Origin of the sequence: Flavonifractor sp. An100 (assembly GCF_002161175.1) — a bacterium.
Taxonomy (GTDB): Bacteria; Bacillota; Clostridia; order Oscillospirales; family Oscillospiraceae; genus Lawsonibacter.
On sequence record NZ_NFMA01000008.1, the window covers coordinates 1 to 55,042 of the forward strand.

Annotated in this window: 66 protein-coding genes (1 of these 66 cut by a window edge); 40 read left to right on the forward strand and 26 right to left on the reverse strand. The window is 58.3% G+C overall.

The genetic code is table 11. The annotated features are described in order from the left end of the window. Positions 1-292: 292 nt before the first annotated feature. The 26 genes from B5E43_RS06065 to B5E43_RS06195 form a co-directional block, all read right to left on the reverse strand. Positions 293-1,135 (reverse strand): KilA-N domain-containing protein, encoded by an 843-nt coding sequence (locus B5E43_RS06065; RefSeq protein ID WP_087394645.1) that lies wholly within the window; start codon positions 1,133-1,135, stop codon positions 293-295. Then, on the reverse strand, positions 1,116-1,601 hold the full coding sequence (locus tag B5E43_RS06070; protein ID WP_087394647.1) for a low molecular weight protein-tyrosine-phosphatase: 486 nt from the start codon (positions 1,599-1,601) through the stop codon (positions 1,116-1,118). The genes B5E43_RS06065 and B5E43_RS06070 overlap by 20 nt, the downstream gene beginning before the upstream one ends. A gap of 570 nt (positions 1,602-2,171) precedes the next feature. Next, entirely contained in the window at positions 2,172-2,918 is a 747-nt protein-coding gene (locus tag B5E43_RS06080) for a metallophosphoesterase family protein (protein WP_087394649.1), read from the reverse strand. Between the two features lie 23 nt (positions 2,919-2,941). Next, positions 2,942-3,955: a recombinase family protein gene (locus B5E43_RS06085; RefSeq protein WP_087394651.1), complete on the reverse strand. Its 1,014-nt coding sequence runs from the start codon at positions 3,953-3,955 to the stop codon at positions 2,942-2,944. Between the two features lie 270 nt (positions 3,956-4,225). Further along, positions 4,226-4,582, reverse strand: a complete 357-nt coding sequence (locus B5E43_RS06090; RefSeq protein ID WP_087394652.1) for a metal-dependent transcriptional regulator — start codon at positions 4,580-4,582, stop codon at positions 4,226-4,228. Next, positions 4,572-4,964: a cupin domain-containing protein gene (locus tag B5E43_RS06095; protein WP_087394654.1), complete on the reverse strand. Its 393-nt coding sequence runs from the start codon at positions 4,962-4,964 to the stop codon at positions 4,572-4,574. The genes B5E43_RS06090 and B5E43_RS06095 overlap by 11 nt, the downstream gene beginning before the upstream one ends. Positions 4,965-4,977: 13 nt before the next feature. Beyond that, entirely contained in the window at positions 4,978-8,811 is a 3,834-nt protein-coding gene (locus B5E43_RS06100) for an acyl-CoA dehydratase activase (RefSeq protein ID WP_087394656.1), read from the reverse strand. Between the two features lie 12 nt (positions 8,812-8,823). Continuing rightward, positions 8,824-9,882, reverse strand: coding sequence for an ABC transporter substrate-binding protein (locus tag B5E43_RS06105; protein ID WP_087394657.1), 1,059 nt, complete (start codon positions 9,880-9,882; stop codon positions 8,824-8,826). 10 nt (positions 9,883-9,892) lie between these two features. Further along, positions 9,893-11,524, reverse strand: a complete 1,632-nt coding sequence (locus B5E43_RS06110; RefSeq protein ID WP_143382961.1) for a hypothetical protein — start codon at positions 11,522-11,524, stop codon at positions 9,893-9,895. A 97-nt stretch (positions 11,525-11,621) separates the two neighbouring features. Then, a complete protein-coding gene (locus tag B5E43_RS06115; protein WP_087394661.1) occupies positions 11,622-13,559 on the reverse strand; it encodes an S-layer homology domain-containing protein in 1,938 nt (645 codons plus the stop codon). A 97-nt stretch (positions 13,560-13,656) separates the two neighbouring features. Beyond that, positions 13,657-15,534: a DUF87 domain-containing protein gene (locus tag B5E43_RS06120; protein WP_343214278.1), complete on the reverse strand. Its 1,878-nt coding sequence runs from the start codon at positions 15,532-15,534 to the stop codon at positions 13,657-13,659. A 46-nt stretch (positions 15,535-15,580) separates the two neighbouring features. Further along, positions 15,581-15,970, reverse strand: a complete 390-nt coding sequence (locus B5E43_RS06125) for a PrgI family protein (RefSeq protein WP_087394663.1) — start codon at positions 15,968-15,970, stop codon at positions 15,581-15,583. Continuing rightward, positions 15,958-16,557: an MT-A70 family methyltransferase gene (locus B5E43_RS06130; protein ID WP_087394665.1), complete on the reverse strand. Its 600-nt coding sequence runs from the start codon at positions 16,555-16,557 to the stop codon at positions 15,958-15,960. Before B5E43_RS06130 ends, B5E43_RS06125 begins: the two co-directional genes overlap by 13 nt. Next, on the reverse strand, positions 16,554-17,348 hold the full coding sequence (locus B5E43_RS06135; RefSeq protein ID WP_087394667.1) for a site-specific DNA-methyltransferase: 795 nt from the start codon (positions 17,346-17,348) through the stop codon (positions 16,554-16,556). The genes B5E43_RS06130 and B5E43_RS06135 overlap by 4 nt, the downstream gene beginning before the upstream one ends. Next, entirely contained in the window at positions 17,338-17,589 is a 252-nt protein-coding gene (locus tag B5E43_RS06140; protein WP_087385712.1) for a hypothetical protein, read from the reverse strand. The genes B5E43_RS06135 and B5E43_RS06140 overlap by 11 nt, the downstream gene beginning before the upstream one ends. 15 nt (positions 17,590-17,604) lie before the next feature. After that, entirely contained in the window at positions 17,605-18,471 is an 867-nt protein-coding gene (locus B5E43_RS06145; protein WP_007055142.1) for a CD0415/CD1112 family protein, read from the reverse strand. Positions 18,472-18,482: 11 nt separating this feature from the next. Continuing rightward, positions 18,483-18,695 carry a Maff2 family protein gene (locus tag B5E43_RS06150; RefSeq protein WP_002578752.1) on the reverse strand — a complete coding sequence of 71 codons (213 nt, stop codon included), beginning with the start codon at positions 18,693-18,695 and terminating at the stop codon, positions 18,483-18,485. A gap of 96 nt (positions 18,696-18,791) precedes the next feature. Continuing rightward, positions 18,792-20,645, reverse strand: coding sequence for a type IV secretory system conjugative DNA transfer family protein (locus B5E43_RS06155; protein WP_087394669.1), 1,854 nt, complete (start codon positions 20,643-20,645; stop codon positions 18,792-18,794). Next, positions 20,632-21,054: a PcfB family protein gene (locus tag B5E43_RS06160; protein WP_180215004.1), complete on the reverse strand. Its 423-nt coding sequence runs from the start codon at positions 21,052-21,054 to the stop codon at positions 20,632-20,634. Before B5E43_RS06160 ends, B5E43_RS06155 begins: the two co-directional genes overlap by 14 nt. Before the next feature lie 112 nt (positions 21,055-21,166). Next, positions 21,167-21,880 carry an antirestriction protein ArdA gene (locus tag B5E43_RS06165; RefSeq protein WP_087385899.1) on the reverse strand — a complete coding sequence of 238 codons (714 nt, stop codon included), beginning with the start codon at positions 21,878-21,880 and terminating at the stop codon, positions 21,167-21,169. Next, entirely contained in the window at positions 21,880-22,221 is a 342-nt protein-coding gene (locus B5E43_RS06170; protein ID WP_002584339.1) for a hypothetical protein, read from the reverse strand. Before B5E43_RS06170 ends, B5E43_RS06165 begins: the two co-directional genes overlap by 1 nt. 295 nt (positions 22,222-22,516) lie before the next feature. Next, on the reverse strand, positions 22,517-23,977 hold the full coding sequence (locus tag B5E43_RS06175) for a ParB/RepB/Spo0J family partition protein (protein ID WP_087394671.1): 1,461 nt from the start codon (positions 23,975-23,977) through the stop codon (positions 22,517-22,519). Between the two features lie 197 nt (positions 23,978-24,174). Continuing rightward, entirely contained in the window at positions 24,175-25,206 is a 1,032-nt protein-coding gene (locus B5E43_RS06180; protein WP_087394674.1) for a tyrosine-type recombinase/integrase, read from the reverse strand. A 135-nt stretch (positions 25,207-25,341) separates the two neighbouring features. After that, positions 25,342-26,979, reverse strand: a complete 1,638-nt coding sequence (locus tag B5E43_RS06185) for a recombinase family protein (protein WP_242964742.1) — start codon at positions 26,977-26,979, stop codon at positions 25,342-25,344. Between the two features lie 170 nt (positions 26,980-27,149). Further along, a complete protein-coding gene (locus B5E43_RS06190; RefSeq protein WP_087394677.1) occupies positions 27,150-27,611 on the reverse strand; it encodes an SHOCT domain-containing protein in 462 nt (153 codons plus the stop codon). 240 nt (positions 27,612-27,851) lie between these two features. Further along, positions 27,852-28,202 carry a helix-turn-helix domain-containing protein gene (locus B5E43_RS06195; protein WP_087394678.1) on the reverse strand — a complete coding sequence of 117 codons (351 nt, stop codon included), beginning with the start codon at positions 28,200-28,202 and terminating at the stop codon, positions 27,852-27,854. Positions 28,203-28,377: 175 nt separating this feature from the next. On the opposite strand from B5E43_RS06195, the gene B5E43_RS06200 reads away from it, so the two are divergent. From B5E43_RS06200 to B5E43_RS06380, 40 genes are all read left to right on the forward strand, one after another. Next, entirely contained in the window at positions 28,378-28,599 is a 222-nt protein-coding gene (locus tag B5E43_RS06200) for a helix-turn-helix domain-containing protein (protein ID WP_087394680.1), read from the forward strand. 60 nt (positions 28,600-28,659) lie between these two features. Continuing rightward, on the forward strand, positions 28,660-28,842 hold the full coding sequence (locus B5E43_RS06205) for a hypothetical protein (protein ID WP_158098977.1): 183 nt from the start codon (positions 28,660-28,662) through the stop codon (positions 28,840-28,842). Positions 28,843-28,851: 9 nt separating this feature from the next. Further along, the gene (locus B5E43_RS14875) at positions 28,852-29,046 is read left to right on the forward strand and encodes a hypothetical protein (protein ID WP_143382962.1); all 195 of its coding nucleotides are present in this window, start codon (positions 28,852-28,854) and stop codon (positions 29,044-29,046) included. Continuing rightward, positions 29,028-29,402 (forward strand): hypothetical protein, encoded by a 375-nt coding sequence (locus tag B5E43_RS06210; RefSeq protein WP_087394684.1) that lies wholly within the window; start codon positions 29,028-29,030, stop codon positions 29,400-29,402. The genes B5E43_RS14875 and B5E43_RS06210 overlap by 19 nt, the downstream gene beginning before the upstream one ends. Next, on the forward strand, positions 29,399-29,614 hold the full coding sequence (locus B5E43_RS06215) for a hypothetical protein (RefSeq protein WP_087394686.1): 216 nt from the start codon (positions 29,399-29,401) through the stop codon (positions 29,612-29,614). Before B5E43_RS06210 ends, B5E43_RS06215 begins: the two co-directional genes overlap by 4 nt. A 3-nt stretch (positions 29,615-29,617) precedes the next feature. Beyond that, positions 29,618-30,481 (forward strand): DUF1351 domain-containing protein, encoded by an 864-nt coding sequence (locus B5E43_RS06220; RefSeq protein ID WP_087394688.1) that lies wholly within the window; start codon positions 29,618-29,620, stop codon positions 30,479-30,481. Next, complete coding sequence (locus tag B5E43_RS06225) at positions 30,468-31,424, forward strand: recombinase RecT (protein WP_087394690.1); 957 nt, start codon at positions 30,468-30,470, stop codon at positions 31,422-31,424. The genes B5E43_RS06220 and B5E43_RS06225 overlap by 14 nt, the downstream gene beginning before the upstream one ends. A 12-nt stretch (positions 31,425-31,436) precedes the next feature. Further along, positions 31,437-32,099, forward strand: coding sequence for an MBL fold metallo-hydrolase (locus B5E43_RS06230; RefSeq protein WP_087394692.1), 663 nt, complete (start codon positions 31,437-31,439; stop codon positions 32,097-32,099). Next, positions 32,084-32,614: a hypothetical protein gene (locus B5E43_RS06235; RefSeq protein WP_087394695.1), complete on the forward strand. Its 531-nt coding sequence runs from the start codon at positions 32,084-32,086 to the stop codon at positions 32,612-32,614. The genes B5E43_RS06230 and B5E43_RS06235 overlap by 16 nt, the downstream gene beginning before the upstream one ends. Beyond that, complete coding sequence (locus B5E43_RS06240) at positions 32,611-32,994, forward strand: DUF3268 family zinc-finger domain-containing protein (protein ID WP_087394697.1); 384 nt, start codon at positions 32,611-32,613, stop codon at positions 32,992-32,994. Before B5E43_RS06235 ends, B5E43_RS06240 begins: the two co-directional genes overlap by 4 nt. After that, positions 32,987-33,226 (forward strand): hypothetical protein, encoded by a 240-nt coding sequence (locus B5E43_RS06245; protein WP_087394699.1) that lies wholly within the window; start codon positions 32,987-32,989, stop codon positions 33,224-33,226. The genes B5E43_RS06240 and B5E43_RS06245 overlap by 8 nt, the downstream gene beginning before the upstream one ends. Continuing rightward, positions 33,216-33,728, forward strand: a complete 513-nt coding sequence (ssb, locus tag B5E43_RS06250) for a single-stranded DNA-binding protein (RefSeq protein WP_087394701.1) — start codon at positions 33,216-33,218, stop codon at positions 33,726-33,728. Before B5E43_RS06245 ends, ssb begins: the two co-directional genes overlap by 11 nt. Before the next feature lie 57 nt (positions 33,729-33,785). After that, positions 33,786-34,583, forward strand: coding sequence for a hypothetical protein (locus B5E43_RS06255; protein ID WP_087394703.1), 798 nt, complete (start codon positions 33,786-33,788; stop codon positions 34,581-34,583). 4 nt (positions 34,584-34,587) lie between these two features. Next, the gene (locus B5E43_RS06260; protein ID WP_087394705.1) at positions 34,588-35,097 is read left to right on the forward strand and encodes a replicative helicase loader/inhibitor; all 510 of its coding nucleotides are present in this window, start codon (positions 34,588-34,590) and stop codon (positions 35,095-35,097) included. Beyond that, positions 35,094-35,711 (forward strand): cell wall hydrolase, encoded by a 618-nt coding sequence (locus tag B5E43_RS06265; RefSeq protein WP_087394707.1) that lies wholly within the window; start codon positions 35,094-35,096, stop codon positions 35,709-35,711. Before B5E43_RS06260 ends, B5E43_RS06265 begins: the two co-directional genes overlap by 4 nt. 4 nt (positions 35,712-35,715) lie before the next feature. Then, positions 35,716-35,898 carry a hypothetical protein gene (locus B5E43_RS06270; protein WP_087394709.1) on the forward strand — a complete coding sequence of 61 codons (183 nt, stop codon included), beginning with the start codon at positions 35,716-35,718 and terminating at the stop codon, positions 35,896-35,898. Continuing rightward, positions 35,895-36,407 carry a Holliday junction resolvase RecU gene (locus B5E43_RS06275; RefSeq protein WP_087394711.1) on the forward strand — a complete coding sequence of 171 codons (513 nt, stop codon included), beginning with the start codon at positions 35,895-35,897 and terminating at the stop codon, positions 36,405-36,407. The genes B5E43_RS06270 and B5E43_RS06275 overlap by 4 nt, the downstream gene beginning before the upstream one ends. A gap of 16 nt (positions 36,408-36,423) precedes the next feature. Further along, positions 36,424-37,152 (forward strand): DNA translocase FtsK, encoded by a 729-nt coding sequence (locus tag B5E43_RS15640; RefSeq protein WP_087394713.1) that lies wholly within the window; start codon positions 36,424-36,426, stop codon positions 37,150-37,152. Beyond that, positions 37,139-37,315: a hypothetical protein gene (locus B5E43_RS15060; RefSeq protein ID WP_158098978.1), complete on the forward strand. Its 177-nt coding sequence runs from the start codon at positions 37,139-37,141 to the stop codon at positions 37,313-37,315. Before B5E43_RS15640 ends, B5E43_RS15060 begins: the two co-directional genes overlap by 14 nt. 3 nt (positions 37,316-37,318) lie before the next feature. Then, positions 37,319-38,179: an N-6 DNA methylase gene (locus B5E43_RS06285; protein ID WP_087394715.1), complete on the forward strand. Its 861-nt coding sequence runs from the start codon at positions 37,319-37,321 to the stop codon at positions 38,177-38,179. Between the two features lie 8 nt (positions 38,180-38,187). Continuing rightward, positions 38,188-39,384: a hypothetical protein gene (locus B5E43_RS06290; RefSeq protein ID WP_242964730.1), complete on the forward strand. Its 1,197-nt coding sequence runs from the start codon at positions 38,188-38,190 to the stop codon at positions 39,382-39,384. Between the two features lies 1 nt (position 39,385). Continuing rightward, positions 39,386-39,574 (forward strand): hypothetical protein, encoded by a 189-nt coding sequence (locus B5E43_RS15065; protein WP_158098979.1) that lies wholly within the window; start codon positions 39,386-39,388, stop codon positions 39,572-39,574. A gap of 23 nt (positions 39,575-39,597) precedes the next feature. Then, positions 39,598-41,145, forward strand: coding sequence for a ParB/RepB/Spo0J family partition protein (locus B5E43_RS06295; protein ID WP_158098980.1), 1,548 nt, complete (start codon positions 39,598-39,600; stop codon positions 41,143-41,145). After that, entirely contained in the window at positions 41,142-41,588 is a 447-nt protein-coding gene (locus tag B5E43_RS06300; RefSeq protein ID WP_087394722.1) for an ASCH domain-containing protein, read from the forward strand. The genes B5E43_RS06295 and B5E43_RS06300 overlap by 4 nt, the downstream gene beginning before the upstream one ends. Positions 41,589-41,662: 74 nt before the next feature. Further along, a complete protein-coding gene (locus B5E43_RS15070) occupies positions 41,663-41,827 on the forward strand; it encodes a hypothetical protein (protein ID WP_158098981.1) in 165 nt (54 codons plus the stop codon). Further along, positions 41,828-42,034, forward strand: a complete 207-nt coding sequence (locus B5E43_RS06310) for a hypothetical protein (protein WP_087394725.1) — start codon at positions 41,828-41,830, stop codon at positions 42,032-42,034. After that, positions 42,012-42,251, forward strand: coding sequence for a hypothetical protein (locus B5E43_RS06315; RefSeq protein ID WP_242964731.1), 240 nt, complete (start codon positions 42,012-42,014; stop codon positions 42,249-42,251). The genes B5E43_RS06310 and B5E43_RS06315 overlap by 23 nt, the downstream gene beginning before the upstream one ends. A 23-nt stretch (positions 42,252-42,274) precedes the next feature. Then, complete coding sequence (locus B5E43_RS06320; RefSeq protein ID WP_087394727.1) at positions 42,275-42,667, forward strand: hypothetical protein; 393 nt, start codon at positions 42,275-42,277, stop codon at positions 42,665-42,667. Positions 42,668-42,895: 228 nt separating this feature from the next. Then, the gene (locus B5E43_RS06325) at positions 42,896-44,281 is read left to right on the forward strand and encodes a hypothetical protein (protein ID WP_087394729.1); all 1,386 of its coding nucleotides are present in this window, start codon (positions 42,896-42,898) and stop codon (positions 44,279-44,281) included. Then, positions 44,278-45,060 (forward strand): phosphoadenosine phosphosulfate reductase family protein, encoded by a 783-nt coding sequence (locus B5E43_RS06330; protein ID WP_087394731.1) that lies wholly within the window; start codon positions 44,278-44,280, stop codon positions 45,058-45,060. The genes B5E43_RS06325 and B5E43_RS06330 overlap by 4 nt, the downstream gene beginning before the upstream one ends. After that, the gene (locus B5E43_RS06335) at positions 45,057-45,665 is read left to right on the forward strand and encodes a ParB/Srx family N-terminal domain-containing protein (protein ID WP_087394733.1); all 609 of its coding nucleotides are present in this window, start codon (positions 45,057-45,059) and stop codon (positions 45,663-45,665) included. Before B5E43_RS06330 ends, B5E43_RS06335 begins: the two co-directional genes overlap by 4 nt. Continuing rightward, positions 45,656-46,810, forward strand: a complete 1,155-nt coding sequence (locus B5E43_RS06340; RefSeq protein ID WP_087394735.1) for a phosphoadenosine phosphosulfate reductase family protein — start codon at positions 45,656-45,658, stop codon at positions 46,808-46,810. The genes B5E43_RS06335 and B5E43_RS06340 overlap by 10 nt, the downstream gene beginning before the upstream one ends. Then, entirely contained in the window at positions 46,803-47,327 is a 525-nt protein-coding gene (locus tag B5E43_RS06345) for a ParB/RepB/Spo0J family partition protein (RefSeq protein WP_087394737.1), read from the forward strand. Before B5E43_RS06340 ends, B5E43_RS06345 begins: the two co-directional genes overlap by 8 nt. A 354-nt stretch (positions 47,328-47,681) precedes the next feature. Beyond that, positions 47,682-48,356 carry a hypothetical protein gene (locus B5E43_RS15330; RefSeq protein ID WP_206406949.1) on the forward strand — a complete coding sequence of 225 codons (675 nt, stop codon included), beginning with the start codon at positions 47,682-47,684 and terminating at the stop codon, positions 48,354-48,356. Then, positions 48,346-50,319 (forward strand): terminase gpA endonuclease subunit, encoded by a 1,974-nt coding sequence (locus B5E43_RS06355; RefSeq protein WP_087394739.1) that lies wholly within the window; start codon positions 48,346-48,348, stop codon positions 50,317-50,319. The genes B5E43_RS15330 and B5E43_RS06355 overlap by 11 nt, the downstream gene beginning before the upstream one ends. A 10-nt stretch (positions 50,320-50,329) precedes the next feature. Further along, positions 50,330-50,587, forward strand: coding sequence for a hypothetical protein (locus tag B5E43_RS06360; protein ID WP_087394741.1), 258 nt, complete (start codon positions 50,330-50,332; stop codon positions 50,585-50,587). Positions 50,588-50,715: 128 nt separating this feature from the next. Next, positions 50,716-52,359, forward strand: a complete 1,644-nt coding sequence (locus tag B5E43_RS06365; protein WP_242964732.1) for a phage portal protein — start codon at positions 50,716-50,718, stop codon at positions 52,357-52,359. Next, positions 52,356-53,612 (forward strand): head maturation protease, ClpP-related, encoded by a 1,257-nt coding sequence (locus tag B5E43_RS06370; protein ID WP_087394743.1) that lies wholly within the window; start codon positions 52,356-52,358, stop codon positions 53,610-53,612. Before B5E43_RS06365 ends, B5E43_RS06370 begins: the two co-directional genes overlap by 4 nt. A 1-nt stretch (position 53,613) precedes the next feature. After that, positions 53,614-54,015, forward strand: a complete 402-nt coding sequence (locus B5E43_RS06375; RefSeq protein ID WP_087394745.1) for a head decoration protein — start codon at positions 53,614-53,616, stop codon at positions 54,013-54,015. A 15-nt stretch (positions 54,016-54,030) separates the two neighbouring features. Continuing rightward, positions 54,031-55,042 carry the 5' portion of a major capsid protein gene (locus B5E43_RS06380; RefSeq protein WP_087394747.1) on the forward strand. The gene runs 59 nt beyond the window's last position, so the window shows 1,012 of its 1,071 coding nt (coding positions 1-1,012); it begins with the start codon at positions 54,031-54,033; its stop codon lies beyond the right edge, outside the window.

Sequence of the window (55,042 nt, forward strand, 5' to 3'; positions counted from 1 at the left end):
ATCTATGAGTGCTGGGTTGTTGGCACTCTTTTTGTTTATTCTACTGGCTCTGGGGTTCGCCGACAAAAATTGGTTAAATACTCCCGACAAAATATGGTCGTGATCTCCCGGCGCCAACATGGGGAAGGCGACCCCCTGAAAAGATGCGCGGCAAACTGAGCTTGCTTTGATATGGTAACGTGAAAGGGAGTCTATGCCAACCATAACGGTTGGCATAGACTCCCTTTTGGAACATCGCAACACTATAGATGCCACGGCCTTCGCCCATTCGCAAGCGTCCAGTATATTTTTTTTACTTCATGGGAGATGGCTCTCCGCTATGAGCCTCCAGAGCTTCGATGCGGTGATCCTGCGTCAAGATCTCCATCTGGCTGATGGCGATGGCGTTGAGTTTTGTCAGCCGCTCGGCCTGGGACATCCCTTCGCTGATGAACACCGCATTCAGGTTTTCCAGATTGGACAGGCAGACCAGCTGAGAGACATTGGCATAGTCGCGGATATTCCCTTTCAGATCGGGATGGCTGTCCCGCCACTGCTTTGCGGTCATACCGAACAGGGCCATGTTCAACACATCGGCTTCACTGGCATACACCATGGAAACCTGCTTTGCGGAAAGCTCCGGCGGGATCAGGTTCTCCTTGATGGCATCTGTATGGATGCGGTAATTGATCTTGACCAGGTTTCGCTTGATGTCCCAGCCAAGCTGTTTCATTTCCTCGGTCTTGAGCCGCTCAAACTCCTTGACCAGATACAATTTGAATTCGACAGAGATCCAAGAGGCAAACTCAAAGGCAATCTCCTTGTGGGCGTAAGTACCGCCATAGCGACCAGCCTTAGAGATGATGCCGATAGCCCCGGTCGATTCCACCCATTTCTGAGGGGTCATCACAAAGCTGTTCAAGCCGGCCTGACTCCTAAACGCATCGAATTCGACACGGTTAAAAGACGGGTTGTATAGAGATTCCCAAACACCCAGGAACTCAATCGTGTTCCGATTCCGCAGCCAGTTTTGGATAATGTAGCGTGGATTGTCGCTATCCTTCAGCTTGGCGATGTCAGTCAAGCTGATAAAGTCATCTTGCTCAGAATTCCATTGTACACTAATTTCCGCTCCCTTAACAACCAGCTTGTCCACTCGTCTGCACCTCCTTGCTGATTATTTTTTGGAGCAACCCCCGGCAGCCTTCCTCCACATCCCGCCAGGTCGTGTCGAAATCGTCGGTGTACCACGGATCGGCCACCTCTCCGGGACGGTTGGTAAAGTCCATCAGCAGGTGCATCTTGTCGGCAAAATCGCCGCCGCAGATCCGGTACATACTCCGCAGATTGGCTCGATCCATGCCAATCAGAAGGTCGTACTTCTCGTAATCGCTGTTCAGAAGCTGCCGGGCTCGTTTGCCGGAACAGTCGATACCATGCTCGGACAGCTTGCGGCGGGCTGGCGGATACACCGGATTGCCAATCTCCTCGGTGCTGGTAGCTGCCGACTCGATTTGAATGTTCTGCTCCAAACCGGCTTTCTTCACCAGATCCTTCATGATAAACTCGGCCATCGGGCTTCTGCAAATATTGCCGTGGCAGAGAAAAAGTATCCTGATCATGCTCCGTACACTCCAACTCATTACTATCGCACTCAGTATAGCATGGAACCTCAGATTCGTCGAGTTGGATTTCCAGATGGGCGTCAGAATCGATTTTTCTCTGGAGTTCCACCTTTGACCAGCCAAAACGACCAGCGGCACGAAGATACCAGCGCCGCTCATCCGGCTCCATGTCTGCTTCCAAAATGACTACATTCTGGGTCCAACTGATCTCCATGGCCAGGGTCAGCAACTCGGGGGTGTCCTCATACATCCGATAGAACTCCCGCATCCGGCGAAGGTTGCGCGGGGAGAAGCCGGAAGCATCGGGGAAACGGCTGTGCAGATATTCGGCTGCGGCCACTGCCGCGCCTTTCTCCGGCCGGGAACAGACGATGCGGCCCAGTTCGCAGCAGAGTTTCATCTGGGGCAGCTCAGCGTTCAGCGCGGCGTCCAGGGCTGCAAACATGGCGGAATAATCGATGTTTTTGCGGATGTTCATAGCTTCTCCTTTCCGGCAGAACCTGCCTTATTTTGAAACAGGCCAAAGAGAAACACAGGAGGCGCCTCCTGCGTTTCTCTTTGGCCTGTTCACACCACTTGTACCATTTGCTCCCAGAGCAGGACGAAGCGGTCGTCGATGATTTTGTTGTCGTGGTAATGTCCGAACAGCCAGTAGTGGAACTTGGCCCGTTCTTTGACTTCCTCCAGGAAGCCGGTCAGATGGTCGTGAACATAGCCGCCGTTTCCCAGTATGTCAACGATGCTGCTTGGGGCGCAGTGGGTGATCACATAATCCACCTCATAGTGAATGCGTTCCAGATTGCACCGAGCTTCTTCATACTCGGACTTACTGGGAAGCTCCTGTTTCCACCAGGAGCGATGGTTGACCCGGAATCGGGCGCCCATTCTGCGAAAGGCCCAGTATTGTTCTTCGAAATCGGGTGCTTTGGGGTTCAGGATACCGTCCTCGATATCATGGCTCCTGGCGCCGCCCATGGTGAAGAAGGAGCATCCTTGCAGGTCAAAGACCTGCCCTCGCATCAGATGGATCACATGAGGCCGGATTCGCTGGATCGTTCCGCCGTTCCATTCCTCTGTCGGGTATTTGCTCAACAGGTCGAAGTTTTCATGGTTGCCGCTGACGAACAGGGTGGTAAAAGGCAGATCCTCCAGCCAGTCCAGGTTCCGCTCCTCCTTCTTGCCCCCATCCCATACGCCGCCAAAATCTCCGCAGATGATCATATAGTCTTCCTTGGTCATTCCGGCCTGCTCGGGGAAGTATTCGGGTGCAAACCGCTGGAAGTTACCATGGGTATCGCCGGTTGCATAGATCATTTCAGTTCACCTTCTTTTGCCTATTATATCATACCCTGCTCCACCTGAACGCCGCCGCGGAGGAACACCGTGATTTTCTCCGCTGAGTTGACCTTGACCGTATCCACCAGCTGCCGGATGAGAGCTTCATCCCATTCGCTGATGTGGGTGGACGCCTGAGCCATCGCGGCAGCCGCATCTTCAATGCGCCGTACAGCCTGAGCGTTGCTCTGACGCTGTTCTTCGATTAGCGCCCGCTTTTCTTTCAGTATGGCAGCCTCATTCATGATAGCTCTCAGCTGGGCGGTGCAGGCGGTGGCATCCTCCACTCGGGCGGATTCTGCCACCAGCTCACGGGTCTGGTCGTTCAGCTCACCCAACCGCCTTTCAATATCGGCAAGGCTCATGCTCTCTCCTGGGACCGGAGCCAGCTCCATCTCCATAGCAGAGGTGATCTGCCGGATCAGCGTACTCTTTTGGCTCATGACGGAGTTGATGGCGGCGAGGATTGCCTTCTGGAGCGGCTCCTCGTCCAGCGTTGGTGAGTTGTGGCAGTACTTGGTGCCGCAGTCCAGCAGGCTGACACAGCGCCACACGACGCGCTTCCTGCCTTGCTTGGACCAGGTGCAGCGGCGATACAGGGTGCCGCATTCGCCGCAGACAAGGCGCTCCGACAAGGCGTATTTGCTGGCATAGGATGTCATCCCGGTGGGGGCATTCTTTTTGGAAGGGCTTTTCCCGGCGCTGCGCCGCGCCATCTCTGCCTGTACCGCATCGAAGGTTTTGCGTTCCACGATGCCCTCATGATGATTCTGGACCAGATACATGGGGAGCTGCCCCGTGTTGCGGATGACCTTGCGGCTGATGCAGTCGCTGATGTAGGTCTTCTGGAGAAGGACATCTCCGCAATACTTCTCATTGGTCAGGATGCTTCGGATTGCCGTGATCGTCCATTGGGAGCCGCCGGTCACATTGGGGATCTGCTCCGTTTCCAGCCTGTCTTTGATCATCCGAAGGCTGGCTCCGCTCAGATATTGCTCATAGATTGAGCGAACCACTTCTGCTTGTTCCTGGATGATTTTCGGCTTGCCGTCCTCACCTTTTTCATACCCGGCAGTAGGCAGCCACGCGAAGCTGGCGCTGGACCGCCTGCCGGCTTGCGACCTCCGGCTTTGCGGGGATGGTGATGACTTTGGGCGGGCTTTCTCTCATGCTGTTTCACTCCTTTCCAATTATTTGACCATTTTTTAGCTGGATATTCAGGCTTCCATCGTTATGACAATGGATGGCGGATACGGAACTTTGAAGCAGTTCTGCATCCAACGCAGTCATGGGCTGACGCCCGGAAAACACTCTGCGCAGACGAACCGTTTCGTATTCGCGGGAGTCGACGGCACTATCAAATGCTGTGTAAAAAATCTGTGACGCTCATAGATTTTCTCCGCCACTTCAAGGCCGATTTCTGTCAGATGGAGAAATCCGTCCTCATCCATTATCAAAAATCCGCCATCCTTCAAAACACCTACCGCATGGCTGACGCTTGGTTTCGATACCCCCATCTGGCGGGCAACATCCACAGAGCGAGCCATGCCGCTTTTTCGCTGCACCATCAGCACGGCTTCCAAATAATCCTCTCCGGAAGAATGAAGTTTTTTGCGGTGGACCCCTACGGTTTCATGCTTCATGGCCGTGAGAACAGTGGGCGCCACCGCAATGGCACTCCTCAAATCCCTTGGGAAACACAACGACCAGCAGCATCTTGAACGCCTCCTCACCATACACGGCGTGGGGTACCTTGGCCGGCATTACCAGACTCTCTCCGGCCTTTACGGTGTGGGGCACGTCGTCCAAAGTGAAGCGTCCGACACCCTCCAGCACGGTGACCATAGCATCTCCGTCAGAGTCGTGAGTGCTGATCTCCTCGCCCTTGTCAAAGGCGAACAGGGTCACGCTGACAGCTTGGTTCTGGGCCAGCGTTTTACTGACGACCTGACCGGGCTGTACCGATACCAGCTCTGTCAGCTTGACTACCGTTTCATGCTCAATATTCTTAATAAACTGCTCCATACAAAACATCCTTTCAGCAATAATATAGGAACGATCTTAAACGGGAGGTGCTGTTTTCATCCCAGTCCCCATCCAAAGACAATGCAAATATAGGCGCTGCGCAGTGCTTTTCCAACCCACACAGGGAGAGTACGGTCGCGGTATTTTCATACCTGGGAGCCAGTGTCAGAACGGCGTCTGCACTTTCGCCCATCTGTATGGCCTTGGCGAAGCGGTACCTTCCGTTGTTGCCGGCGAAACTGGGAAGATAACGATCAGCAGAAGAAAAGAGCGTATCGGCGGTTGTGGCAAAGCTGCCTGATGCCCTCAACGCCTGGGCCACACGGGATATCTCGCTCCAATCCACAGGTTTCCCGTTATCCTGCCAGAGAAAGGCCATCATCTCAGCGAGGGGCTGGCGTTTGATTCTGTTGCCCTCCTGCTCCAACATGGACAAGACCCCTTCGTCCAGACTTGTAATGCACATAGGGGAACCGACAGCGGCAATAGTTCGTTTTTTGCTGGTATCACTTTGCTTTGCCAGCTCGACTAACTTGGCAAGAGTCGGGATCTGCTTGGGCGCAAGCTCCTCACGGCGCTCATAAGGCAACGCATAGACCACATCTCCCGTCAGCAGAGCACGGATCAGCAAGCCGATGTCTTCCGCCGTTTCGGAAAGCTCCTCCAGCATGGGAGCCACGATGCCGCATTTCGTATGACCCTTGCGGTCGAGGATAGTTCTCACGGTGCGGGCATACTGACCATCCGCATCGGCACCGTAGCCGTAGGGAATCAGGAATTGAAGCCCATCGTCGCCGCCATGCTCTGCGATGGCCTGCAGGCAGCTTCCTACCAGCATGGGCAGGGGCAGATATTCTTTGGAAACCATTTCGGCTCGGCCAAGATTCAATGTCTGATGGGTGAAATCCGGCATAGCCTCGGCAGCAAAGCCCTGATGGCGGAAATAGTCTGCCAGGTAGCGGGTGTAGCAGCCCAGCGGGGGTATAAGCAGCTTTTTCCCCTTCTCCGGTTTGGCGCTTACATTGGCCAGACGCATGGATACATTCAGAATGTTGAAGTTTTCCGGCATGGGATCGTTCTTGCGGTTCTTAATACTGTTCAAAAAGGCCTCGATGCGGGTAATGACTCCCACGGGAGAGTAGTGTTCATCCACCTCGATCTGCAAATAGGGCTTATCGCCCATTTCCTCACGGAACATATGAGAGATCAGCGTATCCGGTCCGCAGCCGTGGTTGGTCAGGTAGACGGCATAGAGGTTCGGATGGTTGGCGATCAGCTTGGCGCCGGAAAGCAGATGGTCTCCAAAGGGCCAGTACATATGGGGGTAGTCCGGAGAGATATCCAGAGACATACCGGGCAGGTGTCCAAGTGTCATGACCTTATAGCCTCTTGAAAGAAGGATCTCCGGGATTCCCATATTCAGCACCGGGTCAGAGATACCGTAATTGCGGGTGATCAGCACCAGCACCTTTTCCTCTGGGTTGAGGCCGGACAGCATCTCTCTGCCCAAAGCTTCCACATCCTCGGTGAACTTGTTGACTGCCAATGCGCCCTTGGCCAGACCGGGCAGACATCTGGCTCTGGAAAATCCCAGGGCTTTGCCGGTTTCCAGCATGGCGATGCCCATCATCTTGGCTCCCAGATCCAAATCAAGGACAGGACTGAGAAGTTGGATGCCCTGCTGCTCCAGCCCCAGAGATTCAAATACCATCTGTGCCGCCTTCTGCATATAGGGGCAGGCGTAGTTGTGGGCGGCGTGGGCATGGGGGTGACGGATAGTCCTGACCGAGGGCAGGAAGATATAGTCCACCTTGTCGTTTGCCAGCTGCTTCATGTGCCCGTAGATGAGCTTGACCGGGTAGCAGGTCTCGCCCTGAGCATACTGCTGGGACAGGCGGATGGTCTCCTCATTGGTGGGCTTGGAGAGCACCACATTGAAGCCCAGGTTTTTGAAGAAGGCGTTGACCATGGGGAAGAACTTGAACATGATGAGGGTCAGAGGCACGCCGATAGTCTTTTTTCGGGGATCGATCGTGCCGTCGTAATCCTCCACCACCAGCTGACCGGCTTTTTTGTAGAACGCCTTATTGCGGCGGATCTCCTCGCTGGTGGCGAGGACCTTCTTTTCCTCTCTGGGGAAATCAAAGCCCAGGAAGGTGCTTTTTTCATTGCCGACAGCTTCCTGCGCCAGAAGGGCCGCACCGAAAGCACCGGAGATGGAGAATACAGGTGATACCTGCACCTTGTCCCCGTAAGCGCTCTGGAAGGCCGCCACGATACCGGGGTTATAATCCACACCGCCCTGCAAAACAATACGCTTACCCACAGGTTTGCCGCCCACCACTTTGTGCAGATAGTTTTTCACAATGGAGTGGCAAAGACCCGCGGCGATGTCCGCCTGACTTGCTCCCTGTGCGGCTGCCTGCGTAATGGCGGTTTCAATAAACACCGTGCAGCGCTCACCAAGGTCGCAGGGATGCTCCCCCTGAAGGGCCAGAGGGCCGAAATCAGAGATGGGGATACCCATGCGGGCGGCCTGCTCCTCTACGAAGGAGCCGGTGCCTGCCGCACAGATCTTGTTCATCTGGAAATCCACCACATTGCCCTCTTTCAGGGAAATGTACTTGGAGTCCTGACCGCCGATCTCAAACACGGTATCCGCGTCAGGACCCCACCAGGCGGCGGCTTTGGCCTGGGCGGTGATCTCGTCTCGAATAGCATCGGCGCCCATCATATTGCCCAGACGCTCACGCCCGGAACCGGTGATACCCACACCGAGGACGGGGAACTCCCCATATTTTTCCCTCAGCTGTGCCAGTCCGCTGCGTACCACACCCTCCGGGTCTCCGGCAGTGCGGAGATAGAGAAAATCGATCAGCGCGGCATCCCTTCCGATGAGAACAAGGTCTGTACTGGTGGAGCCCACATCAATTCCGAGGTATGCGCCATCGACCGACATGGTCCCGCTTTTTTCCGGCTCAGAGAGAGAGGTGCCGGAAAGCAGCTGAAGTTTAGATAAGGCTCCGCTGCCCTCTGTATTGGGGCCTGCGGCAGATATGCGGCGCAGCAGGTCATCCTTTTCGACAAGCGTTCCTTCCTGAAACGCCGCACCGATGGCTCCGCTGTAAAGAGCCTGCTCCGGAACGAGCAATTCGTCCTCGGACAGGGAGAATACATCGCGGATGGCACGGATCACACCGGTATTGCGTGTGACGCCGCCGCAGAAGGCGATGGGCTTTTCCACCGGAAGGTCTTTTACAATAGTAGCCTTGTAGTTGCGGATCATGGCATAGCACAATCCCAGCAGGATATCCTCCTTTGGATAGCCCTCCTGTTGGCGGTGGATAATATCTGTTTTGGCAAAGACAGCGCAGCGGCCGGACAGATTGGGGATCTCCCTTGCTTTCTCCACCAGGCGGGAGTAGTCCTCGATCTGAAGCTCCAGACGGGACATTTGATCCTCGAAGAAGGAGCCTGTACCGCCGGCGCAGTGCTCGTTGACGGAAAATCGAGGGCTTTTCCCGGAAAGACCGGTGATAAATCTGGCGCTCTGGCTGCCAATCTCAATCATACTCCCGGCCTTGGGGCAGAGACGCTTTGTCCCCTCCACAATGGCGGGGATGTCCTCCATCTGGACGGCATCAGGCAAAGCGTCAAGAAGGGTCTTTCGGTTGGAGCCGGTGACGCAAAGGGCAAACTGCTCTGGCAGTTCCAGCTCCAAAAGCCCTTTGGAAAGTGTTTTCAACAGTTCTCCATGGTGTTTCTCACACCATGATTTTTGGATGCCCTCCTCCATTTGGACCAATTTGATGGTGGAGGACCCCATATCAATTCCAAGTCGTATCACGGTGTTCACCTCTTACTCGCCCTTAACAGGCATCGAATAGTAAAAATCATCCTCCGGCATTTTTCCGCCCACAGCGTCCGGGTTCAGGTCGTAGATGATCTGGAGGAAGCCGGACAGGATCTCCTTCATCTCCTCTCCGGTCACCGTGCAGATGCTGCAGTGCGGAATGGCGTCCAGCGCAATCTCCGGGTTCAGGAAGGTCTCATAATCCTCAGTCCACTGGGCAGCTTCCTCCAGGTGGGCGAGGCAGTAGTCTGTAGATTGCTTGGACAGCTCCAGATACTCCATGACCGCCTGCTCATGCTCCTCCAGAAACGCCGTGCGTACCACCGTCACCGTGGTGACCGATTGGGCGCCGGTATCCATGTTCAGCCCGTTCCAGGCTTCTGTCACATCGATGGCGACACGCAGGTCTGCCACCAGCAGCTTAGCTACCTCTACAAAGGGCTGGGGCAGCAGCGCCACAGCGTTTTTCTCCTCCTGCAAAAGGTTCAGCACTTCAAAGGGGGTGGGGCGGAAGGAAAAGTTGACCTCATCGGCAAGCCCGGCCGCATCCAGCAAGAAATCAAAGGTGAACTCGGGAGGGCCACCTTCACCGATGGAATAGACCGTGCGGCCTTTCAGATCCTCCAGCGTGTTGATGTTGGGATCGGTGGTCAGGATATACAGCAGCCCCAGATTGCCGATGCTGATGACCTTGATCTGCTCCCGCATATCCTCATTATTGTAAAGAATGGCGGCCACATTGGAGGGCACGGTGGCAATGTCATAGTCCCCCTGATTGAGCGAGGCCGCCACGGCGGAATAGTCCACGCCGGCGATCTCAAAATTGTAGCGGTTAAAGGTGCTGCCCTCCTCCGCTTCGTGCATCAGATAGCCAAGACCCATGGAGGGCGGTCCCATAATAAGCCCCACATTTACATCCGTGGCCTCGCTGCTGCCCATGATCTCACCGGTACGCTGCGAGGCTTCGCTTTCTTGATCGCTGTTGGCAGGCTGCTTTGCACAGCCGGCGAAAAGCCCCAGCAGCATGGCAGCAAGGCACAGCAGGGATAAGGTTCTCTTTTTCATATGCTGTCCCTCACTTTCTCAGCTTTTTCTTGCCCACAACGATCGCCGCAGCCAGAGCCACGACCGCCACGGCGGCGGCAATAGCGCCGATGGGAAATACAGGTGCAGACTGTTCAAGACTGCTCTCCTCCGGCGAAGGCGTTTCCGGCGGCACAGGCGTTTCCTCAGAAGCAGGGTCCGTTTCTCCCGAAACGCCTGCGGAGGCCATCGCTTGACTGGCGTCATCGGCATTCATCATTTCCACCTCAACTACAGGCATCTTCCCGCCGTCGGAGGTTGGGATATCGGAAAGGTTCAGTTCAAAAACCGCCGGCCAAGTATGGTCCTTCTCCAGACCGGAGATGGACATGGCCAGATCGCCCATTTGTATCTCCGCTGTGCAGAGTTGGGTGATCACCGTGCTTTCCGTGGAGATCCTGCCCAGCTCCACACTGACAGAGGTAATGGCTCCGTCCTCCGTGGTTTCCACATCCGTAAAGGAAAGGCCGGTCAGAGAGCGGACCGTCATCACCTTGTCAGAGATGGTCACCGGGATCGTGACCTTGCCGTTTCCCTCTGCGTCTACAGTGAGGGTGGAGTTGTCCAACACCGGGTTATAGGGAGGGAAAGTGGGATTCGTGATATGGGGGTTGAGGGGCAGACCGGTATCCGCCTTGTTAAACCAGATATTGCAGCTGACGGTGTAGGTCCCCTCGGCCAGTGTAGTATCTGTTTCGGATGCCTCGGTCACCTTTTTGCCGCTTTGCTGGGAGGCTGTAAAGGTGCGGTGCGCATCTGTAAGGGCCTGCACGGCGGCATCCACGGTACTCTGGTCTGCCGCGGCCAGAGCCGCTTTCGCTTTGGCCAATTCCGTCTTGAGTGTGTCCAGATCTGCCTGTGTGACCCAAACCTTGCCCGGCTCCACATCGTTGCCGTCCACCGACACAATGGCGGTGTTGGCGCTGCGCTCTGCCGTGGCAATGATCGAGTTCAGGGCGTCAAGATTCACCGCTGTGGTTGGCGGCTGCGTTGGGGGTACAGAGGGTTCCGTAGACGGTGGGGATGTGGGTGCAGCTGTTTCCTCCTGCTCCGACTGAGAAGGCGTCAGTTCAACGCCGGACAGGTCTACCTCCAGTGTGAGGGGCACGGTCCAGTCCACTCCCAGCAGAGTGGGAAACTCGGTACAGTCGGTAAATATGTATTTTCCGGTCGTATCAGACAGGGTCAGGGTCAATCCGGTGATCCTGCCGCTGCGGGAGACTGAGCCGTCCGTTGTGGCATACTCTCGGTCATCTCTGGGAGCGCTCACGATGGTTGCGTTGGAGCAGCCGCCTATCTTTTGCAGGGTAAAGACAGGGTTGGGAACCTTTAGCGATAGAGTCAATGTCCCGTCTGCCCCAACGGTCAGAGTGGCATTGTCGGAGACGGGAGTAGTGGGAGCCACCGCCTCATAGCCGTCTATGCCCAGAGGGTTGTTGCCGTTGGTCAGATAGGCCGTTACCCCGGGAAGCTGGGTGTTCAGCTCTCCGGGACAATAGAGGTTTGCGGTGACGGTATAGGTCTTGTCGCTCTCTGCGGCTTGGGCCGTGAGTCCTGTGGACAGCATGAGCAAAACGGCCAGAACGAGAGCAAGGACGCCTTGACGGCGTACCTGTGTTATCATGAAATTCATCTATCCTTTCCATGTGGTTCTACGCCGCCCACACCTCCGGCGTGAGCGGCGTAGAGTAACACTTTTATTGAACGATTAGATTTACGCTTTACTTTACCATCAGTTCTACCATACGCTGGAGGATGGTAGTAGTCTCGGCGCGGGTGGCGGTGCCGCCGGGTGCCAGAGTGCTGTTTGTGCGTCCCGCAATAAGCCCCTTGTCCACTGCCCATTTCATAGCATCAGTGGCCCAGGAGGATACGGTATCGGCATCGGAATAAGATTTCAGATCCTTGTTCGTCTTGGTATCCATGCCGAGGTGCTGGGCATAGCGGTAAAGCATTACTACAAGCTGTTCTCTGGTAATATCGTCATTGGGGGCAAACACACCGTTCCCATAGCCGGAGACAATGCCGTTTTCGTTGGCCCAGGCCACGCCGTCAGCGTACCATGCTCCCTCGGCTACATCTGTAAAGCTGCTGTCACCCTTTTCGACAGCGTCCTCCAGACGGTAGAGAACGGTGGCCAGCATAGCGCGGCTCATGTTCGTGTCGGGAGCAAACTGACTGTCGCTGACCCCCTGGAACAGCTCATGGCTGCTGGCAAAGGCAATGCTGCCCTTTGCCCAATGGTTTGCGGTATCGCTAAAGCTCTTGCTGTGATCCACGACCTTCACGGTGGCGGAACCGTCCAGAAGGGCCTTGACCGTATCGCCGTCCACAACGGACTTTTTCACAACGGTCTCGGTACCGTCAGCGCCCACAAGGACAAGCACATTTCCGCTCTGCTTCGGGGCGCTGACCGTGACAGTCACGCCGCCCCTGATCTCCTCGACTGTCTTGCCGCCTACAGCGATGTTGACCGCTACGGTGTCATCCTTCTTCTCAGTAGAGACAGTCACGGTGCTGCCGTTGGCCTTGGCAATCTCGGCAAGCCCCTCCGAGGGAATGGACACTGCGGCGATCTCAGTTTTCACCACAAGGTCCGCATCGGACTTCGCCATAGTCTCCACGGAGGACTTAGGCAGATCCACATTCACTCTGGTGGCCTCGCCCTCGATCTCCGGCTGGATCACAATGGCTCCGCCGTTTTCCTGTACCTGCTCCAGAGCCGCATCCAGATTCTTGTTTGTGAACTCCACATTAGCAACGCCATCTCTGCCGGCTGTAACGGTGGGATTCAGCTCAGCGGCTGGGGTCTCCTCCGGCACTGCTGGCTTGTTGCCGCCGGTGACGCCGCTGACATCCACATTGTCGTTGGAGTCCAGCGAGTCATCCTTGCCGCCGTCGAAATTGACGGCCAAAATCAGGGGATAATTCCACTCCACACCCAGCAGGGTGGGGAACTCGGTGCAGCTGTCAAAGACATACTCGCCGGAATCGTCCAGCAGCTCTACGGTTATCTCGCTGATGCGGGTGCTGTACTTGCCGGTGGCGCCGCCCTGATAGACCAGATTGCTGCTGGTCTTGGTGTCGATGATCCTGGCGTTGGAGCAGCTGCCGATATCCTGAAGGGTGAACACCGGGTTGGTGATGGACAGGGTCAGGGTCTTGGTCCCGTCCGCCGCCGTTGTCAGTTTGGCGTTGTTACTCTCGGGAGTGGTCGGCGTGCCCGTGCCCTGGATGGGGTTGTTAGAGTTGTTCAAATAAACCGTGACGCCAGGAATGACCTGGTTGTTCTCACCGGGCAGGTAAAGGTTGGCGGTGACAGTCTGGGTTTTGTCCGTGGGGATGGTGGGGGGCGTAGAGCCGCCAGTATTTTCACTTGGCGTTGTTTCATTGAGTGTTTCACCCGTCACCAGGATAAAACCCTTATCAACAGAGGCTTCGTTTATATTGTTTGCGGCGTTTCCCAGTGCAGTAATGATGCTCTCATACTCTTTCTTTTTCTCCAAGGTATCATCGCTGTTCTGAGAGAGCAGTATAAAACTAATCCTGCCATCGTTGATCACAGCGTCTTTCAGATCGACCTTTCTGATAAGCTCTCCGCTTTTCCCCTCATTTACAACAATGTAGATATTCTGCCCTGCCTGATAAGGGAGGGTCATACAAACTTGGGATGTGAATCCAGAACCGCCAGCAACTTCTCCTAAATCATCAAGAAAGCCGATGTAGTACTGTGTCCCTCTTTCCTCCGGAACGATTTTAGCACCAGGTCGCCACGCCCTCCCGAAAGTTGGTGTCCACCGCCTGGGAGACAAACTCGTTTGTGATGTGCATGGCAATCTTGCGGAGGTTTTCTCCCATGTTCTTGAGCACGATGCACACCACCCGGCTGTCCGTTTTTACATTGGTGGGATGGTTAAAAAGATTGAGGGAGCCCGTACAGTAGAGCTCCAGGGCGGTTGCCACCCGGCGGGCCTCCGGCTCCGGCTGTTTGAGAAGCTCCTCGTACAAGTCCTGCAAGAGCGGCGTTTTTTTCGTGGCAATCCCCAGGGCCTGTTCCCGGTAGACCAGCCGCACACAGCGGTCAACCACCGTCTTTTCGATGGGCTGTAAGCCGTCCTTGCCGCCTACCACCAGCTCGCACAGGGAAAGCAGGAAATCCGCCTTCATGGAGAGCGGGCTTTCCCCGGCGGTCATGTTAAGCTCCACATCCATCGGGTTTAAGTGGTGGGGGCTGTCCGGGGCAATCTCGATCACCTGGCCGCCCAGCCTGCGAACCAGCGGGGCATATTCCCCCATTGGATCGACAATCAAAATCCGATCCTGGGGGATGGCAAGGAACACATTTAAGAGCTCCCTTTTTGCGGCGAAAGATTTTCCAGAGCCGGTAGAGCCGAGATACAGCCCGTTGGCCGACTTCAGCTTTTTGCGGTCAGCCATGATGACATTGTGGGAAAGGGCGTTCATGCCGTAGTAGAGGGCCTGCCCAGCCATCCGCAGCTCCCTTGTCATAAAGGGAATGAAAATCGCCGTGGAGCTGGTCGTCATGCCGCGCTGGATCTCCACCTCGTTATAGCCGAGAGCCAGCGAGGACACAAAGCCCTGTTCCTGTTGCCAGTCAAGACGCTTTAAGGAGCAGTTGTATTTCTGCGCGATGCCGCCCACGGTAAACACATCGTTTTCCAGCCGCTGGCGGGTGGGGGCAAAGTTTACCACCGTGAAAGTGAGCAGGAACATCCTCTCGTTGCGGGACTGGAGGTCAGCCAGAAGCTCCGCCGCGTCCTTGCTGAATGTGATAAGGTCGGGTGGCAGGATGTCGGGATCATACCCGGCCCGCACCGCTTTGCGCTGTTCCTCCACTTTCATTTTACCGATGTCGGAGATTTTGCCCTTGATGGTCTTAATGGCCTTGAGCTGATCCACCGTCTGAATATGGAGCGTGACCGTCATTTCCGCATCCATCTCCAAAATCTCCGCAAGGAGCTTGTCAGAGAGCTCGGACGCTAAAATCTGCAAGTAGGACACCGCGCCCCAATACTGGCCGATCCGAAATGAGCGGGACTGCCGAAAGTCGAAGCTGTCCGGGGCGATAAAGTCCTTTGTGCCGAGCCCGGTCTGCGGAATGTCCTTCCACGAAAAGCGGAACGGCTCCCGGTTTCCCGGGTGCATCTGGCTATAAAGCAAGGCCAGCCTTGCCCGCCCGTCCATTGGCTCACAGGGAACACCCAGCCGCTTGAAGTTTCCCATCACATCGGCCTCCACGCGCTCCAGGCGGGGGCGGGCCTCCGCGATCCCTTCGGCGGGTATGCCGAAAGTGATGTATTTGGAGCGTTCAATGCCGTTGTTGCTTTTGGCGATCTGATTTTTCAGCATCCCGGTAAATTCCTCCCGGACGCTGTTAAAATCATCATCCGCCTGGGGAATGTTTACCTTGTAGCGGCTCCTGGAATGGGAACGGCGGTTGATAAAGGAAAGCTGGAACGGCAGAGTGCTGTCAAAGTAGTTGAGGAACGAGCTCCAGCCGCCGAAAATCGCCGTCTGATCCTCGGTGCTTGCCACGGAATAATTGATGTCCTCATATTCCACAGTCTTTGTATAGAGCCCGCCGGGGAGCTTGCACACCCCGTCCGGGTGCATCGCCAGATAGGGGATTGTCTGCTGGACGGACAGGGCCGCCCGGCTGTTACCCCTTCCGGGACTGTTTTTGCTTTTTGCCTTTCGCAATCGCATCCTCCTTTCTCACAGCGCCCCGCCCGGTAAACGGGGCGTAAATGTTTTCTGTCTGATAGTGCCGAACCCCGGGCCGCAGGAATTTGGCCCGGATGATGTTATGAACCACTTTTTCAAAGGGGAGCCCGTCTTTTTCATACATCGCCAGCAGAAATGCTGGGAGCATGACGGCCAGCATTAAGAACATGGCCCCGGTGTTTCCAAGCGACTCCCGGGCTAGCAGGTAGGACGGGATGCCGATGGCCGCCGCCCCGCCAAAGCAGATAAGCTGGCGCTTTGTCAGATTGAACGCCATCTTCGTTTTGATTTTGGATAAGTCGTTCGGGACATTCACATAGGGCATGGATCAACCTCCTTTCTCCCCCCGGGGACTTTGGGACAATTTGTCCCAAAGTCCGGGACGGTGCTTTCCACCTCGTTTCCCCACACATCCCAGCCGGGCGGCGTCTGTCTTGCGAACAGCTCCACCCGGGGCAGATCGCCCATAAGGGCAACAATCTTTTCCCGGGCCTCGTCCGGCTTTTTGCTGTGGGCTTCAATGGGGGAAATGATAAACTGGTGGATATTGGCCGCCTGCCGCTTCGGATGCCCTTTTGTTGCCAGCAGGCAGACCTCCGCATTTCCCCTCGTCCAGAAACCCAGGCCATAAAACCAGCTATCAGCCTTCCGGTTTTTCTTCAGCCAGACGAAAGCCACGGACTTATACTGAAAGCCCCACGCCTTAATCAGCCGCAGGGCCTCGGGGAGCTGGGGGAAAGTCGCCCACAAAAAAAGCGCACTGTCCGGGGCGGCCAGATCCGCCACCGGGAGCGCACATAACTCGTCAATCCCCATTGTGGGATAATGATTTTCCGCCGCCCCCTGTACCTTGCTCCGCTGGTACTGCCAGGGAGGATCGGCGTAAATGATAGAATAGTCTCCGATAATCAAACTCCTTTCTCCCCGGCCTCCACCGCCGAGCGCGCCACGCGGATACGCTCACTGGCGGCGGCGTAAAAGGCCGGAGCCGTTTCAAAGCAGACGAAGCGGCGGCCAGTATTGAGGGCGGCAACAGCGGTTGTGCCGGAGCCCGCGCAGATGTCGGCCACCAGCTCGCCGGGCCGGGTGTAGGTCTTGATGAAATACTCGCACAGCTCCACGGGCTTTTGCGTGGGATGGATGCCGCCCGTTACTGTAGGGACAAACAACACATTTCCCGGATAGCGCCGCCCATCGCTGGACTCGGAGCTCTGCCGCTCGAATTTTCCATAGTTCGGGCTGGTGCCGCTGCGGGCATGGACGCGGCTGTACGGCTTGCCGTAAGTAAACTGCGGATTGTAAAGTGGGGCTTTCTGATAGAACACCAAAATATTCTCCGACTTTTTCAGCGGAGCCCGGTTTGCATTGAGAAATCCCGTCCCGCGCTCTTTGTACCAGATCCACTCATAGCGGAGCATGGAGAGGTTGGAGGCCCCCAGCACCTTGTCATAGGGGCATTGAGCAAAGAACAGCACCGCACCCTTCGGCTTGACGGCCCATTTCACCGCCTCCCACAGCTCCGGGAGCGGCAACGGCACATCCCAAAAGTTGCGGGTAGTGCCGTAGGGCGGATCGGTCAAAAGCATATCCACCGAATGACGGGGGAGGGAGCGCAGGCCCTCGATGCCGTCCATCAGAAACAGCCCCTCTGGGCAGTCCGGGGACTTCGGGACACTTTGTCCCAAAGCCGCCTTATCGGTCATCCCTTGCCTCCTTGCCCTTTGCCGGGACAGGGCGGGCAGCGTTTTCACGGGCGGCCTGCGCCCGCCCTTCGGCTAACTGCTGGGCAATCGTCTTTGCGTCATCCCTTCCGCCCAGCAATTCCCGCTTTTGTAAAATGGCCTCCGTTTCCGCCATAAAGCGGGCAACATCCGCCTCGTTAAAGTCCTCCGGCGCTTTTCCATACCACAGGCGCGTCCCGTCGGGCCCATATCTTCTCGGCATATAACACCCCTTTCTTTAATGAGCTCCAAAGATGCTTTTTGAAATCGTTCCGGTTTTGAACAACATAAAGCAGAGCAGAACTGTATAGCCCACAGCTCCCCATATTGCGCCGATGGGATCTCCGCCTGTGGCAATCCCTTGAATGAGCACCGCATAGATGCCCACGCACAGCAGGATTAAAAGCCCCTGGAAACCGATGGCGAACAGGGACTTCAGATAATTCTGCCCCATGCTCCCCATTTCTCGGTTGGACAGGGTAGCCACCGGGATGGGCGCTAAACTGGTCAGCATATATATTTCCAGCATACGGCCATAAATCAGAACGAAAATCACGATATTCAGCGCGGTCATGGTAAAACCGATAAAGATCGACTGGAGCCACAGGCCCAAAAGGGAGCCCAGCCCCATTGTTTCCAGCGTGGCCTCCAAATCCGCCAGCATATCCGGCGAAATGTCCGTAGAACCCTGGATCACCCCCGCCGAGCTTGCAATCACGCTCTGCGACACATCAAAAATCGCGTTGACGATATTGAATGTGTTGGAGAGGATCAGGATGGCCGCCGCCGTTTTGAAAATCCACTTAAAAAACATCCAAGTGTCGATGTCGTGTAAATTATTGCGGTCTATGAGCATTTGAATGAGCTCGTACACCGCCACATAGGTTAGGACTAACCCGGCAATCGGTAAAATTACCGTTTCGGAAATCTGGCGGATAAGGGAGAAAACCCCGGCGTTCCATGCCGCCGGGGTTGTTCCCACCTCTCCCGCAATCTCCCCGACTCGGGCGTTTACCGTATCAAACAGGCCGCTCAGATTGCCTAAAATGCCTTCAATGAGCAGGCTTTTGAGCCAGTCGGTCAGCCAGTCGGTGAGAAATCCCATAAGCCGCTACCTTAAAACAGGCCGGACAGCAGAGGGATCAGCGTAGTGCCGAGCAGGATGATGCCGCCGCCCGCCATGAGCTGCTTCATGCCCTGGCTTTTGGAACCTGGATTGTCGGAACCATAACCTTCCAGGAGGTTGACAACGCCCCACACGCCCAAACCAGCGCCCAGCGCAACAACGAGAGTCTGCAAAGTATCAATAGCGGAAGAAAAGAACTGCATAGAGCCTCCATTTCTCCGGGTGTTCCCCGGCCATGAAAAAAGCCGCCATCACTGGCGGCAGGTTACAGCTTCGGGACACTTTGTCCCAAAGCTCATTTATGCAAAGGCGTCTGGATCGTCGATGTCGTCATAGTTGAGGATGTCCTCGTCCTCTTCCGTGAGCGCATCGTCCGGCACAGCCACCTCATACATCTCACACGCCTCGTTAAGCCCTGGCCGCCTGCGGCGGTTGATGAGCTTGTCGAGGTCAAAAGCGTTTTTCTGTTTGTCGGCCTCAGCCGTGTATTTATAATTCGGGTGCTTTTTCAGATCATACTTCGGGGAGTAGAACGGGGGCAGGCCCCTAAGCTGTAAAATGCACTTATCCCCGGGCATGGTAGCCAGCTCGCTGGGTGTCATCAGCTCCCGGCCCACCCGCTGGTTATTTTGACTGTAGCTTTCCGACTGCCCACGGGAGCGGCTGTCGGTCTGCATGGAGATGGTGGCTTTCCCCAGCCAGTTTTCCGATATTTCCTTGATGGTGCTGGCCTCACGGCCTCCCAGGAATACCACGCTGTCCATATTTCCGAGAATTGTCTCCGCGTGTTTATCGTAAATGGCCTTGCACTGCGCCAACTGCTGATAAAAGAGCGTCAGCGATACCTCGCGGGAACGGATTACCGCGCAGATTTTTTCGAGCTGGGGCACCTGTCCCGTGTTGGCCGCCTCGTCCCACAGCACCCGTACATGGTGGGGCAGGCGGCCTCCGAAAACATTGTCGGCCCGTTCACACAGAAGATTGAACATCTGCGAAAAGGCCAGCGCCACAAGAAAGTTATAGGTCTGCGTGGTGTCCGAAATGATAAAGAACACCGCCGTTTTCCGATCCCCGATGCGGTCAAGCTCCATCTCGTCATAGGACATAATCTCCCGGAGCTGGGGGATGTCAAAGGGCGCAAGGCGGGCCCCGCAGGAAATCAAAATGCTTTTCGCGGTTTTGCCGCTACTTAACTTATATTTGCGGTACTGCTTGACCGCAAAACAGTCCGGCTTGCGCTTTTCCAGCCCTTTGAACATATAGTCCACGGCGTTTAAGTAGTTTTCATCGTCCTCCTTTACTTCCATGCCGGAAATCATGTCCACCAGCGTATTCATGTTCCGATCCTCGGCGGGGCCCTCGAAAATGATATAGGCAATCAAAGCGCAGTATAAAAGCGTTTCCGCTTTCGTCCAAAACGGATCGCCCTCCTTGCCCTCGCCTTTGGTATTGGAAATCAGCGCATCCACAAATTTAAGGATGTCGGCCTCATTCTTGATATAGGCCAGCGGATTATAGTGCATGGATTTTGTGAAATCAATGGAATTGAACACCTTGATCCGATACCCGCGCCGCTGTAAGAAAGAGCCCACCTGGGAGAGCACCCCGCCTTTCGGATCTACGCACACATAGCTGCATCCGCCGTTTTTATCCGCGCTGGCCTGCAAAATCTGTGGAGTGAGCCAGAAGCGGGTTTTGCCCGAGCCGGACGAGCCGATCACGCAGGCGTTGAGGTTGCGGGCGTTGGCCGGGTTTTTCGGGCGGGTGTTCATAGTAAGAAACTCTGTCCCGGTCAAAATGATGTTGTTTTCGAACTTCGGATCGATAAAGGGCTTGATGTCTTTTTCGGTGCCCCAGCGGGCCGATCCGTATTCTTCATCCCGTCTGAATTTCTTTGCGTTCTTGCTTTTGAAGTAGATCAGCAGGCGGAAGCCCACCGCACCCACAATGCCGATGAGCCAGTCAAAGGGATTGAGCCCCGGCGCAAAGTCGGCAAAGGCCGGGCCGATGGTCTGCCCCAGCCCCATGAGCTTATGGGCGAAATCCGCGCCAGCGGCCAAACGGTAAGCCGTCCCCAGCTTTAAGCAGGCCCACAGCACAAACAGATAGGGGATGTTGGGGAGTACATATTTTTTGATGCTATCTGTCCTCACGAACCGCCTCCTTTACCCGTTCCCGCTTGCGGGGCTTTTCCTTCGCAAGCTGATCCGCCGCCTGTTTAAGCTGTTCCCGGATGGGGATGCGGCGGGATTTGGATTTATTCAGCACCTTCCGCGAGTATTCAGAAAAGCAGGCGGTGATCGCATCCGCCTGCCCCGACTTGAAAAACAACAGGTATTTGTCCGGCCCGGTTTTATAAAAGGCATAGTCTACATTCCACTTCCGGGCCACCCGGTCAAAAGCCTTCGTGTCCCCGGAAAGCTCAATGCTGTTTGTAGCCGCGCCGTGTCCCATGAGCTTTTTCACGCTCTGCCTGCCGTGGGGCGTTTGGTGTTCCCGGTAAGCCTTGCGAATCTTCCGGCCCACAGCCCCCAGCACATAGGCAAGGCCCCGCGCCGTCAGCTTGCTGGCCCGGACAGAAATTGCTATGGTACGCCGGGAAACATCTTCATCAATCAGTTATACCGCCTCCTTTCCGGCGGCCACCTCGGGACAAAGTGTCTCGAAGTGCCGTCTATCGTTCCTCACGCTCCTTATTAGAAAGTTTCCGATAGCCTTCCAAAGAGGAACCGTCAATAATCTCCTTGTAGGCCGCCATCTGTTCCCGGATAGAAAGTTTCGGATAGGAGAAAACTCTGTGCTCGGCGGGGATGTCCTCGATCCCGTGGTAGTGCTCGATGAATTTCCCACCGTTATTCAGCACATAGCCTCCGGGGGCATAGTGACCATCCTCGTTAATCCGAATATCACGCCCGTATGCCTCATAGTCAAAATAATTCAGCAAATGCTCCGGCACATCAATGGCCTCCATGTCCTCCACATAGATGCGGCCCAGCGTTTCATCGTCCCCCACACCGGGATAAAATTCAAAACAGTCCAGGTTTTGCGTGAGATTGATTAGGTCGGCCACGCTGGAAGTGTGCTCGCCGCTGTCAATCACAGCCTCGAATTTCTCCAAATCGCTCTGATCCAGTTCGGAAAGTAGGCAGGCCAGATGGTTGAGCTCGTCAAGATTTTCGTATTCCGTCAGATAGTCATAGAGCCCCAGCACATCCCCGTCAAAGCTGGTAATGAAAAACTCCTCATACCGCACACCATCCACACCGATGCGCTTTAGGAGCGCCTGCACCTCCTCCGTGGTAGTGGGGAATTTCAGCGTTTCTCCTACAAGCTCGCCCTCGTTATATTTCCCCAGGTTCGTGATGTAGGCTTCGAAAAGGGCCGCCATCAGCGGCGGCCCTGTCCCTTGACGGTAAGGATGCCCTCAAGGGTGGTAGCAGTAATCCCCAGCCGCTGGGCAACGGCGATGTCGTTTTTCATGGCCTCGGTCATGGTATGGCCGCAGACCACCAGTACATGGGAGCGGCGGAGCAGGTCGCGGCTCATGTCAATGCCGCTTTTGTGTTCCTCCGGCACTGCATCATTGAGGAACAAGGGCAGATACAGGGTAGGACAGATGGGCGAAAAGCCCGCCTCATACACCGCCCGGCAGTAGCGGGCCGCCTGTTCTGCGTTTTCACTGTCACCGCCAAGCCATCCGGCGGTAATATAAGCAAGTGGCCGTTTCATTGTCAAAACCTCCGTTCTTTGAAGAAAGATACTTCAGCCCAATCCCCCCGCCCTTTCCCAGTCATGGGAAAGGGGGCGGCTCTGGAGGATATATGCCCCCGCCGCGCCGCTGGAAGTAACACAGCCGGGGCAGACCGTCAAGGGCAGGCCGCCGCAAGCGGCGGTGCGTTGCACCCTTGACGGCCCACTCCCGGCTGTGCAGGAATATAGGCGGCGACGGGGGATATATCACCACAGAGCCCTCTGCAGGAGGGGCGGGGCCCCTCGGGACAATTTGTCTCGAAGTGTGGTCGGGTTACTTGTCTTTTTCCATCTTTTTCGGAGCCTTTGCCAGCTCGGGCGGCTGTTTCTCCTTCCACTCGTCCAGCAAAGTCATGATCTGCTCCTTCATTTTGGCGGGAGTGGCCTCCTTGCCAAAATATTTCTCCAGTTCGGCCATCGAAATAATCACGCCGCGATCCTCCTTTTTCTTTTCGCTTAATATGCCGTCAATCACATCGCCGTTGAGCTTGCCTTCCTTATCCAGTTCCCGGAGCTGTTTCGCCTGGGCCAGAGAGGGGGACGCCTGTTCCCCGTCAATGGAAACGGCAATCAGCCTTTGATTTTTCGGCTTGATATAGGAAAGCTCCACCGCAGGCATGAAGCCCATCTTTTTATCGTCCACCTTATCCATGAGCTCCGGGACAAGGTGGTTAAGGCGCAGATACCGCATGACCTTTTTATAGTTCATGCCATGCGCCTCGCCCACGATTTCAACCGAGCGTTTCCCCACATCGCCCTCGGCCACATTTTTCAGCCGGGAGCCCTGGTGCTTGATGTCCTCTACCTCCAGATCCAAAAGGGCGGCCAGTTCGCTGGGGAGCGTCTGATCCCTCTGCTTGTTGCTGTCCTTCATGGCCTCCACCGCCTCGTGGTCGGTCATATCCCGGACAATAAAGGGCATTTCCTCCAGCCCAGCCAGCTCGCTGCCACGGCAGCGGCGATGGCCTGCCACAATCTCATAGCCGTTTCCGTCCTTTTCCGGGCGGGCAAGGCCGGGCACCATAACGCCGTTGAGCTTGATGGATGCCACGGTTTCCTGCATTTTGGCATCGTCCCGCACCTTGAACGGATGGGGACGGAATGTATGGAACGGATGGAGTTCGGAAAGTTTCAGATAGACCAGCTTTCCCTCCTCCACAGGACGGGGCGGCACAGCCGGCTCCGTCACACCTTGCTCCGGGGGAGCGGCCTCCTTTGCGGGCGTATCCTTTCCTGCATCCGGGGGAACAGGAGCTTCGGGAGCTTTCCCGCCACTTCGGGACAATTTGTCTCGTTGTGACGGCTGGGTCTTGTCGGGAGCCGCCTTGTCAGCCTTAGATGGGCGGCCCTTGCGGGGCCCGGCCTTTTTAGGCTCCTTTTCGGCCTCCGGCCCGGTGCGCTCCGTCTTATCAGACTTAGGGGGACGGCCCCGGCGCGGCTTTTCAGCTTTCTCGCTTTCAGCGGCAGGACGCTCCGGCGCAGAAGCCCCGGACTCCTGTTCACGGGATGCCTCTGCCTTTTCCACCTCGGCCCTGGCCGCCTGCCGCTTTTCCGCCATGAGCGCGTCAATCTGCTCCGCAGAGATTACCACATCGCCGGGCTCGGCAGGCCCGGCCTGTTCCGGCGGGTGTTCGGGAACGACGGCCTCCCCGTGGGCCGGATCACCCACAGCGGGCGCGGGGGCCTCTTCGGTTTTCTGCGCCTCGGGGCCCGTGTTCAGTTTTTCATCTGCCATTCACTAACCTCCTTTTCGTGAAAGTTGCACAATTTTGAGGATTAAATTTCTGTAATTATTTTTCTGCCTCCTTCCGGTCTATCCACGCAAAAAAGCCGCCCAAGATAGCACCTGGACGGCTTTCTGCGTAATGTGATAGATCAAATATTATTTTTTTCGGATTGCAGGCCCCGAAAAGCCTTGTATTTACAGTGTTCCTAATAAGAAACAATCATAGGTATGCCTTTTGAGTTTGCGATACTGGCAAAGGAGTGCCGAAGGCCGTGTAGAGTTAGTGGAGGCAGATCGTTTGCTTTTACGAACTTCGTAAAAAGATCAGAGGCATAATTTGGGCGGAGAGGCCGTCCGTCCTCATAGGTAAAGACGTAGCCGCTATCGTAGTAGCTGTCAGCTAGGATTTGCTTGTAATGGGCCTGTTTTTCTCTTTCTCGAAGGAGAGCATCTTCAACCGCAGGTGGCATATAAAGAAGTCGCTTCGAGCTCTCCGTCTTAGGAGCTTTAGTAACGATTTGAGTCCCAGCAGAAGTCCTGACCTCGACAATCTCGATTTTTTTGGCTTCAAAGTCGACGTGATACCAAGTTAGCCCAACGATCTCCTCTCTTCTAAGGCCAAGCAAGCCCGCAAGTTTAACCAAAACCTCTATTCTGGTTCCGTATGACAGCTTCAGGAGGGTCTGTAATTCCTCCAGAGAATAAAAATGTATTTCGGGCCGTTTTACTTTTGGAGGGTCCACACGATTGGCTGGGTTAGAAAGAATCAGACCTTGTTTCACGGCAACTCGAAAAGCGGCGTTCATGAGGTCGTGGTGCTTCCGTACGGTGTTAGAACTGATTTTTCCCCCACGGATCTTTTCCGCATAGTAGCGTTGCAGATGCTGTGGAGTCAGCTTTTGAAGTAAGATACCGCCAAGAGCTGGAGCGATATGGTTGTCGACCATTTTTTGATATGTATAAACAGTAGTAGACTCACGGCTGAGCTTGACAACATCATTTAACCAGGTTTGGAGCCACTGGCCTACGGTGATGTCTTTGGGCAAAACCATTTGCCCTACATCTCGGCTTGACTCATGTTTGCGGAGTTCTGATCTGGCCTGGGAAAGCCTGGAAAAGGTTTTCGTACGCTTGATCTGCTTGCCCGAGGTCGGATCGATTCCAAAATCAAAGTTCGCATAATATCTTTTGCGCTCACTGTCGTACGAAATATTGCGCTCGATTCTCTTTCGTGACATCGTATCCCTCCTTTGGAAGCTATTTTATCGCCTTACCTCAAAAAACTTTAGGACAGAAAAACGAAATTTTTGCTGTGGATGCCTTCCACCATTTTTTCTTTTGCACCAGGAGAGAAGGCCCTGAAAACCAGCATTTTAGCAGTCAATATCTACCACAGTATCTACCAAAATCATTAAATAACTTAAAAAAGTAAAAAATACCGTACATTTAGCTCTGTTAATCGAACTAAATGTACGGTATTGTGGTGGACCAAAAGAGACTTTATACGAACACCCAGCGGGAGCGTTGCTTTCTATGCTGTCCACAAGAGAGGCATCCAGCGGGACATCTACAAGGTTTTTCTTCCCAGTGATATTAAATTCGAGCTTGAAGTGGTCGTCGTAGAGATACGCGGCCACCAGGAAGGCGTCGAACAGCTTCGCCTGGTAGCTCTTGTTTTCGACGTCGCCGTTCCGATACAGGGACATCGCTGATATGATGTCGTCCCTGGAGTAGTCCAGGAGCGAGGCCTGTTCCTCGGCCAGCCGGGAGACAAGGATGGCCTGCTCCCGCTCCAGCTCCAGCAGCCGCTCCTTCGTGGTGGGGGTGATGATCCCCTGCTCGATGGCAGTCAGCAGGTTCTTCGTGGCCCGCTTATTGTCGGCGAGCTGGGCCTCCAGCGTCCCCACGCAGGTCTGCTCCCGATACTCACGGGCGAAGTTCATGGCGCTTTCTGCCAGCCATTCCAGGACGTCATCCCGCATGATGTAGTCGCGGATCGCCCGGGCGACCTCCCGCTCTATGGTGTCCCGGCGCACGGTGGCCTTATCGCAGGATTTCTCCATCCGCTTCTTCTGGCAGATGTAGTAGTAATGCAGTTTCCCGCTCTTGCCTGTCCCGGATATTCCGACCATCGGGCTCTTACAATGGCCGCAAAACAGCTTCCCGGTAAGCAGGTACTCCCCGTTTGTCCGGTGGCGGCCCTGTGGATTCTTCTTCGTTTTCAACACCTCCTGCACCCGAAGGAAAAGGCCCTTGTCCACGATCTGGGGGACGCCGCCCTCAATGCGGATGTCCCCGTAGATGTAGACGCCGGTGTATCGTTCGTTGGTGAGCAGGGCGTGGAAGCTGTTCTTCCCCCACTGGCCTCCCCTGCTGGTCTTTATGCCCCTGGCATTCAAATCTGCGGCGATGTCAACGAAAGGCTCCCCGCAGGCCACCCGGCCGAAGATCTCCCGGACGATCTCATCCTTCGGGGGATCGAGGGCGTACCGCATATCCTCGCCCTTCTTGTAACCGAGGGGGAGGCCGCCGTTTGCGATTTTGCACTTGGAAGCGTTGTCGTAAAGCCCGCGCTTGATGTCCTCGGCCATGTTCTCGGAATAGAACTGGTTGACGTTCATCATGGATCGGAGGGCGAAGCGGCCGGCCGCGGTGTCATCGAAGTCCTCCTCGGTGTAAAGCACCCGGATTCCAAGGTCGTTCAGCTTGGCCTCGTTCATCATGGCCTGAAGCATATTGCGGCCCATGCGGTTTGACTTCCAGGCGATTACATAGCGGAACTTCCCTTTTTCGGCATCGCGCATCATTCGCTGGAAGTCGGCGCGCCGGTCGGTCTTTCCTGTTATGGCCCGGTCGGAGTAGGTGGCGACGATGCGGATGCCCTGGCTCTTTGCATAGGCCAGGCACTCCTTGATCTGCTGCTCAATGCTGGCGTCTTTTTGGGAGTGGCTGCTGTATCTGGCATAGATGACGCCGTCCTCCTGCTCCTGGAGAGTAGCGCCCCTTTTCATGACCACCGGCGTCACCTCCTTCTACCGATAGCTTTCCTAAGACTGGCTTTAGAGGTTTAGATTTAGAACAGGTGTAGGTATAGGGATAGAGATAGAGAGTAGATATAGGCGCGTCGCGCGCGTGTGCGCGCGAGTATCCATACCCTATCCATACGGTATCGATAGCATACCTACAAGCCGAGCAACTGACGCTTCTTTGCGTCGAATTCCTCCTGAGTCAGAATTCCGTCATCCAGCAAACCTTTCAGCCCTCGGATTTCTTCGACCACAGATACAACCTTCGCTCCGGCGGCGGTATCATCGGCAGAACGCTGCCTCTCCTCATAGCTGGTGACATAATCCCGAAGCGCCAGCGCCGCCCCCAGATCCCGCTTTTGGTAAAAGAAGTTCTTTTCTGCTCCGATTGAAGCCCCGAAGCCAAAGCCGAGACTTACTCCGGCGGTCGCGGCCTGCGCCGTGCGGAACGTAACTGTCCCTTGACTTAATCCTCTGGGCTCTTTAAGCGCGAAAGACTGGATCTTGGAAATGGGGAAAATCTCCTCGCCGCGCTTCGTTGCAACAATCAGATTTTGCCCTTTTGCGTGGAGCGTAAAGCCGTTCATGCAGGGCAGGGTAATATCGTATTCCGACATATTCCATCCTCCCGCTTCATGTCGCGACTCAAAAAATCGCGTCGAAGTCCGTCATAAGTGATTTTATATCTTTTCCAGCAAAAATCTGTATGATTTGCTATAATGGTGACACTGCCGGCAGCAATTCAACTTGAAGGAGCTGACCAAACATGAAAGAAACTGAATACCAGGCTTGCTGTGAAATGGGTTTGGTCGCAAAGCGCGCCCTCCGTGCCGAGGGTGGCGACGGCGGCGAGGACTTTATTGCTTTCCTTCGGTATTGCTCTGGGAGGTTAAATAAAGGCGACTCAGTTCAAGCAATTTGGCGCGATTTTCAGAAGAAAGCGCAGTGAAAATCTTTACGATCTCTGCCAGCCCGTCATCATCCTTGGTGGCGGGCTGCTCTGTTTCTATCCAGCCCATCAAATAGGCCGGGGAAACCTGCAGGGCCTCAGCCAAGGGGCCGATGATGGATATGGGAAAGTTCTCAATATCATCGCTCTCATAGCGGTAGACGGTAGCCCGGTTTTTCCCGAGCCGAGCCGCCAGCTCGTCAACGGACATACCGAGCTCCTGGCGCTTTTGACGAATTCTGCTGCCGATTGTAGACATCTTGTAGCACCTCCTGCACGACCACCATTCTACCATTGAAATCGCATATTTGCAACACCAAAAGACGACTTTTATAAAATTTTTCGCGTCAAGCGCGAAAAATGTGTTGACAGGCCGGTGAGCAGGTGGTAATATGCAAGTGTCGCATGGGACGCGAATGAGAGGAGGTGCAACGATGAACGTCAATGTGAACAAGCTCAAGGGTAAAATCGTTGAAAACGGGATGACCGTCTCCGCCCTGGCTGAAAAAATCGGTGTTGACCGGGCCACGCTCTATCGGAAGTTAAGCAATAACGGGGAAACTATGCTCGTCAAGGACGCGAACGCCATTGTTTCCGCGCTGCATCTGACTGCCGAGGACGCGCTGGCGATTTTTTTTAGTCAGGTAGTCGCATAGCGTGCGACAAATGCGTGGAAAAGGGGTGATGATTTGTACCGAGAGCGGTCGACGGGCGGCGTGGCCCAGCTCGACTTCACGGTGACGGACATCCCGGAGCACGCCGTGAGGATCGCGGCGATGGCGGCCATTGAGCTTACCGAGAGCATCCTCAGGCAGCCGGGCGGCCGCGAAATGCTGGACGCGGAAACCGCGCGGCGAAAGGCGGCGAAGGCCGCAGGCCAAAAAAACGAAAGGAGCTGATATTCCCTCATGTATTTCAAAGTGTGCTCCCGCTGCGGTGCGCACCTCGACCCCGGAGAGCTGTGCGACTGCCGGGAGACAGAAAAAGAGGCCGCCCCCGCTGCCACGGGAACGACCTCACGCAAATGGACACAAGCCCAGTCTATCAGCCTGTCGGCTGGAAGTCAAGGGCTGGAGGTAATGCCATGCCGGACAATGAACTGAGAAGCCTCCGCATTGAGCTGGGTCTGCCGGCCCGCGACATGGTGGCCGTCGTCCAGGGGCTCTACCCCAAGTACGACAAGACTATGCAGAGCAAGTGCGAGAACGGCGATGACTACGGGATCTCCCTCCGACCGGACGCCATGAGGGCGCTGTATGAGAAGTTCGCCCCTGGCGGCACCAAGGCCAGCCGGCGGAAGAAAGACCGCCACCGGCTGACGGGCCGTATCACCTGCCGCCTGGAGGACGCCGATATGGAGGCGTTGCAACAGCGCATGAAAGCCGATGGATATGCCACCGCCCAGGAGCTCATGACCGCCCTGGTGCGCCAGTATCTTGCCGGGGAGGTGGAAGCGTGAACTATGACCTGCCGGATCACCCGGTCGTGCAAAACCTGGAGCGCACCGGCTACCCGGACGGAAAGGAGCCCCGCTACCCCCGCTGCCCCATCTGCGGCGAGGAGTGCGAAACCATCTACAAAGACCGATACGGCGCATACGTCGGCTGCGATGTGTGCGTGGAAACCAAGGACGCATGGGAAGCGGAAGGCTGCTTCCCCGAAGAGGAGTAGTAAATGCAGAACAATGAGAATCTTATCGTAGTCCGGCAGCTCCCTGTCATCGAAGACCAGCTCCGCCAGATCAAGCAGAATGTGGAGTTACGAGTCGGAGAGGCCCTTTCTATGGCCTGCACAGAGGAGACCAGGCAATCCGTGAAAGAGGCTCGCACTGTCCTTAACAGGGAGTTTGGCGAACTCGAAGCGCGGCGCAAGGAGGTCAAGGCGGCTATCATGGCTCCCTATGACGCCTTTGAGAAAGTCTACAAAGAGTGTGCTGCTGACATCTATCGTGATGCCGATGCCAAGCTGAAGGCTCGCATTGACGAGGTTGAGACCGGCCTGAAACGACAGAAGGCTGAAAAGGTTAAGGCCTACTTTGAAGAGTACCGGCAGAGCCTCGGAATCAGCGCAGAGTATGTTCCGTTCTATGCCGCAGGCATCAACATTACTCTCAGCGCATCCGAAAAATCACTCAAGACCGCGGCAAAGGCCTTTCTGGATCGAGTCAGCGGGGAGCTCAGAATCATCTCAACGCAGGAGCGAAGCGACGAAATCTTGGTCGAGTATCTCCGTGACCTCGATCTTCCTCGTGCTATCTCTACTGTTGACCGGCGACATAAGGCGATGGCGGCTGAGCGGGAGCGTAGACAAGCTACCGCAGAGCAAGCGGAAGCCCGTGATCAGGCAGCAAAAAAGGTCGAAGCCGTTGTTGCGGAGGAGCCCGTCATGGCACCGCCCGCTGCTGTGATGCCCCCCGAAGAAGAAAAGGAACACAATCAGATCTTCTCGACTGCGTTCAAGGTCACAGGAACCATCGACCAACTCCGTGCGCTGAAGCAATTTTTGACCGATGGAGGATTTGAATATGAGCAACTCTAATCGCCCACTCCCTGTGAGACAAAAACCGAAGTTTTCGGTTGCCATCACTACGGACGGCTACAAAAATCTTATCAACAACACCCTCGGCGATCCCGAGCGGTCTAAGCGGTTTGTGGCCTCCATCACCTCGGCTGTCGCCGTCAATCCCATGTTGCAGGATTGTGATGCCGGGACGATCCTTGCCGGCGCCCTGCTCGGCGAAAGCCTGAATCTCTCTCCCTCTCCTCAGCTCGGCCAGTATTATCTTGTCCCCTTTGAGTGCAAGGTCAAGGGGCCTGATGGCAAAAACCTGTGGGTGCTGGATGACGAGGGAAACCATGTGAAGGATGCCAACGGCAAGTGGCTGGCTGTCACCGAAAAGAAAGCCCAGTTCGTCCTTGGCTACAAAGGCTACATCCAGCTCGCCCTCCGTAGCGGCCACTATGCCGACCTCGATGTCATGGAGATCAAAGAGGGTGAGTATCTCGGCAAAGATCCCAACACCGGCAAGCCTCGCTTTAAGTTCGTTGAGGACGACGATGCCAGAGAGACCCTGCCCGTGATCGGCTACATGGCCTTTTTCGAGTACCTTAACGGCTTCCGCAAGGTCATTTTCTGGAGCAAGCAGAAAATGATGAGTCACGCAGATACCTATTCTCCCGCCTATTCCGCTGAGGCCCACAAGAAAATTATGGCCGGTGAGATCGCAGACAAGGATATGTGGAAATATTCCTCCTTCTGGTACAAGAACTTTGACGACATGGCAAAGAAGACCATGCTCCGTCAGCTTATCTCCCGGTGGGGCGTAATGTCTACCGAGCTCCAGAGGGCCTTTGTCCAGGACGCCAAATTCGCCGCCATCGGCGACGGCAACGAGATTGTCACCACCCCGGAGGAGATAGCTCAGCTCACTCAGCCCGAGGCGACAGAGGTCATCCCGCAGGTGGATCTGTCTGAACTGTAAGAGGGGCGGAACATGATCCCGTACCAAATCATTTCCACTGGCTCTCAGGGGAATGCCGTGGTCATAAACGGTTCCGTTCTCGTAGACTGCGGCGTTCCCTACAAAGCTGTAGAGCCGTTTGCCAAGTCGTTGAAGCTGGTGCTGTTGACCCACATTCACAGTGACCACTTCCGGCCGCCCACACTGCGAAAACTCTCTGCTGAGCGCCCTATGCTGCGTTTCGCCTGCTGTCGCTGGCTCGCTGCCCCTTTGGTTGAAGCAGAAGTACCGCCGCAGAACATCGACATCCTCTCGCCGGGTACGATGTACGGATACGGAATCTGCAACATTATCCCGGTCCGATTGACCCACAATGTGCCGAATTGCGGATACAAAATCCACTTTCCCGCGGGAAAGGTTTTCTATGCAACCGACACCAACAATCTCAATGGTATCACCGCGAGGCACTACGACCTCTACATGGTCGAGGCCAACTACGAGGACGAAATCATCCAAGCAAAGATAGCGGAGAAAAAGGCGGCTGGCAAATATGCCTATGAGGTACACGCCATGCGAAACCATCTGTCAAAGGCCAAGTGCGACAGCTTCATTTATCGCAATATCGGCCCGGGAGGAGAGTATGTCTATCTGCATTGCCATGTGGACGAGGAGGGTGAGGAATGCGAGGAAAACTGAAAGACCTGACCTTTGGCGCCCACGGCGAGCAGCACATCACCATTACTGTCACTCGTGACTTCCGAGGAGACTTCGATGCCATGAAGGATGTCGATGTCAATGTGGAAATCAAGAAATGGCGGGAGCCTCGGAGCAAAGACGCCAACGCCTATTTTCATGTACTCGTCAACAAGATCGCCGAGGCCCGGAGCCTCGGCGATGACGAGGTAAAGCGGTCGCTGGTGGTCGAGTATGGGGCTCTCGCCAAGGACGAGGATGGCAACACTCTGGGCGCAATGCTCCCAGTGTCGGCCAATATGGACGAGTTCTACCCCTACACCAGATGCTACAAGACTATGACTCTGGAGGGCAAGGAGTACCGTTGCTATCTGTTCTACAAGCGCACCCACACCCTCGATACCAAGGAGATGGCCCGTCTGATCGACGGCGCAATCTTTGAGGCCAAGGCCCTTGGCATCGACACCGATACCCCGGAGCAGCTGGCCCGGTACAAGGAGGACTGGAATAAGGAATGAGAAAAGTTTACTGCGACTACTGCGGCCGGCAGGCCGAGTATGTGGACAGCAAGGTCGTCTACGGCAAGAGCTACGGCATGATGTACCTCTGCCGGAATTGCATGGCCTACGTCGGCGTTCATAAGGGCACCGATAAGCCCTTGGGTCGGCTGGCCAACGCGGAGCTCCGCTACTGGAAGAAGCGGGCCCACGCCGTTTTCGATCCCCTGTGGCAGCGGGGCCGTTTCCGCGGCCACCGCAACGCGGCTTATGGCTGGCTGGCCCAGAAGATGGGCCTGCCCGTGGAGCAGACCCATATCGGAATGTTTGATGTGGCGCAGTGTCGCAAGGCCATCCATATCATCGAGAACGAAACGAGAGGAGGAAGCTCACATGGATGAAAAGAGAAGCCCCGAGGAGCTGCTGGCGCAGCTGTGCCTGGAGCCTGGCTTCGTGCTGGTGCCGCAGGATCGCTTTGAGGAGCTGGTGCGGGCCGAGGCGGAGCGCGACGTCCTGGAGGCCACGATCCTGGGCGAAAACAAGTATGCCGTCGGCACCGTTTTGGACTCCATCAAGAAAGCCCGGAACAAGGTGCTCCTGGGCAAGCCGGAGGTAGAGGGCGATGCTCAATAGAATCATCATCATGGGCCGGCTGACCCGCGACCCGGAGCTCCGCCATACCCAGAGCGGCACGGCCGTCGCCTCTTTCTCCCTGGCGGTCGACCGCGACTTCAAAAACCAGAACGGGGAGAAGGAGACCGACTTTATCGACGTGGTGGCCTGGCGCAATTCCGCGGAGTTCGTGTCCCGGTACTTCACCAAAGGCCGCATGGCCGTGGTGGAGGGGCGGCTGCAGATCCGTCCCTGGCAGGACCGGGACGGGAACAAGCGCCGCTCGGCTGAGGTCGTCGCCGACAACGTGTACTTCGGGGACTCCAAGAAGGACGGGGACGGAGGCGGGGGCTACCAGGGCGGTTACCCCCAGGACGCCTACGGCGGCGGGTATGGCGGAGGCTATGCACCGCCCCAGGCTGGGCGGTCTGGCCCGCCAGCCGGAGGCTATCCGCCATCCAACTACGGCGGTGGAGACTTCACGGAGCTGGGAGATGACGATGACGGGGAGCTCCCGTTCTGACCTGTGCGGGCCGTCCCTTTGGGCGGCGGCCCGCCACCAAAAGGAGGTGACGCAAGTGTGGCAAAGGGACGCCTTATCAGCACAAATTTCTGGATGGACGGCAAGGTGGAAGATGATTTCACGCCGGAGGACAAGTACGCATACCTCTGGTGCCTGACCAATCCTCACACCAACCTCTGCGGCTGTTACGAGGTCAGCATCAAGCAGATTGCCCATGAGCTGGGGTACAACACCGACACCGTGGAGCGGCTCTTGAAGCGGCTGGATGGGGCGCACAATGTCATCCGATACAGCGCCCCCACGAAGGAGCTCCTGGTGCTCAACTGGTATCGCTACAACTGGAACGCCTCGGAAAAGCTGGATAAGCCCCTGCTGGCCGAGATTCGGACGGTGAAGTGTGACAGCTTCAGGGAGTATCTGGCCGACCGCTACAACGAGCGGGACAGCGTGAGTGTCCCCTATGAATACTGGGCCGACCATCCGCCGGCGGGCAGCGAGCCACCTCCCCCACCCAGGAAAGGCGGCGACGGCGCCGAGACTACCCCGGAAAGGCAGGTGCGCCACAAGCGCGGCCAGTACGGATGGGTGCGCCTTACCGACGAGGAGATGGACCGCCTCACCCGCGACCTGGGGCCGGACGAGCTGGCCCGCTGCATTACCTATGTCGACGAGGCCGCCCAGACCACCGGCAATAAGAACAAGTGGAAGGACTGGAACCTCGTCATTCGGAAATGCAGCAAGGGGTGCTGGGGACTTGAGCGGACGCCGGCTCCAGCGGGCGGCACGAGGAAAAGCGCGTCCCAGGGCGCCGCGGAGGATCTGCGGGAGCTCCACGAGCTATTCGGCGAGGGGTGATGTTGTGACCAAGAAGGAAATGACGGAGATCTTCAGCGTCATGCTCCTTGCGTGGCCCAACGCTGAAATGTTCAAGGGCGGCGTCGCCAAACTGGGGCCGACCATCGAGCTCTGGACAGCCTGCCTCTCTGATGTGGACTTCTGGCTGGGCCAGCAGGCTGTTATCCGGCTATGCCGCGAGTGCAAATTCCCGCCCTCTATCGCAGAGTTCAAGGAAAAGGCAGACAACGTCCAGCAGGAAATCAGGTCGCGCATCGACCTGGAGTGGAACGATATCAAGTTCTCCCGCTTGCTGGATAAGTCGCCGCAGGAATGGTATCAAAGGCTACCCCCAAACAGCGATGTTAAGGCCGTGATTGACGCCCTGGGCGGCGTGGAGAAGTTCGCCACCAAGGGAGAAGGGGGCTGGAACTACTACGAGTTCCGGGATATGTACGAAAAGCTGATACGAAAAGAAGTGCCCGGGGCGGTGGCGCGGCTGACCTCCGGGAAAAAGAAGGAGTTGAGTCCATGAGAACGAGAAAAAGCTACCGCCGCCGGGCCTGGGCGCAACGCATCGCGCTGGTGCTGCTCCTGGCGGTCGTTGCAACGCTGGTAATCGCCCGTATATGGGCGGAGCCGGTGGCGGGCGAGGTATCTACCACCCCGGAGGTAGCGCCCCAGGAAACGGCTGTATTGCGGCCGGAGCCTACCTATGTCGTGGAGGCCATCCCGACCCCGGAGCCGACGCCGATGGTAGTGGCCCGATATGCGGATGTCACCATGACCGAGGCAGAGCGCGACGAGCTGGCGGCGATCATCTACCTGGAGGCTCGTGGAGAGCCGGCCGAGGGACAGCAGGCGGTGGCCGAGGTCGTCTTGAACAGGGTGGTTTCCCCGGACTTCCCGGACAGTGTGAGCGAGGTGCTGCACCAGGGGGAGGGTACTGCGGTGCCACAGTTCTCCACCATCGGCCTCCTGTCTGCGGCCGAGCCGGGACAGGCCCAGTATGACGCCATCGACGCGGCGCTGTACGGCCCGTCCATCCTGCCGGTCGATGTGGTGTTCTTCTCCCGGAACGGAGAGAATGACCGGGTGTGGGGCAAGATCGGCGGCCATGTGTTCTGTTATGCCTATGTCTGGGGGTGAGTTCATGAGAGCAAAGAAATTCCGAACTATCTGCGGGATCGTGGCCTGTGCCGGATTATTCCTCATGCTTGGGGCGGCCGGCGGAAGCGATACCGGCACCCTTGACCTCCGGGAAATCTTTTGGATGACGCTCCTGGGGCTTGGGCTTTTCGCCGGCGGATGTTATCTGGGAGGCTACATCGAATGACCAAGGAAAAGGACCCCCGCCGCCAGCTGATGGGGAAAATCAGCAAGGCCAAGGGCAAGCACTTCGAGGAGCGCCTGGACGCCTCCTTTGCCTACTACCGCGACCGTGGGTACGCCATCATCGAAAAGACTCCCGAGCCCATGCGCCCGACGAAGAACCTGGGCAACGGAAAGTTCATCGCTTTCTTCGAGAAGAAGGCCCAGCCCGACTACAAGGGGACCATCAAGGGCGGCCGAACTGTCATGTTCGAGGCGAAATTCACGGCGAAGGACCGGATGGAGCAGGACCGCGTGGAGCGGGAGCAGGGCGAGTACCTGGACCGGCACGAGCGCCTGGGGGCGCGGTGCTATGTTCTGGCCGGCTTCGGCTCCGGCGAAGTCTACCGCATCCCCTGGCCCGCATGGAGGGCCATGAAAGAGCTTTTCGGCCGCAAGTACGTCACTGAGGCCGACCTGGAGCAATACCGAGTACATACGGCGTGGAACGCCACGCTGCAGCTGCTCGACTGAAAGAAAGGAGATTACTATGAGCGAGATTTCCATGTACGAGGCCCAAAAGAAGAAGCTGCAGGGCCTCTGCGACGAGCACGACCTTGTTTTCCGCTTCATCAAAGACCGCTACCCCATCACCCTCACCATCAAGCCTGTGCAGGGCATGGACGCACAGATTTCCATGCTGGAGAATGTCGAGGAGGTCGGCTATCGGAGCCCGGATGCCTCCATGACCTGGATCTTCGAGGACGGGGTGCTGGAGACGAAGGTCACCGGCGGCACCTTCACCATCAGCAAGACCCTCCGGGGGAAAATCGAGAACGTCCTGGTGAAGATGATCGCTTACTGGCAGCAGTACTTCTTCCGGGATGTGATGGAGAAGAACGCCCTGCGCCCCGGCGTAATGCCCGTCATCGACGAGGACGAGGCCGACGACAGCGAGGCCCCGCCCATGCCGGAGGGCGCCGAGCCCCTGGAGGAATACGAAGACGACGGCGAGATCCCCGGGGACGAGGAGCTCGACGAGGATGGCCCGGACATCCAGGAGGCTACCCGCATCGTCCGGGGCGAGAACAAGGCCTCCACGGCCCTCTTGCAGCGGCGCATGAACATCGGCTATGCCAAGGCTGCCCGCCTCCTGGATGCTTTGGAGCGCCTGGGCGTGGTCGGCCCCTACAATGGCTCCGACCCGCGAGAGGTGCTCCCCAGCGACCTCCCCGATGACGATGACGGCGAGGAGGGCGAGAGCGATGATGAGGCGTGAGGACTACAAAGCCGTGAAACACATGGACAAGACCCAGATGGAGAAATATCTCCAGACGGTCTACCAGCGCGGCTTCGATGCGGGCGTCAAGTCTGTCATCGCCAAGACCAAGGCTGCCATCCAGGCGAAGGCCACCAGCAGCGTGCCGGAAGCGGAGGGGTAAGCCATGGGAAAGGCCATCCGTCTCCGTGGTGAGTGCCAAAAGAATATCGTCAAGTTGCTGGACGGCTTGTGCGGCCGCTACTCCAGGTGGGAAGTGTGGCAGGACTTCATCATCATGTCCGCCATCAGCATCGCGAACGTCCTGGGTGGCCCTCACCGAGAGGCCCGCGAGCGCGAGTACATGGAGCACGCTTCCCGGTACTCCTCGAAGGAGCTGGAGGTATTCGCGCAGATGCTGGCGGAGGTGGCTATGGAAATGGAGCGAGAGCCCGACCAAGACCTCCTCGGGGAGCTGTTTATGGCCCTCGGCCTCAGCAACGAGTGGAAGGGGCAGTTCTTTACCCCATACTCCGTGTGCCGGGCGATGTCCGGCATGACCTACAGCGACGATCTCAAGGCGCGCATCGAGCAGAGGGGATGGGTGGCCGTCAATGACCCGGCCTGCGGCGCAGGGGCCCTGCTGATTGCCTTTGCCAACGAGTGCCGCCGCCCTGGAAACGACATCAACTTCCAGACGTCGGTGCTGTTCGTGGCCCAGGACATCGACTTCCTGGCCGGGATGATGTGCTATATCCAGCTGAGCCTTATGGGCTGCCCTGGGTATGTGGTCATAGACGACAGCATCTCTCACCCCATAACGGGGATTGACCCTCGCGGACTCATTCCTCGCGACGGCCCAAATGTCTGGTACACACCCATGTACTTCCGGGACGTTTGGCACTGGCGCCGGCTGTGGGTGCAGATGGATTGCTTACTGTTCACGGCGGCTCCGAAAGGCCAGGCGGAAACGCCGGCCCCGGAGCCGCCAGGCACAAATGGGCCTGCCCTGTCCGAGGGCAAGGGCGGCCAGCTGACACTGTTTTGATGGGAGGGATGAAAATGCACGCATCGCCGCCGCTTGGGAAAAGGACGTGGACGGCGGAGGAAGAAAACTATCTCCGGGAGAGCTGGGGCACCGTAACGGTCGACGGGATATGCCGCCACTTGAACCGCACCAAAAACGCCATTCTGGTAAGGGTAAACCGGCTGGGGCTTCCGCCCTACCTGGAGAGCGGAGAGTACATCACCCTGCACCAGCTGTCCCGCGCGCTCGGCTTCGGGGCGTCGTCGGATAAGTATTTTCTGAAAAGCTGGGTGGAAAACCGGGGCTTCCCCCTGCATTACAAGCGGCGGGGGACGACGACGATCCGCGCGGTCTACTTAGACGAGTTCTGGGCATGGGCCGAGAAAAACCGCTCTTTCCTGGATTTCTCCAAGATGGAGCCCCTGGCGCTGGGCGCGGAGCCGGACTGGCTACCAGAGCAGCGCCGGAAAGACCATGAGGCCTATGCGCTCCAGAGGAAAGACCTGTGGACACCTGCGGAAGACTCCCGCCTCAAAATGCTGGTCAGCCAGCACAGATATTCGTATGCCGAGATTTCCGACATGATGCACCGCTCCCACGGGGCGATTTCCCGCCGCTGCCGCGACCTTGGTATTAAAGACCGCCCTGTGGCAATGGAGTTGACCGGGAAGCGTGGCACCTGGACGCCGGATGACTTTAAAGCCCTGGCCGATGGAATTCGGAACGGCGACAGCTACGCCGCCATCGGAAAAGCTGTGGGCCGGTCGGAGAAATGCGTCCGCTCCAAGGTCTACAACGACTACCTGACCGAAAACATGGACAAGGTGCGTGAAATGCTCGGTGACGGGCCCTGGGGATCTGGAGCCCCGGAGGTGGACGTCAAACACGGCTTCTACATCTCGCGCACCAGGCAGCAGGTCCGGCGCGACCTCTCCGCACTGGCGGCACTGCTCCGCAAGAGGATGAACGACCTCGGCTATGACCCCTACTGGCAGCGGTTTATGTGCATGAACTGGGATGACATCGGCGGGTGTTCCGCCGGGTGCAAAGATTGCGATTCCTGCACGGAGTTCCGCCGCATACCCCCGCAATACTGCGCTCGCTGCGGAGCCACCTTCTATGAGCGCAAGGAAAATCGCTTCTGTTCAGACTGCCGCACCGCCAGAAAGAAACAGGCCCAGCGCCGGTGGTGCCGCATGAACGGATATACCCGAAAGGAGGCGTGAGATGTTCTTCCTGGAGAGAAAAGAGCCGGTCGCCATGCCGAATGTCCTCGGAAACACCAGCCAGCCGGTCCACACATACCGATGGAAAGCGATATATACCTGCCCGGAGCGGTGGCCCCTGGAGGCGCTTCTGAGGCACATGGACCCCAAGACGCACCGCATCACATCAAATTCCCCGGCCGAGGGATAAGTCGACCAACGAAAGGAGCTTGTATGAAAAAATCAATCAATGACCGCTGCCCGCTGCAGGTCGAATGCGAGCGGAAAAGGTGTGACTTTATCCACACCGAGCTGGAGTGTCCCTACTACTCCGCAAATGCGCGCAAGGATTATTACATCGACGACCAGGAGGAAATCCGTAACCGGCGGGATCGGGAGCGGATGGATGAAGCCCTCCTTGCTTCGCTGGGTGACGATGACGATGATGACACTGCCGACGGCGGCCTGGTCTATATCCCCATCGAACAGCTCTACCCCCATCCCGACAACCCCCGGAAAGACCTGGGCGACCTAACCGAGCTGGCCGACAGCATCAAGGCCAACGGCGTCCTCCAGAATTTGACCGTAGTACCGAGAGCTGAGGGCGGTTACACCGTCGTCATCGGCCACCGCCGTCTGGCCGCAGCGAAACTGGCCGGCCTGGAGGCCCTGCCCTGTGTCGTGGCCGATATGGATAGCCGATCCCAGGTGCAGACGATGCTTATGGAGAATATTCAGCGTTCAGACCTCAGCATCTATGAGCAGGCTCAAGGCTTCCAAATGATGCTCGATATGGGGGCAAGCGTAGAGGAAATCGCAAAAAAATCCGGCTTCTCACAGACGACTGTGCGCCGCCGCGTAAAAATGATGGAGCTGGACCAGGACGAGTTGAAAGAGGTTTCGAGCAGGCAGATTTCCCTCTCAGATTTTGACCGGCTGGCTCAGATCGAGGATATTAAGACGCGGAACAAAGTCCTGAAGGACATCGGGACCTATAATTTTGACGGTGCCGTGACCAGGGCTATCAGAGAAGAACACCGAAAGAAAGTCACGCCGGCCGCCAAGAAGCAGGTCAAGGCCCTTGGGTTGAAAGAAATCCCCGACAGCGACAGGTACAGCGGGAAGTACGATTCGGTCAGTCACATCAACCTTGACACATGGGACCCGGAAAGCGGCTTGGGCCTCAAAGATACGGCCGGAATACTTTATAGCCTGGACCACTGGGGCAACCTGTACTTCTACAAGAAACGGGAACGGGCAGCACAAAAAAAGAAGTCCAAGGCCGAGGTTGAGCGGGAAAAGGCCATCGCCAACGCCCACGCTGCCATCAAGGAGGAAACTGCTGTTGCCTTTGAGCTTAGGCAAAAGTTCATCAGCTCCATCTCTGTCTCGCGGAAGACACTTACTCCACTCCTGTGCGGCGCCGTAATCGGGATTGTGTCGTCGACTGTCCTCTACAAGAGCGCAGATAGGAGCAGCCTCCTGAAGCTCATTGGGGTCGACCCGGATGGAAAATGGGACGAGGTGCGCTCCGGCGCAATCAAAGCCATCACCACCATGAACATCGACACTCTGATACCAGAGGTCATATATTCCATATTCCAGGACAGCAAGGGGAACGGGTACCACAGCAATCACAAATGGGAATGGCCCAAGCACGAAGAAAACCTCATGCTCGATGCACTCTATGCGTGGCTGCAAGGGATGGGGTATGAGATGTCCGACGAAGAAAAAGCCCTCCAGGACGGCACCCATGAGCTGTTCCAGGAGGTGGACGGATGAAGGCCCTCACCATTTGGCAGCCCTGGGCCTCACTGCTGGTGTCCGGCCAGAAGAAATATGAAACCCGGAGCTGGGCCACCGCCTACCGAGGCCCCATAGCCATTCACGCCGCCATGCGGCCGGTGCGTCGGACCATCGACGCGCTGGCCGCCGACAGGGAAGGGAGCGGGTGGGATGTACTGGAGCGGCTGGACAGCCTCTTCCTCCGGCCTGGGGCGCTTGACCAGTTACCTACCGGGGCCATCGTCGGAAAGGCGATTCTGACCCGTTGCAATCTGATTACAGAGGACTTCCGGGCAAAGCTGTCGCCCCAGGAGCTGGACCTGGGTGACTTTTCGATTGGCCGGTATGCGTGGGAGTTTCATGTGATGGTCCCGGTAGACCCGCCGGTGAAGGCCTCCGGGAAGCAGGGGCTCTGGACTTGGGAGGGAAACCTGGAATGAAGAAAAAGCGAGCGAGATCCCAGCCGATACCGGGGCACACCGCCCCGGCGCCGGCGACCGGCGGCCGTGTCCAGGTGGGCGATGTAGTCTACCGCAAGCCCATCTCCTTTTCGGACAGCGACGCCAAGAACGCCCAGACGATGCGCGGGACGGTGGTCTGGGTACACCCGGCCGGCCGCTTTCATGTGGTCGAATTCGAGAAGGGCGTCCGGGAGAGCTTCATGGGGGTGCAGAGGTAAATGCTGATTATCACCATCGAGGTCAACGCCCGGCCGGGCCAGGCCATCGGCATCAAGGAGGACCTGGCCCTCTACCTGGAGCGGTACGGGGACGCGCGGGTGGTGTCGGTCGAGGAGGCCCCGCAGAGGCAGATGGAGCAAATGACGATAGGAGGCGGTGCGTACCATGAGCAGCAGAAGAAGCGTGTGTCGCGGGTGCGGCGCTGAGATCGTGTGGGTAAAGACCGAGGCCGGAAAGAGTATGCCGTGCGACCCCGGGGCGGTGCCGTTCTGGGCCCGCCCGGGGGCTCCGGGCAAGGTCGTCACTCCGCTGGGGAAAGTCGTGAGCTGTGACTTCATCGGCGAGCGTGACCGGGTGAGCGGCTTCGGGTATGTGTCCCATTTCAGTACCTGCCCGAAGGCAAAGGAATTCAAGCGGAAGTAACGATGGTGTGGGGGTGAGCCAAAATGACGCTACAAGAGTTGTCCCAGTACTACAAGTTGCGCGAGCGGCTGAACAGGGACGAAGAAATCCTGGATTCCCTCCGAGCCGCGGCTTGCCCCGGAGCGCAGAACTTGAGCGGAATGCCCCATGCGCCGGGCGTCCGGGATAAGGTGGGCGACCTGGCCGTGGAGATCGCCGACATGACGGAGCGCATTCGGTATCTCAAGGAGGAGATCGACCGGGCGGAGGCGGCCGTCACGGAATTTGTGGAGAGCATCGAGAACGACCAGACGCGGATGATTTTCCGGCTCCGCTTTCTCCGCTGTCTGACCTGGGGCGAGGTCGCCGCTGTCATCGGCGGGCGCAACACGGAGGACGGCGTGAAGTCGGCCTGCTACCGCTATCTGTCCTCCTGAAAAGTTGCAACGGCGTGACGCGGTGCGACGCTTGCAAACGCCCTTTATGTGCGGTATGCTTAAACTCGTAAAATCCTATGAAGCCAGGCGGCCCTTCTTCGGAGGGGCCGCCATTCTTTTGGGAAAGGAGGTTGAGGCCGCCGCGTTACTCCTTGCGCGTCGGTCGTGCGCCGGGCTTCATGTTCGCCAACGTGGGCAGCGGCGACGCCAAAAAAGGAGAAAAGTAAAATGTTTGGAATCGTTGTCCTGGCCGCCTATGCGCTGCTGATGATCGGCGTCACGCTTATCTTCACCCGCAGGGCGACCAGCGCAGAGAGTTTCCATGTGGCAGACCGGCGCATCGGAGCCACGGTAGCGGCCATGAGCATCGCCGCCACCTGGATCTGGGCACCGTCCCTGTTCACATCATCGGAAATGGCCTACACAAGAGGCGTGCCGGGAATGTTTTGGTTTCTGGTGCCGAATGTGCTGTGCCTCATCATCTTCATTCCCTTTGCCAAGAAGATCCGCCGCCAATACCCGGAGGGCATCACCCTCACCGGCTACATGGCCGAGCGGTACCGCTCCCCGAAGGTCAAGGGCGTCTACTCCTTCCAGCTGGGCGCGCTGGCTGTCCTCTCGACGGCCGTGCAGCTGCTCGCCGGCGGGAAGACGCTGGCCCTCCTCACAGGTCTTCCCTTCTGGAGCATGACGCTTGCCCTGGCCGCCATCGCCTATTCCTACTCCCGCTTCTCCGGTATCAAGGCGTCGGTGGCCACGGACGTCGTCCAGCTGGGCATCATCCTCTTGGGCGGTGCGCTCCTGGTAGCCCTGGGCCTCCGGCTGACCGGTGGCCTGGAGACAGTGCGGGCCGGGCTGGGCTCTGTCAGCGGGGAGTACGCCTCTCTGACCTCGGTCTCCGGCGTCGAGGTGCTGCTGAGTTTCGGCCTCCCGACGGCGGTCGGCCTTATCTCTGGCCCATTTGGTGACCAGTGCTTTTGGCAGCGGGCCTTCTCCATCCGGGAGGACCGCATCGGCCGCTCGTTCTTCGCCGCGGCTCTGCTGTTCGCCCTTGTACCTATTGCTATGGGCACGATAGGCTTCCTGGCCGCCGGAACCGGCTTTCAGGCGGCAGACACCGGCATGGTGAACTTCGAGTTTGTCATGTCGCTGCTCCCGGCCTGGGTGCTGGTCCCCTTCCTGTTCATGGTCATCTCCGGCCTGCTGTCCACGGTAGACAGCAACCTCTGCGCCGCGGCGTCCCTCACGACAGACTGGATGACCGGCGAGGGGGCCGACAACATCCGCGCCTCCCGGCGCGTCATGCTGGCCCTGCTACTGGTGAGCATTCTGATTGCCAACATCCCGGGGCTGACCGTGACGCACCTGTTCCTGTTCTACGGCACCCTGCGGGCCTCCACGCTGCTCCCCACGGTGATGACGCTGCTGGGGAAGAAGCTCTCGGCCGGCGGCGTGTTCGCCGGTGTCCTCACCGCTCTGTGTGTCGGACTCCCCATATTTGCATACGGCAACATCGCTGGTATTCCGGCCCTCAAAACGGCTGGCAGCCTAACGACCGTGCTGTCCAGCGGCATCGTGGCCGTCATCGCCTCCAGAAAGGCGGTGCGGACATGAGCCTGGGTAGGAAACAACGCATCACCAATGAAGCATGGCTGGAGGCCGTTGCAACCGTCGAGAGCGCGGTTTCCGAGGCGGCCCTGGGCGAACTTGTGGCCGCGACCATCGAGGACATCAAGGCCAAGACTGCGGGCAAAAAGGCGGCCTATGCCTGGAGCGGCGGCAAGGACAGCATCGTCCTTGGCCGGCTCTGCGAGGCCGCCGGCGTGACCGACAGCATGATCGGCGTGTGCGACCTGGAATACCCAGCCTTTGCCGCCTGGATCGAGGCCAACAAGCCGGAGGGCTGCGAGGTCATCAACACACACCAGGGGCTCAACTGGCTGGCCAGACACCCGGAGATGCTGTTCCCGCAGAACTCGGCAGCGGCCGGCCGGTGGTTTTCCATCGTGCAGCACCGGGCGCAGCGCATTTACGCCAAGGCTCACAACCTTGACCTTATCATCCTTGGCCGCCGCCGTGCGGACGGGAACTATGTGGGCCGCGGCACCAACATCTACACCGACGGCAAGGGCGTCACCCGCTTCAGCCCGCTCGCAGCCTGGAGCCATGAGCACGTCCTGGCCTATATCCATTACCACCAGCTCCCGCTCCCGCCCATCTACGGGTGGAAGAACGGCTACCTTTGCGGTACGCACCCCTGGCCCGCCCGGCAGTGGACGGGCAGCCCCGAAAACGGTTGGCGCGAGGTCTACGACATCGACCCCTCCATCGTCATTGAGGCGGCGGAGAAGATCGGGAGCGCCCGGGCCTTCCTCGAGGGGGTGCGGGTATGAACGTGACGAGAAAGCTCCTGTCCGAGCTCCGGCGCCCGGAGCGGAACGTCCGAATGCACACCGACAAGCAGCTGAAGGAGTTCCGGCGCTCCGTTGAGATGTTCGGCCAGATCCGCCCTATCGTGGTGGACGAGGACGGCGTCATCCTGGCCGGCAACGGCCTGTATGAAACGCTCCTCTCTATGGGCCGCACCGAGGCGGACTGCTACGTCGTGACCGGCCTGACCGAAGCCCAGAAGAAAAAGCTGATGCTGGCCGACAACCGAGTGTTCGACCTGGGCGTGGATGACCTGTCTGCGCTGGATGCTTTTGTCCTGGAGCTGAAGGACGACCTGGACATCCCCGGCTATGAGGAAGACCTGCTCCGGGCGATGGTCATGGAGGCGGACGAGGCCGCCGATACCCTCAGTGAGCACGGCACCATCGACGAGGAGCGCATCGAGGAGATCCGCGACGCCCGGGAGCGCACCGAGGCCCGGGAGGAAGCGGCCGCGAGGAACGCCGAGGAATATGTCCCGCCGGCGGCTGGAACACAGCCCCAGGAGGAAGGACCGGCGCGCCGGTTCATCCTCTGCCCGAAATGCGGTGAGCGGATATGGCTGTGAAGCGTGTTGCGTCCAACGTGGACATCGTGACCGCCGCCCGCCAGCGCATCAAAAACGTGTTCTCCAACGGCGTCCCGGTCTATATGTCGTTCTCGGGCGGAAAGGACAGCCTGTGCCTGGCCGACCTCACCTTGAAGCTGATCCAGGCCGGGGAGATCGACCCGGCCCAGCTGACTGTCCTCTTTATCGACGAGGAGGCCATCTTCGACTGCATCGAGGAAACAACCAAGGCCTGGCGCAAGAAGTTCCTGCTGGCCGGCGCCAAGTTCCAGTGGTGGTGCATCGAGGTCAAGCATTTCAACTGCCTCAACGAGCTCTCCAGCGACGAGACATTCGTCTGCTGGGACCGCCGCAAGCGGGATGTCTGGGTACGGCAGCCGCCGCCCTTTGCCATCCGCAACCACCCGCTGCTCAAGTCCAGGGTGGACAACTATCAATCCTTCCTGCCCCGCGTCACCCGGGACGGCATTATGATGACCGGCGTCCGGGCGGCCGAATCCGTCCAGCGCCTCCAGTACATGGCGGCTCTGGGCGTGGGCGGCAAGGGGATCACCAACACCAACACCATCTACCCGATCTACGACTGGAAGACCACCGACGTGTGGCTCTACCTTCGCAACGAGCGGGTGGAGATCCCCAAGGTCTATCTGCAGATGTACCAGGTCGGGGTCAATCGCAACCAGCTGCGGGTTTCGCAATTCTTCTCCGTCGATACTGTCCCCGTCCTGGTACATCTTGCGGAGTATGATCCTGCTCTGATGGAGCGCGTGCTCCGCCGTGAGCCCAACGCCTACCTTGCCATGCTCTACTGGGACAGTGAAATGTTCCACCGCACGACGCGGAAGCGCCGGGAGCTGGAGGGCAAGGACACGAAGGACTACCGCGCGCTCCTGAAAGAGATGCTGTTCGAGCGCCCCGCCGATTTTTTCAACACTCCGCACAAGCGCGAGGTCGCCAAGCAGTACCGCAAGCTCTTTATCCGCATGGACGGCATGGCCCGCCCCCGGGACTACCGGAAGATGTACGAGGGGCTGGTGGCCGGCGACCCCAAGCTCCGCACCCTGCGGGCGATCTACCAGGATATTTCCTGCGCCTATGCAGCCTACGCCAAGTCCTTCCGGAAGGGAGGTGAAGCGAATGGCTGATGTGGACCTGTTCGCCCCTCTGTCCTCCCTGCAGTGGATGGACCGCGACCAGCTCAAGCCCAATGACTACAACCCCAACAAGGTCAACCGGGAGAACTTGAAGCTGCTGGTGCAGTCCATCCTCACCAACGGCTGGACGCTGCCCATCGTGGTGCGCCCTGACTACACCATCATCGACGGCTTCCACCGCTGGACGGTGGCTGGAGAGGAGCCCCTGCACACGAAGCTGGGCGGCAAGGTGCCCGTGGTGATCGTGCGGCACGACGACCAGACCGAGGACATCTACGGCACCGTCACCCACAACCGCGCCCGTGGTACACACCTGCTGGAGCCTATGAAGGCCATCGTCAAGCGCCTGCTGGCCGACGGGAAAAGCGTGCAGGAAATCGGGAAGCAGCTGGGCATGAGGCCCGAGGAAGTATTCCGCCTGTCTGATTTCTCGCGCGATGACTTCCTCTCGATGATGACGAAAGGCGTACATGGGTACAGCAAAGCAGAGCTGCTGACCAAGTACTGAGGCATACCCCATGCCCCCATACACCAGGCATAGCCCAGGACAGGGCCATACAAGGCGTGAGAGCCGCGTATGTGTTCTGTCCTGGGCGTTCTCATGCCGAGGCGTGAAGGGGTGTTGCAAGCCCTGGAAACGGGCATTGAGGGCGACGGCGAAAAGCGCGGCAAGGTACTGTGACGGCCCCTACCCAAAGGGTGCGGGCTCGTCGACCCCAAAAAACGATTAGTTAGTGCGCGAGAAAAGGGCAACTTTAATTGAAATCTTGTATGAAATTATCGACTTCTTGACCTTCCGCCGGGCGTGGGACGCCCGCCTCCTATCACATAGCCTGGCCCCGGAGCGGAAACGCCCCGGGCGTTGGGCGGAGGGCCAAGACACAGGAAAGGAGCGCGGCCTATGGCGGCAAAGAAGCAGGATGTGGTCGTAGAGGACGGAGCCGTGTATGTGCTGCGCGCCGGGACGCCCGTCTACGTCAAGACTGCCGACATCTGCTCGATGACCGGGAAGAGTAACCAGTGGATCGGACAGCTGGTAGCCCAGGGGACGCTGCACAAGCGCAGCACCCCGCACGGGAGCCTGTTCGACATCACCGAGGCTGTGCGCGCCTACTGCTCCATGCTGGAGGCCCGCGCGGGACCGGCCAAGACCGAGGAGGAGATCAAGCAGGAAATCAAGCAGGAAAAGGCGAAGGCGGCCGCCGACGTGACAATGAAGATTGCCAAGGCCAACATCGCCAAGGCCGAGGCCGACGAGCTCCAGGGCAAAATGCACCGGAGCGAGGACGTGGCCGCGATGACTACCGACTTGATCTACGCCATTCGCGGGGCGATGATGGCCCTGCCCGGCCGCCTGGCCGTGGACGTGGCCTCGGCGAACTCCCCGGCGGAGGCCGCCGAGATCATCCGCCGCGAGGTCAACAAGGCCATGCGGGAGCTCTCCAACTACCGCTATGACCCAAAGAAATACGAGGAGCGCGTCCGGGAGCGGAGGGCCTGGGAAGCCGACAGCGGGCGTGATGCCGATGACGGATAAGGAAACGCGCCGGCTCATTGAGGAGAAAGAGGCCCGCGAGCGGGTAAAGAGGCTGAACGCCGTCATCACGAAGGTCTTGGCCGGCATGAAACCGCCGGACGACCTGACCGTGACGGAATGGGCGGAGAAAAACCGCCGCCTGTCCACCGAGGCCAGCGCCGAGCCCGGCCCCTGGCGCACCGACCGCACCCCTTACCTCCGGGAGCCGATGGACGCTTTTACCGACCCCCGGGTGCACCGCATCGTCATGGTGGCGGCGTCCCAGGTGGGAAAGTCGGAGTTCCTCAACAACACCATCGGCTATATCATCGACGAAGACCCCGGCTCCATCCTGTTCGTCCATCCCACGACCATTGACGCCAAGGAGTACTCCAAGCTCCGCATCGCTCCGATGATCCGGGACTGCCCCACCCTCAAAAAGAAGGTGGCAGACCCCAAAAGCCGCGACAGCGGAAACACCATCCTGCAAAAGACATACCCCGGCGGCATACTGACGATGTGCGGCTCCACCGAGGCCCACGCCCTGGCGTCCAAGCCCATCCGCTACATCATGGGGGACGAGCGCGACCGCTGGGCGACCTCCGCCGGCAACGAGGGCGACCCCTGGGAACTGGCCCAGGCCCGACAGACCACGTTCTATAACGCCAAGGCGCTGGAGGTCAGCACCCCCACCGTCAAGAACGCCAGCGCAATCGAGGCGTCCTACGCCGAGGGAACGATGGAGCGGTGGAAAAGCAAATGCCCCCACTGCGGCGAGTACCACGAGATCAACTTCGAGGACATCCGCTATGAGCACGAGGAGAGCGTGGTGGCTGGCCGCAAGACCTTCAAGGTGCTGCGCGTCTGGTACGTCTGTCCTGGCTGCGGGTGCATCTCCGACGAGATGACCATGAAGCACCAGCCTGCGCGCTGGGAGGCTGACAACCCCGACGCATACGCCCAGGGCGTCCGCTCTTTCTGGCTGAACGCATTTGTCAGCCAGTGGGCTTCATGGAGCTCCATCGTGCTCAAGTACCTCAAGGCTATCGGCAACACCCGGAAGCTCCAGGTGGTCTACAACACCTGCTTCGGCCTGCTGTGGGAAGACCGCGGCGACCTGGAGGACGAGGACAGCCTCATGGCCCGCCGGGAGGATTACGGCACCCGGCCGGACGGCTCCCCCGTGGAGCTGCCGGAGGGGGTGCTGGTGCTCACCGCCGGCGTGGACACCCAGGATGACCGCATGGAGTACGAGGTCGTCGGGCACGGCCACTTTGGGGAAACCTGGGGTATTGAAAAGGGCATCGTCATGGGCAGGCCGGATGACCCGGACACCTGGGCCAAGCTGGACGAGATGGTGTTCAACCGGGTATTCCGCTTTGAGGACGGCCTGGGGCTCCGAAGCTCTATGACCTTCGTGGACGAAGGCGGCCACTTCACCCAGGACGTCCGCCTCCAATGTCGGGCGCGCATCTCCCGCAAGGTGTTCTGCATCAAGGGTATGCCAGGAGCGGATAGGCCCTACACCTCTCCGCCGAAGAAGATGAAGATCGTGGTCAATCAGGTCGCCATCGGCACCTGCTGGCAGTACCAGATCGGTGTCGACTCCGGCAAGCAGATCATCATGGACAACCTCAAGGTGCAGAAGCCAGGCTCGAAGTACTGCCACTTCCCGAGGCGGGACGACTATGGCCCCGGCTACTTTACCGGCCTGCTCTCCGAGCATCTGGTATATGACCCGACCAAGAAGCAGCCCTGGGTGTGGGATAAGATACCCGGCCACGAGCGCAACGAGGCCCTGGACTGCCGCAACTACGCTCTGGCGGCCTTCAAATGCACGCCAGCCAACCTTGACGAGATAGACAGGCGGCTAAAGGCAGCCCGGGGGAAAGCTCCCTCTACGGGCGTTGCAACGGTCCCGCCGCCCCCAAAAAAGCAGACCAAGCGCGGCTCCGCGCTGAAAAAATACTACGACGAATGGTAGGTGATGCCCAATGGCAGACATGACCGATGTGAAAATCCGGCTGAACTTCTGGCGCTCCGCCTATGAGAAGCTGACCGCGGCTTACACCGCCCTGGTGGACGGCCGCGTCAAGAGCTATACCATCGACGACCGGCAGCTCACCCGCTTCGACCTCGGTACCCTCAAGGACGAAATCGAGGAGGCCGAGCAGAAGATCGACGAGCTGACCGCCCTGCTGAACGGCAGGCGGCCCCGCAAGGCCTTCGGCGTCATCCCCCGCGACTGGTGACCTTTTTCGTGAGGTCACGAAAATGATATGGGTACAAGCCCGAGAGGGCTTTACCACGGGCAGCCCGGCGGAGTTTGTCAGCTCCTTTCGCCGCCGGGCGGCCCGTTTTTTTATGCAACACATAGGAGGTGGGCGACATATACCGCGATAAGAAAACCGGGCTGTTCCTGCCCGACACAGCGCGCCCCCAGGCCAAGGGGTACAGCGAGGCCGGCGCCAGTATGACCAGGCGGGCGCTCAAAGGCTTTACCCCGCGCAGCGGCTCCCCCAGGGAGGACATCGACTGGAACAACTTTACCCTCCGCCAGAGGGGACGGATGCTGTATATGTCCTCCCCGGTGGCGACATCGGCTATCAACACCAATCGGACGAAGGTGGTCGGCGTCGGCCTGACCCTCAAGAGCTCCGTGGACCGGGAGGTGCTGGGCATATCCCCGGAGGCGGCCAAAGAGTGGCAGCGGCGCACCGAAGCGGAGTTTTCCCTGTGGGCCAAGAACAAGGCCAACTGCGACGCTACCGGCATGAACAACTTCTACGGAATGCAGCAGCTGGCGCTTGTGGCGTGGCTCCAGAGTGGAGATGTTTTCCCCGTGTTCAAGCGGAGAAATCCCACGCCGGTAAATCCGTACTCTCTGCGCATCCACCTTGTGGAAGCCGATCGGGTACGCACCCCTGCCGAGTATGGAGGCGGTACAGCCGTCGCCCACATCACCGACGGCAAGAACCCCTCCAACGGCAACCGCATCTTTGATGGCGTGGAGGTGGACAACGACGGCATGGTCGTCGCCTACTACGTCCACAACACTTACCCCTGGCAGACCACGACGGAGCCGACCAAATGGACGCGGGTGGAGGCCTATGGCCCCAGGACGGGCTTGCCGAACATCCTCCACATCATGGGGAGCGAGCGGCCGGATCAGTACCGGGGCGTGACCTATTTGGCTCCGGTGATTGAGCAGCTGCTGCAACTACGCCGGTACACAGAGAGCACGCTTATGGCCGCTCTTGTCCAGTCATTCTTCACGGCCTGGATCATCACCAAGACCAGCCAGACCGAGATTCCCATCAACGAGGTCGGCGCCGGTGACATCGCTGGTGTCCCCGCAGCAAATCCCGTGGAAAACAACCTGTCCGAGAGCGACAGCGAGTATGAGATGGGCCCCGGCACGGTTTCCCACTTGGCGGAGAATGAGGACATCAAGTTTGGTAATCCCAGCATTCCGACCACGGGATTTGATGCTTTCGTTAAGACCTTCTGCCAGCAGACTGGCGCGGCCCTGGGCGAGCCCTACGAGGTGCTGATGAAGACCTTTAACTCCAGCTATTCGGCCTCCCGCGCCGCCCTCCTGGAGGCATGGGAAGAGTTCAAGATGCGCCGGAGCTGGTTTGTGGCCGACTTCTGCCAGCCGGCCTATGAGGTATGGCTTTCGGAGGCGGTGGCCCGCGGCCGCATCAAGGCCCCGGGCTTCTTTGAAGATCCTCTGGTTCGGGCCGCTTGGTGCGGTGCGCGCTGGATCGGCCCCGTCCAGGGGCAGCTCGACCCGCTGAAAGAGGCCAACGCCGCCGTTGTCCTGGTCGACCACGGATTCAAGACCCACGAGCAGGTCACGCGCGAGCTGGGCGGTGGCGACTGGGAGGCCAACGTGGAGCAGCTGAAAGCAGAAAACGCGAAGCTCGCGGAGGCGGGCGGCGCGCGGATTACCAACCTGCCAAGCTCCGGCGCCGATGATGGCGACGGCGGCGATGGCAAAGGAACAGGAGGAAACGCATGAGCAAAACAGTGCCTACCACGCAGCCCGTCGTGAACATCAAGCGGGCCGCCTATGCGATGGCTACCGCCGACGGCCAGAGCGCAGAGATTACCATGTACGGCGACATCTACGAGCAACAGCCCACGGACTGGTGGGGCGATCCCGTAGAGGGGCAGTTTATTACCCTAACCGAGTTCCTTGAGGACCTGGGGCAGATTGCCGCTTGCAAGGACATCACCATCCGCATGAACAGCTACGGCGGCGATGCTGGCGTGTCCAACACCATCCACAACCGGCTCCGGGAGCTGGCGCGGGGCGGAGCGAAGCTCACCTGCGTCGTGGACGGTGTGGCTATGTCCGGCGGCTCCCTTATCATGTGCGCCTGCGACACGGTGAAGGTCAACCCCTCCAGCCTGATTATGATTCACAAGTGCTGGGGCTTCTTCTGGGGCGGTTACAACGCCGACGAACTGCGTGAGGCAGCTGGACAGTATGACGCCTGGGACAAGGCCCAAGTCGCCATCTACAAGCGGAAGACAGGCCTGACCGAAACCGTCCTGTCCCACATGATGTCCGACACGACCTACATGACGGGGCGCGAGGCGGTGGAAAAGGGCTTTGCCGACGAGCTGATCGAGGACGCGGAGCCCCTGGACGTCGCCGCCAGTGCAGACGGCCGGCGTCTGTTCGTCCGAGGTCGCACCATCCACCTCACGGCTGGGATGTTCGCCCCGGACAATATCCCTACGGTCGATCCCGAGGCCTCGGCCCCGGCTGAGACACATACAAGTCCGCCGGCAAAGACCGGCAGAAAAGGAGGAAGTACACCTATGGCAAGTACTGTTGAGGAGCTCCGGGCGGAGTACCCGGAGCTGACCGCGCAGCTGGAGGCCGAGGCAAGAGCTGCCGCCACCCCTGCCCCCAGCGCAGCGGCCGAGGGTGACGGCGGGGCCGACCCCGCCCAGGTCGAGCGTCAGAGAATCCAGGACATCGACGCCCTGGCATCTCTCTATGACGCCGAGAGCATCCGGGAGGCCAAGTACGGGGATCACCCCTGCACCGCACAGGAGCTGGCCTACCGCATGGCTCAGAAAGCCGCCCAGACCGGCAAGAGCTACATGACGGCCCTGGAGGCTGACACCGGCGCGTCCGGCGCGCAGCAGGTCGGAGCCGCCAACAACGAGGGCGCGCCCGCCGGTGAGCTCACCCCGGAGCAGCGCATGGCGAAGGGTCGCGCCGATGCGAAGGCCCTGAACAAGAAGGAGGATAAGTAACATGGCGAAGCATCTCAACGACAAGGTCGGCTCTATGGAGTACGACAAGCTGATCGCCGGTATCACCCCGCCTGTGAAGGTGGCCTCCGGCATCATCACCAAGCTGTCCGCAGCCGCCACCTATCCGCGGGGCACCGTCCTGTGCCGCAGCTCCGGCACCGGCGGCGACGGCAAGCTGAAAATCCTCGGCACCACCGCCAGCTCCAACGAAACCCTTACCCCCGACTGCATTCTCTGCGATGATGAGGACATCGGCACCGACGCTGATGCCAACGTCGCCGTCTATGTGATGGGCTGCTTCAACGAAGACGCCCTGACTGTGGGCGAGGAGTACACCATCACCCAGGCCGACAAGGACGCCCTGCGTGAGCGCGGCATCTATCTGGCCCAGGTCCTGGACTAAAAGGAGGACAAGAATATGCCTTTCGACATTTTTGACACCTACTACATGGCGGGCATGGTCCAGGAGATCGTCCCCGTCCAGAGCTTCTTCCGCGACCGCTATTTCCCCACCAATGCGGCGACCGACATCTTCAACGCCAACAAGGTGCTGGTCGAGTACCGCGACCGCGACCGGGCTATGGCCCCCTTCGTTGTGCGCCGTGCCGGCGACATCCCCGTGGCCCGCGGCGGCTACGAGATTCACGAGTTCGAGCCGCCCTTCACCGCCCCGTCCCGTCTGCTGACCCTGGATGACCTGCAGAAGCGCGGCTTCGGGGAGGCCCTGTATGCTGGCAGCACCCCTGCCGAGCGCGCCCGGGCGCTCCAGATGCAGGACCTCACCGACCTGGATCGTCGCATTCAGCGCCGCGAGGAGTGGATGGCCGTCCAGACCATGATCAACAACGGCTGCACCATCGTCGCCTACATCGACAACGACACCGTGGGCGAAACCTACGACATCTTCTACTTCGACACCACCGGCTCCAACCCCGCCAAGTACACCGTAGCGAACAAGTGGGACGCGTCCGGCGGCGACTGGAGGGGGGACGTCGCCGCGATGGTGAACGACCTGCTGGACCGCGGACTCCCCGCCACTGACCTGGTCGTGGGCACCGAAGTGGCCGCTTTCATCCAGAGCGACGAGAACACGCTGAAGCTGCTGGACAACCGGCGCGCCGAGTATGGCCGCCTGGCGCCCCAGGTGCGTTACCCCGGCGTGGTGTGGATCGGCAACCTGAACTTCGACGGCACCGACCTGGACATCTTCTCCGTGCGCGAGACTGTGCTGGACAAGGACGGCACCATCCGCCTGTTCCCCGCGACCTCCGCGATGGTCACCGCCCCCGACTGCGGCCACATGATGTACGGCCGTGTCGACCAGATCGAGGACGACAACGAGTACCACAGCTTCGCCATGCAGCGCGTGCCCAAGTTCGTCGTCGACAAGGACAAGGACACCCGCAAGCTGCGCCTGGCCTCCCGCCCCC

Bases quoted from the DNA above. Each gene is read 5' to 3' on its own strand.
- B5E43_RS06070 (WP_087394647.1), bottom strand. From the start codon at position 1,601: ATGATCAGGATACTTTTTCTCTGCCACGGCAATATTTGCAGAAGCCCG.
- B5E43_RS06080 (WP_087394649.1), bottom strand. From the start codon at position 2,918: ATGATCTATGCAACCGGCGATACCCATGGTAACTTCCAGCGGTTTGCA.
- B5E43_RS06090 (WP_087394652.1), bottom strand. From the start codon at position 4,582: ATGAAGCATGAAACCGTAGGGGTCCACCGCAAAAAACTTCATTCTTCC.
- B5E43_RS06095 (WP_087394654.1), bottom strand. From the start codon at position 4,964: ATGGAGCAGTTTATTAAGAATATTGAGCATGAAACGGTAGTCAAGCTG.
- B5E43_RS06105 (WP_087394657.1), bottom strand. From the start codon at position 9,882: ATGAAAAAGAGAACCTTATCCCTGCTGTGCCTTGCTGCCATGCTGCTG.
- B5E43_RS06110 (WP_143382961.1), bottom strand. From the start codon at position 11,524: ATGATAACACAGGTACGCCGTCAAGGCGTCCTTGCTCTCGTTCTGGCC.
- B5E43_RS06115 (WP_087394661.1), bottom strand. From the start codon at position 13,559: ATGACCCTCCCTTATCAGGCAGGGCAGAATATCTACATTGTTGTAAAT.
- B5E43_RS06120 (WP_343214278.1), bottom strand. From the start codon at position 15,534: ATGCACCCGGACGGGGTGTGCAAGCTCCCCGGCGGGCTCTATACAAAG.
- B5E43_RS06125 (WP_087394663.1), bottom strand. From the start codon at position 15,970: ATGCCCTATGTGAATGTCCCGAACGACTTATCCAAAATCAAAACGAAG.
- B5E43_RS06135 (WP_087394667.1), bottom strand. From the start codon at position 17,348: ATGACCGATAAGGCGGCTTTGGGACAAAGTGTCCCGAAGTCCCCGGAC.
- B5E43_RS06140 (WP_087385712.1), bottom strand. From the start codon at position 17,589: ATGCCGAGAAGATATGGGCCCGACGGGACGCGCCTGTGGTATGGAAAA.
- B5E43_RS06145 (WP_007055142.1), bottom strand. From the start codon at position 18,471: ATGGGATTTCTCACCGACTGGCTGACCGACTGGCTCAAAAGCCTGCTC.
- B5E43_RS06150 (WP_002578752.1), bottom strand. From the start codon at position 18,695: ATGCAGTTCTTTTCTTCCGCTATTGATACTTTGCAGACTCTCGTTGTT.
- B5E43_RS06165 (WP_087385899.1), bottom strand. From the start codon at position 21,880: ATGGCGGCCCTTTTCGAAGCCTACATCACGAACCTGGGGAAATATAAC.
- B5E43_RS06170 (WP_002584339.1), bottom strand. From the start codon at position 22,221: ATGAAACGGCCACTTGCTTATATTACCGCCGGATGGCTTGGCGGTGAC.
- B5E43_RS06175 (WP_087394671.1), bottom strand. From the start codon at position 23,977: ATGGCAGATGAAAAACTGAACACGGGCCCCGAGGCGCAGAAAACCGAA.
- B5E43_RS06180 (WP_087394674.1), bottom strand. From the start codon at position 25,206: ATGTCACGAAAGAGAATCGAGCGCAATATTTCGTACGACAGTGAGCGC.
- B5E43_RS06185 (WP_242964742.1), bottom strand. From the start codon at position 26,979: ATGAAAAGGGGCGCTACTCTCCAGGAGCAGGAGGACGGCGTCATCTAT.
- B5E43_RS06190 (WP_087394677.1), bottom strand. From the start codon at position 27,611: ATGTCGGAATACGATATTACCCTGCCCTGCATGAACGGCTTTACGCTC.
- B5E43_RS06195 (WP_087394678.1), bottom strand. From the start codon at position 28,202: ATGTCTACAATCGGCAGCAGAATTCGTCAAAAGCGCCAGGAGCTCGGT.
- B5E43_RS06200 (WP_087394680.1), top strand. From the start codon at position 28,378: ATGAACGTCAATGTGAACAAGCTCAAGGGTAAAATCGTTGAAAACGGG.
- B5E43_RS14875 (WP_143382962.1), top strand. From the start codon at position 28,852: ATGTATTTCAAAGTGTGCTCCCGCTGCGGTGCGCACCTCGACCCCGGA.
- B5E43_RS06210 (WP_087394684.1), top strand. From the start codon at position 29,028: ATGCCGGACAATGAACTGAGAAGCCTCCGCATTGAGCTGGGTCTGCCG.
- B5E43_RS06220 (WP_087394688.1), top strand. From the start codon at position 29,618: ATGCAGAACAATGAGAATCTTATCGTAGTCCGGCAGCTCCCTGTCATC.
- B5E43_RS06225 (WP_087394690.1), top strand. From the start codon at position 30,468: ATGAGCAACTCTAATCGCCCACTCCCTGTGAGACAAAAACCGAAGTTT.
- B5E43_RS06230 (WP_087394692.1), top strand. From the start codon at position 31,437: ATGATCCCGTACCAAATCATTTCCACTGGCTCTCAGGGGAATGCCGTG.
- B5E43_RS06235 (WP_087394695.1), top strand. From the start codon at position 32,084: ATGCGAGGAAAACTGAAAGACCTGACCTTTGGCGCCCACGGCGAGCAG.
- B5E43_RS06240 (WP_087394697.1), top strand. From the start codon at position 32,611: ATGAGAAAAGTTTACTGCGACTACTGCGGCCGGCAGGCCGAGTATGTG.
- B5E43_RS06245 (WP_087394699.1), top strand. From the start codon at position 32,987: ATGGATGAAAAGAGAAGCCCCGAGGAGCTGCTGGCGCAGCTGTGCCTG.
- ssb (WP_087394701.1), top strand. From the start codon at position 33,216: ATGCTCAATAGAATCATCATCATGGGCCGGCTGACCCGCGACCCGGAG.
- B5E43_RS06265 (WP_087394707.1), top strand. From the start codon at position 35,094: ATGAGAACGAGAAAAAGCTACCGCCGCCGGGCCTGGGCGCAACGCATC.
- B5E43_RS06270 (WP_087394709.1), top strand. From the start codon at position 35,716: ATGAGAGCAAAGAAATTCCGAACTATCTGCGGGATCGTGGCCTGTGCC.
- B5E43_RS06275 (WP_087394711.1), top strand. From the start codon at position 35,895: ATGACCAAGGAAAAGGACCCCCGCCGCCAGCTGATGGGGAAAATCAGC.
- B5E43_RS15640 (WP_087394713.1), top strand. From the start codon at position 36,424: ATGAGCGAGATTTCCATGTACGAGGCCCAAAAGAAGAAGCTGCAGGGC.
- B5E43_RS15060 (WP_158098978.1), top strand. From the start codon at position 37,139: ATGATGAGGCGTGAGGACTACAAAGCCGTGAAACACATGGACAAGACC.
- B5E43_RS06285 (WP_087394715.1), top strand. From the start codon at position 37,319: ATGGGAAAGGCCATCCGTCTCCGTGGTGAGTGCCAAAAGAATATCGTC.
- B5E43_RS06290 (WP_242964730.1), top strand. From the start codon at position 38,188: ATGAAAATGCACGCATCGCCGCCGCTTGGGAAAAGGACGTGGACGGCG.
- B5E43_RS15065 (WP_158098979.1), top strand. From the start codon at position 39,386: ATGTTCTTCCTGGAGAGAAAAGAGCCGGTCGCCATGCCGAATGTCCTC.
- B5E43_RS06295 (WP_158098980.1), top strand. From the start codon at position 39,598: ATGAAAAAATCAATCAATGACCGCTGCCCGCTGCAGGTCGAATGCGAG.
- B5E43_RS06300 (WP_087394722.1), top strand. From the start codon at position 41,142: ATGAAGGCCCTCACCATTTGGCAGCCCTGGGCCTCACTGCTGGTGTCC.
- B5E43_RS06310 (WP_087394725.1), top strand. From the start codon at position 41,828: ATGCTGATTATCACCATCGAGGTCAACGCCCGGCCGGGCCAGGCCATC.
- B5E43_RS06320 (WP_087394727.1), top strand. From the start codon at position 42,275: ATGACGCTACAAGAGTTGTCCCAGTACTACAAGTTGCGCGAGCGGCTG.
- B5E43_RS06325 (WP_087394729.1), top strand. From the start codon at position 42,896: ATGTTTGGAATCGTTGTCCTGGCCGCCTATGCGCTGCTGATGATCGGC.
- B5E43_RS06330 (WP_087394731.1), top strand. From the start codon at position 44,278: ATGAGCCTGGGTAGGAAACAACGCATCACCAATGAAGCATGGCTGGAG.
- B5E43_RS06335 (WP_087394733.1), top strand. From the start codon at position 45,057: ATGAACGTGACGAGAAAGCTCCTGTCCGAGCTCCGGCGCCCGGAGCGG.
- B5E43_RS06340 (WP_087394735.1), top strand. From the start codon at position 45,656: ATGGCTGTGAAGCGTGTTGCGTCCAACGTGGACATCGTGACCGCCGCC.
- B5E43_RS06345 (WP_087394737.1), top strand. From the start codon at position 46,803: ATGGCTGATGTGGACCTGTTCGCCCCTCTGTCCTCCCTGCAGTGGATG.
- B5E43_RS06355 (WP_087394739.1), top strand. From the start codon at position 48,346: ATGACGGATAAGGAAACGCGCCGGCTCATTGAGGAGAAAGAGGCCCGC.
- B5E43_RS06360 (WP_087394741.1), top strand. From the start codon at position 50,330: ATGGCAGACATGACCGATGTGAAAATCCGGCTGAACTTCTGGCGCTCC.
- B5E43_RS06370 (WP_087394743.1), top strand. From the start codon at position 52,356: ATGAGCAAAACAGTGCCTACCACGCAGCCCGTCGTGAACATCAAGCGG.
- B5E43_RS06375 (WP_087394745.1), top strand. From the start codon at position 53,614: ATGGCGAAGCATCTCAACGACAAGGTCGGCTCTATGGAGTACGACAAG.